The sequence below is a fragment of the Streptomyces sp. NPDC060002 genome (assembly GCF_042737245.1).
GTDB lineage: Bacteria > Actinomycetota > Actinomycetes > Streptomycetales > Streptomycetaceae > Streptomyces.
Genome location: NZ_JBHWUW010000014.1, coordinates 1 through 55,344 on the forward strand (window position 1 = coordinate 1; position 55,344 = coordinate 55,344).

At 70.8% G+C, this 55,344-nt stretch carries 58 protein-coding genes, 1 rRNA gene and 1 riboswitch (1 of these 60 only partly in view); of the genes, 39 read left to right on the forward strand and 20 right to left on the reverse strand.

Going from position 1 to position 55,344, the window contains the following annotated elements; genetic code table 11:
• From rrf to ACFWBD_RS15265, 12 genes are all read left to right on the forward strand, one after another.
• A 5S ribosomal RNA gene (gene rrf, locus ACFWBD_RS15210) occupies window positions 1-95 on the forward strand; the annotation flags it as partial.
• 109 nt (window positions 96-204) lie between these two features.
• Window positions 205-813, forward strand: a complete 609-nt coding sequence (locus ACFWBD_RS15215) for a CDP-alcohol phosphatidyltransferase family protein (RefSeq protein WP_385667050.1) — start codon at window positions 205-207, stop codon at window positions 811-813.
• 114 nt (window positions 814-927) lie between these two features.
• Window positions 928-3,423, forward strand: a complete 2,496-nt coding sequence (locus ACFWBD_RS15220; protein ID WP_385667051.1) for a sugar phosphate nucleotidyltransferase — start codon at window positions 928-930, stop codon at window positions 3,421-3,423.
• 166 nt (window positions 3,424-3,589) lie between these two features.
• Window positions 3,590-4,426, forward strand: a complete 837-nt coding sequence (locus ACFWBD_RS15225; protein WP_385667181.1) for a DUF881 domain-containing protein — start codon at window positions 3,590-3,592, stop codon at window positions 4,424-4,426.
• On the forward strand, window positions 4,423-4,755 hold the full coding sequence (locus ACFWBD_RS15230; RefSeq protein ID WP_020133151.1) for a small basic family protein: 333 nt from the start codon (window positions 4,423-4,425) through the stop codon (window positions 4,753-4,755). Before ACFWBD_RS15225 ends, ACFWBD_RS15230 begins: the two co-directional genes overlap by 4 nt.
• Before the next feature lie 5 nt (window positions 4,756-4,760).
• The gene (locus ACFWBD_RS15235) at window positions 4,761-5,594 is read left to right on the forward strand and encodes a DUF881 domain-containing protein (RefSeq protein WP_385667052.1); all 834 of its coding nucleotides are present in this window, start codon (window positions 4,761-4,763) and stop codon (window positions 5,592-5,594) included.
• An 82-nt stretch (window positions 5,595-5,676) separates the two neighbouring features.
• Window positions 5,677-6,561 (forward strand): FHA domain-containing protein, encoded by an 885-nt coding sequence (locus tag ACFWBD_RS15240; protein ID WP_385667182.1) that lies wholly within the window; start codon window positions 5,677-5,679, stop codon window positions 6,559-6,561.
• Between the two features lie 44 nt (window positions 6,562-6,605).
• Window positions 6,606-7,346, forward strand: coding sequence for a MerR family transcriptional regulator (locus tag ACFWBD_RS15245; RefSeq protein WP_385667053.1), 741 nt, complete (start codon window positions 6,606-6,608; stop codon window positions 7,344-7,346).
• An 84-nt stretch (window positions 7,347-7,430) separates the two neighbouring features.
• Complete coding sequence (locus ACFWBD_RS15250) at window positions 7,431-7,904, forward strand: bifunctional nuclease family protein (protein WP_004934251.1); 474 nt, start codon at window positions 7,431-7,433, stop codon at window positions 7,902-7,904.
• 245 nt (window positions 7,905-8,149) lie between these two features.
• Window positions 8,150-8,833, forward strand: a complete 684-nt coding sequence (locus tag ACFWBD_RS15255) for a MerR family transcriptional regulator (protein WP_078616156.1) — start codon at window positions 8,150-8,152, stop codon at window positions 8,831-8,833.
• A 68-nt stretch (window positions 8,834-8,901) separates the two neighbouring features.
• Window positions 8,902-10,317: a DNA polymerase IV gene (locus ACFWBD_RS15260; protein ID WP_385667054.1), complete on the forward strand. Its 1,416-nt coding sequence runs from the start codon at window positions 8,902-8,904 to the stop codon at window positions 10,315-10,317.
• 102 nt (window positions 10,318-10,419) lie between these two features.
• Complete coding sequence (locus tag ACFWBD_RS15265; protein ID WP_385667055.1) at window positions 10,420-10,881, forward strand: nucleotidyltransferase domain-containing protein; 462 nt, start codon at window positions 10,420-10,422, stop codon at window positions 10,879-10,881.
• Between the two features lie 5 nt (window positions 10,882-10,886).
• Here the strand turns inward: ACFWBD_RS15265 and ACFWBD_RS15270 are convergent, their stop codons facing one another.
• A complete protein-coding gene (locus ACFWBD_RS15270; RefSeq protein WP_385667056.1) occupies window positions 10,887-11,258 on the reverse strand; it encodes a PRC-barrel domain-containing protein in 372 nt (123 codons plus the stop codon).
• A gap of 112 nt (window positions 11,259-11,370) precedes the next feature.
• A riboswitch (glycine riboswitch) is annotated at window positions 11,371-11,466 on the forward strand.
• 183 nt (window positions 11,467-11,649) lie between these two features.
• On the opposite strand from ACFWBD_RS15270, the gene gcvP reads away from it, so the two are divergent.
• On the forward strand, window positions 11,650-14,535 hold the full coding sequence (gene gcvP, locus ACFWBD_RS15275; protein WP_385667057.1) for an aminomethyl-transferring glycine dehydrogenase: 2,886 nt from the start codon (window positions 11,650-11,652) through the stop codon (window positions 14,533-14,535).
• 49 nt (window positions 14,536-14,584) lie between these two features.
• Here the strand turns inward: gcvP and ACFWBD_RS15280 are convergent, their stop codons facing one another.
• Window positions 14,585-15,004, reverse strand: coding sequence for a molybdopterin-binding protein (locus ACFWBD_RS15280; RefSeq protein WP_385667058.1), 420 nt, complete (start codon window positions 15,002-15,004; stop codon window positions 14,585-14,587).
• Between the two features lie 102 nt (window positions 15,005-15,106).
• Window positions 15,107-17,062, reverse strand: a complete 1,956-nt coding sequence (locus ACFWBD_RS15285) for an amino acid transporter (RefSeq protein WP_385667059.1) — start codon at window positions 17,060-17,062, stop codon at window positions 15,107-15,109.
• Window positions 17,063-17,456: 394 nt separating this feature from the next.
• Here ACFWBD_RS15285 and ACFWBD_RS15290 point away from each other — a divergent pair, with 394 nt between their 5' ends.
• The 4 genes from ACFWBD_RS15290 (at window position 17,457) to ACFWBD_RS15305 (ending at window position 21,726) form a co-directional block, all read left to right on the forward strand.
• Complete coding sequence (locus ACFWBD_RS15290; RefSeq protein ID WP_385667060.1) at window positions 17,457-18,749, forward strand: extracellular solute-binding protein; 1,293 nt, start codon at window positions 17,457-17,459, stop codon at window positions 18,747-18,749.
• 6 nt (window positions 18,750-18,755) lie between these two features.
• On the forward strand, window positions 18,756-19,754 hold the full coding sequence (locus ACFWBD_RS15295) for a carbohydrate ABC transporter permease (protein ID WP_385667061.1): 999 nt from the start codon (window positions 18,756-18,758) through the stop codon (window positions 19,752-19,754).
• Window positions 19,755-19,837: 83 nt separating this feature from the next.
• The gene (locus ACFWBD_RS15300) at window positions 19,838-20,602 is read left to right on the forward strand and encodes a carbohydrate ABC transporter permease (RefSeq protein ID WP_385667183.1); all 765 of its coding nucleotides are present in this window, start codon (window positions 19,838-19,840) and stop codon (window positions 20,600-20,602) included.
• A gap of 50 nt (window positions 20,603-20,652) precedes the next feature.
• Entirely contained in the window at window positions 20,653-21,726 is a 1,074-nt protein-coding gene (locus ACFWBD_RS15305; RefSeq protein WP_385667062.1) for an endo-1,4-beta-xylanase, read from the forward strand.
• Here ACFWBD_RS15305 and ACFWBD_RS15310 read toward each other — a convergent pair.
• From ACFWBD_RS15310 to ACFWBD_RS15320, 3 genes are all read right to left on the reverse strand, one after another.
• Window positions 21,723-22,760, reverse strand: a complete 1,038-nt coding sequence (locus ACFWBD_RS15310) for a LacI family DNA-binding transcriptional regulator (RefSeq protein WP_385667063.1) — start codon at window positions 22,758-22,760, stop codon at window positions 21,723-21,725. The genes ACFWBD_RS15305 and ACFWBD_RS15310 overlap by 4 nt on opposite strands.
• A gap of 224 nt (window positions 22,761-22,984) precedes the next feature.
• On the reverse strand, window positions 22,985-23,173 hold the full coding sequence (locus ACFWBD_RS15315) for a DUF5999 family protein (RefSeq protein ID WP_385667064.1): 189 nt from the start codon (window positions 23,171-23,173) through the stop codon (window positions 22,985-22,987).
• Between the two features lie 361 nt (window positions 23,174-23,534).
• Complete coding sequence (locus ACFWBD_RS15320) at window positions 23,535-24,125, reverse strand: hypothetical protein (protein WP_385667065.1); 591 nt, start codon at window positions 24,123-24,125, stop codon at window positions 23,535-23,537.
• A gap of 572 nt (window positions 24,126-24,697) precedes the next feature.
• Here ACFWBD_RS15320 and ACFWBD_RS15325 point away from each other — a divergent pair.
• A complete protein-coding gene (locus ACFWBD_RS15325) occupies window positions 24,698-26,215 on the forward strand; it encodes a glutamate--cysteine ligase (RefSeq protein ID WP_385667066.1) in 1,518 nt (505 codons plus the stop codon).
• A gap of 117 nt (window positions 26,216-26,332) precedes the next feature.
• Here the strand turns inward: ACFWBD_RS15325 and ACFWBD_RS15330 are convergent, their stop codons facing one another.
• The 3 genes from ACFWBD_RS15330 to ACFWBD_RS15340 form a co-directional block, all read right to left on the reverse strand.
• Complete coding sequence (locus tag ACFWBD_RS15330; protein ID WP_385667067.1) at window positions 26,333-26,623, reverse strand: hypothetical protein; 291 nt, start codon at window positions 26,621-26,623, stop codon at window positions 26,333-26,335.
• Entirely contained in the window at window positions 26,620-26,868 is a 249-nt protein-coding gene (locus ACFWBD_RS15335) for a hypothetical protein (RefSeq protein ID WP_385667068.1), read from the reverse strand. The genes ACFWBD_RS15330 and ACFWBD_RS15335 overlap by 4 nt, the downstream gene beginning before the upstream one ends.
• Before the next feature lie 265 nt (window positions 26,869-27,133).
• Window positions 27,134-27,457, reverse strand: coding sequence for a hypothetical protein (locus ACFWBD_RS15340; RefSeq protein ID WP_385667069.1), 324 nt, complete (start codon window positions 27,455-27,457; stop codon window positions 27,134-27,136).
• 312 nt (window positions 27,458-27,769) lie between these two features.
• Here ACFWBD_RS15340 and ACFWBD_RS15345 point away from each other — a divergent pair, with 312 nt between their 5' ends.
• Window positions 27,770-28,549, forward strand: coding sequence for a CPBP family intramembrane glutamic endopeptidase (locus ACFWBD_RS15345; RefSeq protein ID WP_385667070.1), 780 nt, complete (start codon window positions 27,770-27,772; stop codon window positions 28,547-28,549).
• A 36-nt stretch (window positions 28,550-28,585) separates the two neighbouring features.
• On the opposite strand, the gene ACFWBD_RS15350 is transcribed toward ACFWBD_RS15345, so the two are convergent.
• The gene (locus tag ACFWBD_RS15350) at window positions 28,586-29,395 is read right to left on the reverse strand and encodes a PhzF family phenazine biosynthesis protein (protein ID WP_385667071.1); all 810 of its coding nucleotides are present in this window, start codon (window positions 29,393-29,395) and stop codon (window positions 28,586-28,588) included.
• Window positions 29,396-29,878: 483 nt separating this feature from the next.
• Between ACFWBD_RS15350 and ACFWBD_RS15355 the strand changes: the two genes are divergently transcribed.
• From ACFWBD_RS15355 to ACFWBD_RS15380, 6 genes are all read left to right on the forward strand, one after another.
• The gene (locus ACFWBD_RS15355; protein WP_385667072.1) at window positions 29,879-32,608 is read left to right on the forward strand and encodes a LuxR C-terminal-related transcriptional regulator; all 2,730 of its coding nucleotides are present in this window, start codon (window positions 29,879-29,881) and stop codon (window positions 32,606-32,608) included.
• Between the two features lie 124 nt (window positions 32,609-32,732).
• Window positions 32,733-32,930 (forward strand): hypothetical protein, encoded by a 198-nt coding sequence (locus tag ACFWBD_RS15360; RefSeq protein WP_355704724.1) that lies wholly within the window; start codon window positions 32,733-32,735, stop codon window positions 32,928-32,930.
• 42 nt (window positions 32,931-32,972) lie between these two features.
• A complete protein-coding gene (locus ACFWBD_RS15365) occupies window positions 32,973-33,683 on the forward strand; it encodes an HdeD family acid-resistance protein (protein ID WP_385667073.1) in 711 nt (236 codons plus the stop codon).
• Window positions 33,684-33,794: 111 nt separating this feature from the next.
• Window positions 33,795-34,226, forward strand: coding sequence for an SHOCT domain-containing protein (locus ACFWBD_RS15370; protein WP_385667074.1), 432 nt, complete (start codon window positions 33,795-33,797; stop codon window positions 34,224-34,226).
• Between the two features lie 48 nt (window positions 34,227-34,274).
• A complete protein-coding gene (locus ACFWBD_RS15375; protein ID WP_385667075.1) occupies window positions 34,275-34,709 on the forward strand; it encodes a hypothetical protein in 435 nt (144 codons plus the stop codon).
• 45 nt (window positions 34,710-34,754) lie between these two features.
• Window positions 34,755-35,594 (forward strand): class II glutamine amidotransferase, encoded by an 840-nt coding sequence (locus ACFWBD_RS15380; RefSeq protein ID WP_385667076.1) that lies wholly within the window; start codon window positions 34,755-34,757, stop codon window positions 35,592-35,594.
• Window positions 35,595-35,659: 65 nt separating this feature from the next.
• On the opposite strand, the gene ACFWBD_RS15385 is transcribed toward ACFWBD_RS15380, so the two are convergent.
• Window positions 35,660-36,463, reverse strand: a complete 804-nt coding sequence (locus tag ACFWBD_RS15385) for an SDR family NAD(P)-dependent oxidoreductase (RefSeq protein WP_385667077.1) — start codon at window positions 36,461-36,463, stop codon at window positions 35,660-35,662.
• 118 nt (window positions 36,464-36,581) lie between these two features.
• On the opposite strand from ACFWBD_RS15385, the gene ACFWBD_RS15390 reads away from it, so the two are divergent.
• Window positions 36,582-37,208: a PadR family transcriptional regulator gene (locus ACFWBD_RS15390; RefSeq protein ID WP_385667078.1), complete on the forward strand. Its 627-nt coding sequence runs from the start codon at window positions 36,582-36,584 to the stop codon at window positions 37,206-37,208.
• Between the two features lie 76 nt (window positions 37,209-37,284).
• On the opposite strand, the gene ACFWBD_RS15395 is transcribed toward ACFWBD_RS15390, so the two are convergent.
• A complete protein-coding gene (locus tag ACFWBD_RS15395; RefSeq protein ID WP_385555411.1) occupies window positions 37,285-37,713 on the reverse strand; it encodes an SRPBCC family protein in 429 nt (142 codons plus the stop codon).
• Between the two features lie 263 nt (window positions 37,714-37,976).
• On the opposite strand from ACFWBD_RS15395, the gene ACFWBD_RS15400 reads away from it, so the two are divergent.
• Together ACFWBD_RS15400 and ACFWBD_RS15405 are read left to right on the forward strand one after the other, a co-directional pair.
• The gene (locus ACFWBD_RS15400; protein ID WP_385667079.1) at window positions 37,977-38,537 is read left to right on the forward strand and encodes a Clp protease N-terminal domain-containing protein; all 561 of its coding nucleotides are present in this window, start codon (window positions 37,977-37,979) and stop codon (window positions 38,535-38,537) included.
• 96 nt (window positions 38,538-38,633) lie between these two features.
• The gene (locus ACFWBD_RS15405; RefSeq protein WP_385667080.1) at window positions 38,634-39,638 is read left to right on the forward strand and encodes a DMT family transporter; all 1,005 of its coding nucleotides are present in this window, start codon (window positions 38,634-38,636) and stop codon (window positions 39,636-39,638) included.
• A gap of 250 nt (window positions 39,639-39,888) precedes the next feature.
• Here ACFWBD_RS15405 and ACFWBD_RS15410 read toward each other — a convergent pair whose 3' ends face one another.
• On the reverse strand, window positions 39,889-40,521 hold the full coding sequence (locus tag ACFWBD_RS15410; protein WP_385667081.1) for an FMN-binding negative transcriptional regulator: 633 nt from the start codon (window positions 40,519-40,521) through the stop codon (window positions 39,889-39,891).
• A complete protein-coding gene (locus ACFWBD_RS15415) occupies window positions 40,521-41,204 on the reverse strand; it encodes a pyridoxamine 5'-phosphate oxidase family protein (RefSeq protein WP_385667082.1) in 684 nt (227 codons plus the stop codon). Before ACFWBD_RS15415 ends, ACFWBD_RS15410 begins: the two co-directional genes overlap by 1 nt.
• 35 nt (window positions 41,205-41,239) lie before the next feature.
• On the opposite strand from ACFWBD_RS15415, the gene ACFWBD_RS15420 reads away from it, so the two are divergent.
• Window positions 41,240-42,571, forward strand: a complete 1,332-nt coding sequence (locus ACFWBD_RS15420) for an aminotransferase class I/II-fold pyridoxal phosphate-dependent enzyme (RefSeq protein WP_385667083.1) — start codon at window positions 41,240-41,242, stop codon at window positions 42,569-42,571.
• Window positions 42,572-43,121: 550 nt separating this feature from the next.
• Here the strand turns inward: ACFWBD_RS15420 and ACFWBD_RS15425 are convergent.
• Window positions 43,122-44,054 (reverse strand): DMT family transporter, encoded by a 933-nt coding sequence (locus tag ACFWBD_RS15425; RefSeq protein ID WP_385667084.1) that lies wholly within the window; start codon window positions 44,052-44,054, stop codon window positions 43,122-43,124.
• Between the two features lie 74 nt (window positions 44,055-44,128).
• Here ACFWBD_RS15425 and ACFWBD_RS15430 point away from each other — a divergent pair, with 74 nt between their 5' ends.
• Complete coding sequence (locus ACFWBD_RS15430; RefSeq protein ID WP_385667085.1) at window positions 44,129-45,031, forward strand: LysR family transcriptional regulator; 903 nt, start codon at window positions 44,129-44,131, stop codon at window positions 45,029-45,031.
• 6 nt (window positions 45,032-45,037) lie between these two features.
• On the opposite strand, the gene ACFWBD_RS15435 is transcribed toward ACFWBD_RS15430, so the two are convergent.
• Window positions 45,038-45,505, reverse strand: a complete 468-nt coding sequence (locus ACFWBD_RS15435; RefSeq protein ID WP_385667086.1) for a pyridoxamine 5'-phosphate oxidase family protein — start codon at window positions 45,503-45,505, stop codon at window positions 45,038-45,040.
• A gap of 132 nt (window positions 45,506-45,637) precedes the next feature.
• On the opposite strand from ACFWBD_RS15435, the gene ACFWBD_RS15440 reads away from it, so the two are divergent.
• A complete protein-coding gene (locus tag ACFWBD_RS15440; RefSeq protein ID WP_385667087.1) occupies window positions 45,638-46,285 on the forward strand; it encodes a cysteine hydrolase in 648 nt (215 codons plus the stop codon).
• Here the strand turns inward: ACFWBD_RS15440 and ACFWBD_RS15445 are convergent.
• The gene (locus ACFWBD_RS15445; RefSeq protein WP_385667088.1) at window positions 46,272-46,757 is read right to left on the reverse strand and encodes a Rieske (2Fe-2S) protein; all 486 of its coding nucleotides are present in this window, start codon (window positions 46,755-46,757) and stop codon (window positions 46,272-46,274) included. The two genes, ACFWBD_RS15440 and ACFWBD_RS15445, sit on opposite strands and share 14 nt — an antisense overlap.
• 191 nt (window positions 46,758-46,948) lie before the next feature.
• Here ACFWBD_RS15445 and ACFWBD_RS15450 point away from each other — a divergent pair, with 191 nt between their 5' ends.
• The 7 genes from ACFWBD_RS15450 to ACFWBD_RS15480 all read left to right on the forward strand — a co-directional run bounded on the left by ACFWBD_RS15450 (window position 46,949) and on the right by ACFWBD_RS15480 (window position 53,043).
• The gene (locus tag ACFWBD_RS15450) at window positions 46,949-47,704 is read left to right on the forward strand and encodes a HipA family kinase (protein WP_385667089.1); all 756 of its coding nucleotides are present in this window, start codon (window positions 46,949-46,951) and stop codon (window positions 47,702-47,704) included.
• Window positions 47,701-48,117 (forward strand): DUF3037 domain-containing protein, encoded by a 417-nt coding sequence (locus tag ACFWBD_RS15455; RefSeq protein WP_385667090.1) that lies wholly within the window; start codon window positions 47,701-47,703, stop codon window positions 48,115-48,117. Before ACFWBD_RS15450 ends, ACFWBD_RS15455 begins: the two co-directional genes overlap by 4 nt.
• A 132-nt stretch (window positions 48,118-48,249) precedes the next feature.
• A complete protein-coding gene (gene fabG / locus ACFWBD_RS15460; RefSeq protein WP_385667091.1) occupies window positions 48,250-49,011 on the forward strand; it encodes a 3-oxoacyl-ACP reductase FabG in 762 nt (253 codons plus the stop codon).
• Between the two features lie 41 nt (window positions 49,012-49,052).
• Window positions 49,053-49,814, forward strand: coding sequence for an SDR family oxidoreductase (locus ACFWBD_RS15465; protein WP_385667092.1), 762 nt, complete (start codon window positions 49,053-49,055; stop codon window positions 49,812-49,814).
• Between the two features lie 205 nt (window positions 49,815-50,019).
• Window positions 50,020-51,603 (forward strand): ABC transporter substrate-binding protein, encoded by a 1,584-nt coding sequence (locus ACFWBD_RS15470; RefSeq protein ID WP_385667093.1) that lies wholly within the window; start codon window positions 50,020-50,022, stop codon window positions 51,601-51,603.
• 92 nt (window positions 51,604-51,695) lie between these two features.
• Complete coding sequence (ung, locus tag ACFWBD_RS15475; RefSeq protein ID WP_385667094.1) at window positions 51,696-52,388, forward strand: uracil-DNA glycosylase; 693 nt, start codon at window positions 51,696-51,698, stop codon at window positions 52,386-52,388.
• 154 nt (window positions 52,389-52,542) lie between these two features.
• Window positions 52,543-53,043 carry a hypothetical protein gene (locus ACFWBD_RS15480; protein WP_385667095.1) on the forward strand — a complete coding sequence of 167 codons (501 nt, stop codon included), beginning with the start codon at window positions 52,543-52,545 and terminating at the stop codon, window positions 53,041-53,043.
• 72 nt (window positions 53,044-53,115) lie between these two features.
• On the opposite strand, the gene ACFWBD_RS15485 is transcribed toward ACFWBD_RS15480, so the two are convergent.
• Together ACFWBD_RS15485 and ACFWBD_RS15490 are read right to left on the reverse strand one after the other, a co-directional pair.
• Entirely contained in the window at window positions 53,116-53,589 is a 474-nt protein-coding gene (locus tag ACFWBD_RS15485) for a hypothetical protein (RefSeq protein ID WP_385667096.1), read from the reverse strand.
• 112 nt (window positions 53,590-53,701) lie between these two features.
• On the reverse strand, window positions 53,702-54,214 hold the full coding sequence (locus ACFWBD_RS15490; protein WP_385667097.1) for a DinB family protein: 513 nt from the start codon (window positions 54,212-54,214) through the stop codon (window positions 53,702-53,704).
• Window positions 54,215-54,430: 216 nt separating this feature from the next.
• Between ACFWBD_RS15490 and ACFWBD_RS15495 the strand changes: the two genes are divergently transcribed.
• A complete protein-coding gene (locus ACFWBD_RS15495) occupies window positions 54,431-55,342 on the forward strand; it encodes a Gfo/Idh/MocA family protein (RefSeq protein WP_385667098.1) in 912 nt (303 codons plus the stop codon).
• Here the strand turns inward: ACFWBD_RS15495 and lnt are convergent.
• A protein-coding gene (lnt, locus tag ACFWBD_RS15500; RefSeq protein WP_385667099.1) for an apolipoprotein N-acyltransferase crosses the window boundary here: on the reverse strand, window positions 55,260-55,344 show its end. 1,487 nt of this gene lie beyond the right edge of the window; only the last 85 of its 1,572 coding nucleotides appear in the window; its start codon lies beyond the right edge, outside the window; the stop codon is at window positions 55,260-55,262. The two genes, ACFWBD_RS15495 and lnt, sit on opposite strands and share 83 nt — an antisense overlap.

A 55,344-nucleotide genomic window follows, 5' to 3' on the forward strand; every position in this document is an offset into this window, starting at 1 on the left:
AAACGCCCGGTTACATTCCGAACCCGGAAGCTAAGCCTCACAGCGCCGATGGTACTGCAGGGGGGACCCTGTGGGAGAGTAGGACACCGCCGAACTCCTTTTAGAGCTCTGGCTCTTGGGCATACAGCCCGAGAGCCAGAGCTTTTTTGCGTTGGGGTAAGGTCAGGGGGCATCGTTGGCTCATTTCCTACTGGAGGCCCCCGGGTGGAGGTCCAGGAGACCCGTGTCCAGACAGATCGGGTTCTCACCATCCCGAACATCCTCAGCATGGCGCGTCTCGTCGGCGTGCCCGTGTTCCTGTGGCTGATCCTCCGGCCCGAGTTCGGAGGCCCGCAGAGCGACGGCTGGGCTCTCCTCGTGCTGGCTTTCAGCGGGATCACCGACTATCTGGACGGCAAACTCGCGCGGCGCTGGAACCAGATCAGCAGCCTCGGCCGGCTCCTCGACCCTGCTGCCGACCGGCTCTACATTCTCTCGACGTTGGTCGGTCTCACCTGGCGTGAGATTCTGCCTGTCTGGTTGACCGCTGCACTTCTGGCCCGTGAGCTGGTTCTGCTGGTGATGGTCGGCATCCTCAGGCGGCACGGCTATCCGCCGCCGCAGGTGAACTTCCTGGGGAAGGCGGCCACCTTCAACCTGATGTGCGCCTTCCCGCTGCTTCTGCTCAGTGACGGAAGTGGCTGGCTGGCGTCACTCGCTGCCATTTTCGGATGGGCGTTCGCCGGATGGGGTACAACGCTCTATTGGTGGGCAGGAGTCCTCTACGTGGTACAGGTCCGCCGCCTGGTTCGTGCGGACGCCATGGCCGACTGACCTCGCCGATTGGCAGCTGCGCAGTGGCTCGATGGCCCGCGGACGAAAAGTGCGGGACAATCTGGACGGGTGAAGTCGGCTAGACAGTCATCTCTTTAGGAGGACGCTTCCGACATGAAGGCCGTCGTGATGGCCGGAGGCGAAGGCACACGCCTTCGCCCTATGACCTCGAGCATGCCCAAGCCGCTCCTGCCGGTGGCCAACCGGCCGATCATGGAGCACGTTCTGAGGCTGCTCAAAAGGCATGGGCTCAACGAGACCGTCGTTACTGTTCAGTTCCTGGCGTCGCTGGTCAAGAACTACTTCGGTGACGGCGAAGAGCTCGGAATGGAGCTCAGCTATGCCAACGAGGAGAAGCCACTCGGTACCGCCGGAAGCGTCAAGAACGCAGAGGAGGCGTTGAAGGACGACGCCTTCGTCGTCATTTCCGGTGATGCCCTCACTGACTTCGACCTCACCGAGCTGATCACCTTCCACAAGGAAAAGGGTGCGCTGGTCACCGTCTGCCTGACGCGTGTGCCCAATCCGCTGGAATTCGGTATCACCATCGTCGACGAAGAGGGCAAGGTCGAGCGGTTCCTGGAGAAGCCGACCTGGGGCCAGGTCTTCTCGGACACCGTGAACACAGGCATCTACGTCATGGAGCCGGAGGTCTTCGACTACGTCGAGGCCGATGTGCCCGTCGACTGGTCCGGAGACGTCTTCCCGCAGCTGATGAAGGAGGGCAAGCCCGTCTACGGCTTCATCGCCGAAGGCTACTGGGAGGATGTGGGCACGCACGAGAGCTACGTGAAGGCCCAGGCCGACGTACTCGAAGGCAAGGTCGACGTCGAGATCGACGGGTTCGAGATCTCGCCCGGCGTATGGGTGGCCGAAGGCGCCGAGGTACATCCCGATGCCGTACTTCGCGGCCCTCTCTACATCGGCGACTATGCGAAGGTCGAGGCGGGCGCCGAAATCCGCGAGCACACGGTCATCGGATCCAACGTCGTCGTGAAGACCGGGGCCTTCCTGCACAAGGCCGTCGTGCACGACAACGTGTACATCGGTCCGCACAGCAACCTCCGTGGCTGTGTCGTGGGTAAGAACACCGACATCATGCGGGCGGCCCGGATCGAGGACGGCGCTGTCATCGGCGACGAATGCCTGATCGGTGAAGAATCGATCGTGCAGGGCAATGTGCGGGTCTATCCCTTCAAGACCATCGAAGCCGGCGCGTTCGTCAACACGTCGGTGATCTGGGAGTCCCGTGGGCAGGCGCACCTGTTCGGCGCCCGTGGGGTGTCCGGAATCCTGAACGTCGAGATCACGCCCGAACTGGCCGTGCGCCTCGCCGGCGCGTACGCCACGACCCTCAAGAAGGGGTCCACGGTCACCACGGCCCGGGACCACTCGCGTGGTGCCCGTGCGCTGAAGCGGGCGGTCATCTCCGCGCTCCAGGCCAGTGCCATCGACGTACGGGACCTGGAGAACGTGCCGCTGCCCGTGGCGCGGCAGCAGACGGCGCGGGGGAGCGCCGGCGGGATCATGATCCGGACCTCGCCCGGGGTACCGGATTCCGTCGACATCATGTTCTTCGACGGGCAGGGCGCGGACCTGTCGCAGGGCAGTCAGCGCAAGCTGGACCGGGTGTTCGCGCGGCAGGAATACCGGCGGGCGTTCCCGGGAGAGATCGGAGACCTGCATTTCCCGGCCAGCGTCTTCGACTCGTACACCGGGTCGTTGTTGCGGAACGTGGACACGACCGGGATCGCCGAGTCCGGGCTGAAGGTCGTGGTGGACGCCTCGAACGGCAGCGCCGGACTGGTGCTGCCGAGTCTCCTGGGGAAGCTCGGGGTGGACTCGCTGACCGTCAATCCAGGCCTGAACGAGGCCAGGCCCACGGAGACGGGCGATCAGCGGCGCTCCGGACTCGTCCGGCTCGGAGAGATCGTGGCTTCGTCGCGGGCCGCGTTCGGTGTGCGGTTCGACCCTGTGGGTGAGCGGCTCTCGCTCGTCGACGAGAAGGGCCGGATCATCGAGGACGACCGGGCGCTCCTGGTGCTGCTCGACCTGGTGGCCGCCGAGCGGCGTAGCGGGCGGGTCGCCCTGCCGGTGACCACGACGAGGATCGCCGAGCAGGTGGCGGCGTATCACGGGACGCAGGTCGAGTGGACGACGACGTCGCCCGACGACCTCACCCGGGTCGGGCGTGACGAGACGGCCATCTTCGGCGGGGACGGCAAGGGCGGCTTCATCGTCCCGGAGTTCAGCAGCGTCTTCGACGGTACGGCGGCCTTCGTGCGGCTGATCGGGCTGGTGGCGCGGACGCAGCTCACCCTCAGCCAGATCGACGCGCGGATTCCGCGGGCGCACGTCCTGAAGCGGGATCTGGCGACCCCGTGGGCGGTCAAGGGCCTGGTGATGCGGCGGGTCGTGGAGGTGGCCGGAGACCGCTTCGTGGACACCACCGACGGTGTCCGGGTGGTGGAGACGGACGGGCGCTGGGTGATGGTGCTGCCGGACCCGGCCGAGGCCGTCACCCACCTGTGGGCGGAGGGGCCGGACGACGCGTCCGCGCAGGCCCTGCTCGACGAGTGGTCGTCTGTCGTGGACAGCGCCGGACGCTGAATCACGCGCACGCGCGCGTGCCGGACAAGTGTCCCCAAGGGGGCCTGTCCGGCACGCCGGTGGGGCCATTCGGAGGTACTGGGCGCGACGTGCGACGATGTGCTGCATGCCGCAGCAGCCCCCCGTTCGGAGCACACCCGCGCGCGTGTCGCGCCCGGACGCGTCCATGTCGCTGCTCACCAACGTCATGGACCACAGCCTCGACGACGGTTACGCCGAGGCAGCCGCCCGTAAGCAGGCCGAGGGCGCAGGTGGCCTGCCCAGGACGGTTCGGGCGAAGCTGGGTCTGGCCGTGGGCTTGGTGCTCGCGGCCCTCGTGGTCACCGTCGGTGCGGCGCAGGCGCGGGTCGCGGCGCCGGTCGTCGCCAAGGAGCGCGAGGAGCTCATCGACCGTATCGATCGTGAGACCGATGCTGCCGACAAGCTCGAAAGTACCGTCGACAAGCTGCGCGACGATGTGAGCGGCCGGCAACAGGAGGCGCTCAAGCAGAGCGGCGGCAGTGACCGGGCGGATCTGGTGGGCATCCTGTCGGGCGCCGTCGAGGTGCACGGGCCGGGCGTCAAGCTGGTCGTGGACGACGCGAAGGAAGCGACCACGGGCGGGGACGGCGACCCGCGTGAGACCTCCGGCTTCTCCGACACCGGGCGGGTCCGGGACCGGGACATGCAGCGTGTGGTCAACGGACTGTGGGCGTCGGGTGCCGAGGCCGTCTCCATCAACGGACAGCGGCTGACGGCGCTGTCGGCGATCAGGGCCGCGGGTGAAGCGATACTGGTCGACAACAAACCGCTGGTCCCGCCGTACACGGTGCTCGCGGTGGGGGACGGGAAGAACCTCAGCACCAGGTTCCAGAACAGCGCCGACGGGCTGTATCTGAACGCCTTGCAGGAGAGCTACGGCATCAGGACGGCCATCTCCGTGGTGGACGACGTCCGGCTGCCCGCCGCACCGAGTGTGATCGTACGTACAGCGCAGCCGAAGACTGAGAAGGGCACATCGTGATCGCCGTACTGGGCCTCGTCGTGGGAGTGGTGGCCGGCCTGTTGGTCCAGCCCGAGGTTCCCGCGGCCGTCGTGCCTTATCTGCCGATCGCCGTGGTGGCGGCACTGGACGCCGTGTTCGGCGGGCTTCGGGCCATGCTCGACGGCATCTTCGACGACAAGGTCTTCGTGGTGTCGTTCCTGTCGAACGTGGTGGTGGCCGCGCTGATCGTCTTCCTGGGTGATGAGTTGGGTGTGGGATCGCAGCTGTCCACCGGGGTCGTGGTCGTCCTCGGCATCCGGATCTTCTCCAACGCCGCGGCGATCCGCCGGCATGTCTTCCGGGCGTGAGGTCGATGAGCAACCAGGACGAGACGCCCGAGTACAGGCTCCGCAAGGAGCTGCCCGACGAGGTCCCGGTGACGTCGTCCGCCGACGGAGTGGCCGAGAAGCCGGCCGAGCCCGTGGTGACCGGTCGGCAGCGGCTGGTGCAGGGCATCTGGCCGCCGCGGGTGTCGAGGGCCCAACTCATCGTCGCCCTGTTGCTGTTCGGCCTGGGCTTCGGCCTGGCCGTGCAGGTCGCCTCCAACAGCGACAGCGGAAACGCGTTGCGCGGTGCGCGGCAGGAAGATCTCGTACGCATCCTCGATGAACTCGATGACCGTAGTCAGCGTCTTGAGGACGAGAAACAAGGACTCGAGAAGCAGCAGCAGGAGCTGGAGAACAGCTCCGACCAGGCCGAGGAGGCCCGGAAGCAGACGGTCGAGAAGGAGAAACAGCTCGGCATTCTGGCGGGCACGGTGGCTGCGCAGGGGCCGGGCATCACGATGACCATCGAGGACACGAAGGGGACGGTCGAGGCGGACATGTTGCTCGACGCGATCCAGGAGCTGCGCGCGGCCGGGGCCGAGGCGATCCAGGTGAACGGAGTGCGGGTCGTCGCCGGCACCTTCCTGACGGATTCGGGCAAGAGCGTGAGCGTCGACGGGAACAAGATCAACACGCCCTTTCGTTTCAAGGTCATCGGTAACCCGCAGGACCTTGAGCCGGCGCTGAACATCCCTGGAGGAGTGGTGCAGACTCTCGAGAAGGAGCAGGCCACGGTGACCGTCGAGCGGTCGGACAAGATCGTCGTGGATGCCTTGCGAGCGGCGAAGCGGCCTGACTACGCTCGGTCGTCGGGCCAGTGAACCGGGGGTGCATGGTGGGCATCCGGCAGGGGCATGAGGTTGCGGGGGGTCGACGCACCGATCGGGTGGTGCGTGGTGGAAACTGTCTGGTGGACACGGACGTTGTGAAGATGTCCGGGTCGGCCGGTGTATTCAGTCAGGGTTCGTCCTGCCCCACGGGCGGGTCTGTTTCGGTCAAGGGGAATCGCCCGTGAAGTTGTTTGCGAAGTTGTTCGGCAAGAGCGCGCGAGAGGGTAGCGACAACGCGACCGCTCGCCATCGCGCACAGCCTGACGCAGAGGGGCAGCGGCCGCTGTTCAGGGATCAGGTGGCTGGTCAGGGCGGCGACGTTTCCGGAGGCCAGGGCGCGGCGTCTGTTGACCCTGCGCAGTCCGGCGGCATAGGTTTCGGCCAACCGTCAACCTCAAATACGGGTGGAGGGTTTTCCCCTATGTCGGCCCTGGTGTGTACGAGGTGCGGTAACCGCAACGCGGAGAACAGCCGCTTCTGCTCCAACTGCGGCGCGCCGCTGCGTCCCGGGCTGACGCCCGAGCGGCCGTCGGAGACGACCTCCACCATTTCCATCTCCGGTCTCGAGGCCTACGACGCCGAGGTCACCGGTCAGACGCAGCTGCCCGCGCTCTCACCCGAGGCGCAGGCCGCCGTCGACGCGCTGCCGCTGGGATCCGCCCTGCTGGTCGTGCGGCGCGGCCCGAACTCGGGCAGCCGTTTCCTTCTGGACGGCGACCTGACGACGGCCGGTCGTCACCCGCAGAGCGACATCTTCCTGGACGACGTGACGGTCTCGCGTCGACACGTGGAGTTCCGGCGCAACCCGGACGGCACGTTCAAGGTGGCGGACGTCGGCAGTCTGAACGGGACGTACGTCAACCGGGAGCGGATCGACGAGGTCCCTCTGTCGAACGGTGACGAGGTGCAGATCGGCAAGTACCGGCTGGTCTTCTACGCGAGCCAGCAGGGCTACTGACCGGCCCCCGGGCGCCGTCCGGGGGGACTCCCCAGGGAAGGTCCATGCTTCAAACACCGAGGGGCGGTGTCGGACACGGCACCGCCACCGCGGACGGTGGTCCGATGAGCATCGGCACCGTGCTGAACGCGCTGCGCGACGAGTTTCCCGAAGTCACCATCTCCAAGATCCGTTTCCTGGAGTCGGAAGGGCTCATCGAGCCGCAGCGGACCCCTTCGGGGTACCGGAAGTTCAGCGTGCAGGACGTCGAGCGCCTCGGCCACGTCCTGAGGATGCAGCGGGACCACTATCTGCCGCTCAAGGTCATCCGCGAGCACCTGGACGCCATGGAGCGCGGTGAGGCCGCGCCGTTGCCGACCGTGGGCCGACAGCGGGACGGTGAGGCCGTTCTGGTGGAGGCGCCGGAGGCGCCCACCGTCGCCAGGATCGGTCGGTCCGAGCTGTTGGCAGCCGCGAGGATCGGTGAGCCGGAGCTCGAGCAGTGGGAGTCGTACGGTCTCGTCGTGCCGCTGGAGGACGGGGTCTACGACGCCGAGGCGGCCACGGTGGCGGCGCTGGTCTCCGAGCTGGGCCGGTTCGGGATCGAGCCCCGGCACCTGCGGGTGATGAAGGCCGCAGCCGATCGCGAGGCCGGGCTCGTGGACCAGGTGGTGGCCCCGCTCAAGCGCCACCGCAATCCGCAGACCAGGGCCCACGCGCAGGCCCGTACGAAGGAACTGGCGGGGCTCACGGTGCGGCTGCACGCGGCGTTGGTGCAGACGGCGCTCGGGGTGCGGCTGCCCTGAGCGGGCGGTTTCGCCCTGGGCGGATCGGTCACCCGTTCCCGGCCCGACTACCCAAACGTCCCGGGCACGGCCTAGGGTTGCTGTGTGAACGAGCTCGATGTCGTAGGTGTCCGGGTCGAGATGCCCTCCAACCAACCGATCGTGCTGCTGCGTGAAGTGGGAGGCGACCGTTACCTTCCCATCTGGATCGGACCGGGGGAGGCGACGGCGATCGCCTTCGCCCAGCAGGGCATGGCTCCCGCGCGACCGTTGACCCACGACCTGTTCAAGGACGTGCTGGAAGCCGTCGGCCAGGAGCTCACCGAGGTGCGCATCACGGACCTGCGGGAGGGCGTCTTCTACGCGGAGCTGGTCTTCGCCAGCGGGGTCGAGGTGAGCGCGCGTCCGTCGGACGCCATAGCGCTGGCGTTGCGCACGGGGACACCGATCTACGGCAGTGACACGGTGCTGGACGACGCGGGGATCGCCATCCCGGACGAGCAGGAGGACGAGGTGGAGAAGTTCCGCGAGTTCCTCGACCAGATCTCGCCCGAGGACTTCGGCACCAGCAACCAGTAGCCGGCACATGCGCGGAACGCGGGCGTCCTGCACGGGGGCGCCCGCCCTGTTCTCGGCAAATGCCAGCGGCGAGTGAGAGCGTCCTACGGCTACTTCTCAGCGCATTCGGCTAGCCTTTCCCCGCGACGGGGTGCGGGAAACCACTCTCAGGGTGATTATCACTCGGCGTGCCGAGTGTGGCGATCGTTGACGCACCCCTGGTGACTGCCTACCGTCGACAAGGCAGGTCAAGGACGGAGGTCGGCGTGAGAAGCAGCGGCGACGGTACGGCTGGGGGTGCCCCCGGACTCGGTGTCGGGGGAAGCGGTCCGTACCCTTCCCCGGGCTCTCCAGCACGCTCGAGCAGAGGGTATCCCCAGCAGAGCAGCGCGGCCGATCACGCTCCGCAGCGACCGGCGGCCGTGCCGAGCAGCGGAGGGGCGACGTCCATGGCGTCCGAGCAGATCGGCTATCGCGGACCGACGGCCTGCGCGGCCGCGGGCATCACCTATCGGCAACTGGACTACTGGGCCCGCACCGGGCTGGTCGAGCCGAGCGTGCGGCCCGCCCACGGGTCCGGCACGCAGCGTCTGTACAGCTTCCGGGACGTCGTCGTCCTGAAGATCGTCAAGCGGTTCCTCGACACCGGGGTGTCGCTCCAGAACATCCGCACCGCCGTGCAGCATCTGCGGGAGCGGGGGTTCAGTGATCTGGAGCGCATGACGCTGATGAGCGACGGCGCCACCGTCTACGAGTGCACCTCGCCGGACGAGGTCCACGCGCTGCTCCAGGGCGGTCAGGGCATCTTCGGGATCGCCGTGGGCGTGGTGTGGCGGGACGTCGAGAGCGCGCTGTCGCAGTTGCACGGGGAGCGGGTCGACACCGGGGAGACGCTCGTCGGGCACAACCCGGCGGACGAACTGGCCCGTCGGCGCAACCGGGCGGTCTGAAGCCCCCTCCAGGGGCGCGGGGCGGCTGCACGAGGTCATTGTCAGTGGCGTGGTGCAGCATCGGACATGTGAGAAACGCGCCCACGATCCTGCATCTCGACATGGATGCCTTCTTCGCGCAGGCGGAGCAGGCCTCCAAGCCGAGCCTGCGCGGGAAAGCCGTGGTCGTGGGCGGTCTGGGGCCCCGCGGAGTGGTCGCGACCGCCTCCTACGAGGCGCGGGTCTTCGGAGTGAACTCGGCGATGCCCATGGCCCAGGCGCGCCGGCGGGCTCCGAACGCCGCGTACCTGGTTCCGCGTTTCGCGTTCTACCGGTCGATCAGCGAGCAGGTCATGGGGCTGCTGCGGGCGCTGTCGCCGCTGGTGGAGCCGCTGAGTCTGGACGAGGCCTTCGTGGACCTGGATGCCGGGGGAGCGGCCTGGGACAGCGAGTCGGCTCGGCTGGCGGGGATCAGGCTGCGCGCGGACATACGGGCCGTCACCGGGCTCACGGGTTCGGTGGGCCTGGCCTCCTGCAAGATGCTGGCGAAGATCGCCTCGGAGCAGGCGAAGCCCGACGGGCTGGTGCTCATCGAGCCGGGGACCGAGCGGGCCCTGCTCGGCCCGCTGTCGGTGCGGACCCTGCCGGGGGTGGGCCCGGCGACGGGGGACCATCTGCGGCGGGCCGGGATCACCACGATCGACGAGATCGCCGAGGCCGGTGAGGACGAGCTGGTGCGGCTGCTGGGCAAGGCGCACGGGCACGCGCTGTACGCCATGGCGCTGGCCCGGGACGACCGGCCCGTGGTGGCGGAGCGGGAGGCCAAGTCGGTGTCGGTCGAGGACACGTACGACGTGGACATCCATGACCGGGTCCGGGTGGAGCTGGAGGTGCAGCGGCTCGCGGACCGGTGTGTGCGCAGGCTGCGGGGGGCCGGTCTGTCCGGGCGGACCATCGTGCTGAAGGTGCGGCGGTACGACTTCTCCACGCTCACCCGGTCCGAGACCCTGCGTGGGCCCACCGACGATCCGACGGTGGTCCGGGAGGCGGCTGCCCGGTTGCTGGACTCGGTGGACACGACGGGCGGGGTCCGGCTTCTCGGGGTGGGCGTGAGCGGGCTGGCGGACTTCACGCAGGAGGATCTGTTCGCGCAGGCCGCCGAGGGCCGGGCGGACGGGTCCGAGGAGGAACCGGCCGACGAGCCCGTCGGCGAGGTGCCGGTGCCGGTCGAGCGCCAGTGGCGCCCAGGACACGACGTGCGGCATGCCGAGCTCGGACACGGATGGGTGCAGGGCAGCGGGTTGGGCCGGGTCACCGTGCGGTTCGAGACGCCCGAGTCGGAGCCGGGACGGGTACGCACTTTCAGGACCGACGATCCGGGACTGGAGCCGGCGGACCCGTTGCCGCTGGTGCGACGAGGACCTGATGGCGAGGGCGGGCCGGCGGCAGGAGCGCCGCATCCGGAGACGGAGTCGCCGACGGTGGAGACCGGGAACTCTGCGTGAGGCGGATCAGTTACACAGAGTGAAGCGGTTCGAAGTCCGGGGTGGGTCGGAGCGGTGGCGGTGTTCCGCGAGGTGACACCGGTGAGGGATGAGGAGCTGTGCATGAAGCTGCACGGAGGCCAGTTCGCGGACGCGGCCGGGGTGTCGCCGGAGCGCGAGGCCGAGATGCGCCGGGTGGTGGACCGGGTCACCCGGTGGGCCGGGAACCGGAGCGACGTGGTGGGGCTGCTGCTCGTCGGGGCCTTTGCGCGCGAGGCCGCGCGCCCCGATTCGGATGTGGACCTCGTGGTGTTGTCGACCGCGCCTGCCCGGTACGCCGAGGACGACGGGTGGGCGCGTGAGCTGGGCCTGGGGGAGGTCGTCCGGGTCCGGGAACGGGGGCCCGTCACCGAATGGCGGTATGTGACCGCCTCCGGTCTGGAGGTCGAGGTGGGCGTCGGCTCCGCCCACTGGGCGCGGACCGATCCGGTCGACGCCGGCACCCGAAGAGTCGTCACGGACGGCGCCCGGCCGCTGTACGACCCCGCCGGGATTCTCGGGGCGCTGATACGGGCCTGCGGTTGAGGGGCTCAGCTGTCGTCCGTGCCGGCCAGTCGGCCGAAGTCGTGGTCGGGGATAGGGGGAGGGGCGCCCACGTCGAGGCCGTAGTGGTGGTAGAGCTGGAGTTCCTGCTCCGGGGAGAGGTGGCGGCCCACGCCGAAGTCCGGTGCGTCCTTGATCAAGGCCCGGTCGAAGGGGATGTGCAGGGTGCCTTCGACCAGTTGGCTGGGCTCCAGGGGGACGAAGGCGTCGCGGGAGAACAGACCGGTGCGTATGGCCGCCCACTCCGGCACTCCGGTCGCGTCGTCGAGGTAGACCTCGTCGATGGTGCCGATCTTGGTGCCGTTGCGGTCGAACGCCTTGCGGCCGATCAGGTTGCGCGGATCGATGTCGGTCTGCACGGGCCCTCCACTTGGTCGCAACTCATCCGTAAGCACTACAAAAGAGCACATTGGGACGAGCGGCCACTCGAGCGACTCTCGTTGACCCCGCTGGTAGTCTGACAACGGCTGCTGACACCGCGCGGGAGAGTCCTCCGGACATCACCGGAGGCGCCGAAGGAGCAAATCCTCCCCGGAATCTCTCAGGCTCACGTACCGCACGGACGAGGTCACTCTGGAAAGCAGGGCGGGTGCCGACGGCGTCGACGGCTTCCGCTCTCACCGACGGTGAAAGCCGGGTACCCTCGGGCGCCCCGGTGAAGCTCTCAGGTTGAGATGACAGAGGGGGAGGCCGTCCGGGTACCCACCGTGGTGACCCTCGAAGGTCGTGTCAGACCAGGAGGCCTCCGTAATGACCGCCCATCGCATTCCGCTCGCAGAACTCGAGCAGGGAATTCCCTTCGAACAGCGCCACATCGGGCCCGACCTTGAGGCGCGGGCCAAGATGCTCGCACAGGTCGGCTACGGCTCGCTCGACGAGCTCACCGCCGCAGCGGTCCCGGATGTGATCAAGAACGCCGACACGCTGGACCTGCCGGGCGCGCGCACCGAGGCCGAGGTATTGGCCGAGCTGCGCTCGCTGGCCGACCGCAACCAGGTCCTCGACCCGATGATCGGACTCGGCTACTACGGGACGTTCACGCCGCCCGTCATCCTGCGCAACGTCATGGAGAACCCGGCCTGGTACACGGCCTACACGCCGTACCAGCCGGAGATCTCCCAGGGCCGGCTCGAGGCGCTGCTGAACTTCCAGACCGTGGTCGCCGATCTCACCGGGCTGCCGACCTCCGGCGCGTCGCTGCTCGACGAGGGCACGGCCGCCGCCGAGGCGATGGCGCTCTCCCGGCGCATGGGGAAGAACAAGAAGGGTCTCTTCCTCATCGACGCGGACGCGCTGCCGCAGACCATCGCCGTGATCGAGACCCGCGCCGAGCCGACGGGCGTGGAGATCGTCGTCGCCGACCTGAGCGACGGGATCCCGGCGGAGATCGCCGCGCGGGAGATCAACGGCGTACTCGTCCAGTACCCCGGCGCCTCCGGTGCCGTACGCGACCTGAAGGCGATCGTCGACCAGGCGCACGGGCTCGGCGCGCTCGTCACCGTCGCCGCGGACCTGCTCGCGCTGACGCTGCTGAAGTCGCCGGGCGAGCTGGGCGCGGACATCGCGGTCGGTACGACGCAGCGGTTCGGTGTGCCGATGGGGTTCGGCGGGCCGCACGCCGGTTACATGGCCGTCCGCGAGCAGTTCGCGCGCAGCCTGCCCGGGCGGTTGGTGGGCGTGTCGGTGGACGCCGACGGGCACAAGGCCTACCGGCTCGCACTCCAGACGCGTGAGCAGCACATCCGGCGGGAGAAGGCCACCAGCAACATCTGCACGGCGCAGGTGCTGCTGGCGGTCATGGCGGGGATGTACGCCGTCTACCACGGTCCCGACGGGCTGCGGGCGATCGCCCGGCGCACGCACCGGTACGCCTCGATCCTCGCCGCCGGGCTCGAGGCCGGCGGTGTCGAGGTCGTGCACGGGTCGTACTTCGACACGCTGACCGTGCGGGTGCCGGCGAAGGCCGCCGAGGTCGTCGCCGCCGCGCGGGAGCTCGGGGTCAACCTGCGCCTCGTCGACGCCGACCAGGTGTCGATCGCCTGCGACGAGACGACCGCTCGGGCGCAGGTGTCCGCCGTCTGGGCGGCCTTCGGGGTGGACGGGGACATCGAGTCGCTCGACGCGGCCACCGCCGACTCGCTGCCCGCCGGGCTGCTGCGGTCCGACGCGATACTGACGCACCCCGTCTTCCACCAGCACCGTTCCGAGACCGCGATGCTGCGCTATCTGCGCCGGCTCGCCGACCGGGACTACGCGTTGGACCGGGGCATGATCCCGCTGGGCTCCTGCACCATGAAGCTCAACGCGACCACCGAGATGGAGCCGGTCACCTGGCCCGAGTTCGGGCAGCTGCACCCCTTCGCGCCGGCCGAGCAGGCGGAGGGCTACCTGACGCTCATCCGTGAGCTGGAGGAGCGGCTCGCCGAGGTCACCGGGTACGACAAGGTGTCGCTCCAGCCGAACGCCGGGTCGCAGGGCGAGCTGGCCGGGCTGCTCGCCGTCCGGGGGTACCACCGGGGCAACGGGGACGAGCAGCGGACCGTGTGTCTCATCCCGTCCTCCGCGCACGGCACGAACGCGGCCAGTGCCGTGATGGCGGGCATGAAGGTCGTCGTCGTGAAGACCGCCGAGGACGGCGAGATCGACGTCGAGGACCTGCGGGCGAAGATCGAGCGGTACCGGGACGAGCTGTCGGTGCTGATGATCACCTACCCGTCGACGCACGGGGTGTTCGAGGAGCATGTCGCCGACATCTGCGCCCAGGTACACGAGGCGGGCGGGCAGGTGTACGTCGACGGCGCCAACCTCAACGCGCTCGTCGGTCTCGCCAAGCCGGGGCACTTCGGCGGTGACGTGTCGCACCTGAACCTGCACAAGACGTTCTGCATCCCCCACGGGGGCGGTGGCCCGGGCGTCGGACCCGTCGCCGTGCGGTCGCATCTGGCGCCGTATCTGCCGAACCACCCGCTCCAGCCCGCCGCCGGGCCGGACACCGGGGTGGGCCCGATCTCCGCGGCTCCCTGGGGTTCCGCGGGGATTCTGCCGATCTCGTGGGCGTATGTGCGGCTCATGGGCGGCGAGGGGCTCAAGCGGGCCACGCAGGTGGCCGTGCTGAGCGCCAACTACATCGCCAAGCGGCTGGAGCCGCACTACCCGGTGCTCTACAACGGGCCGGGCGGGCTGGTCGCGCACGAGTGCATCATCGACCTGCGGCCGTTGACCAAGGCGACCGGAGTGAGCGTCGACGACGTCGCCAAGCGGCTCATCGACTACGGGTTCCACGCGCCGACGATGTCGTTCCCGGTGGCCGGGACGCTGATGATCGAGCCGACCGAGTCCGAGGACCTGATCGAGATAGACCGTTTCTGCGAGGCGATGATCGCCATCCGCGCGGAGATCGAGAAGGTCGGGGCGGGCGAGTGGCCGGCCGAGGACAACCCGCTGCGCGGCGCCCCGCACACCGCGGCCGCGCTGGGCGGGGAGTGGGAGCACGCGTACACGCGTGAGGAGGCCGTCTTCCCGGCCGGTGTGTCGGCCGCGGACAAGTACTGGCCGCCGGTGCGCCGGATCGACCAGGCCTTCGGTGACCGGAACCTGGTCTGCTCGTGCCCGCCGCTGGACGCGTACGAGGACTGAGCGAGTGGTGAGGGCCCCCGTCCGTTCCGGGCGGGGGCCCTCACGCGCTCTACGCCGTCGCCAGGGACACCTCGGTCGCCTTGATGAGCGCGACGACGTCGGAGCCGACGAAGAGGCCGAGGTCGGTGGCTGCTTCCTTGGTGATCACGGCGGTGAGTTCGCCCCCGTCCATGGAGACCTTCACCGAGGCCATGACCCCGCCCGTGACGAGGCCGGTGATCGCGCCGGTGAGCTGGTTGCGGATCGAGAGGCCGTCGACCCGGCCGGTGGCCAGGGAGACCTCCGTCGACTTCACCAGAGCGCGGACGGCGGTGCCGGCGGTGAGGGCGAGGTCGTTCACGGCCTCCAGAGTGATGGCCGCCGTGAGGTCCTGGCCGCCGTCCAGACGGATCTTGACGGTGGCCATCACCTCGCCGGGACGGACGGCGGTGACGGTGCCGGGGAGTTGGTTGCGGATGCTCAGGCTCATGGGCGTCAACGGTAGGCCGCCGGGCGCCTTTTGTGGGGTATGTGCTGATATGCGTCGCCTTGACGGCGTCGGGACGCGCCGGGGCGATGACCCGGGAGCGGGTCAGCCCGTGTGGACGCGGGGGCGGCGGTCGCGGTCCGGTTCGGCCTCGCGCAGGACCTCCCGGGTGACCGGAGCGACCTCGCCCTGGCCGAAGAGGAAGAAGCGCAGGAAGTTGGCGAAGGGGTTGCCCTCGGTCCACTCGAAGTAGATGTGCGGGATGCAGCCGGTGGAGTCACGGGTGTGCAGCAGCAGCGCGGCCAGGGCGTTGGAGATGGAGGAGGACTCCAGGGTCAGGACGCGGTAGCGGTTGTGCAGGACCTCGCCGCGTACGGTCAGGCCCGACTCGAACTCGGAGGGGTCGACGACGGTGACCTCGACGAAGACGAAATCCTCCCCGGGGATGTCGTTGTCGGTCCGGATCTGTTCGATCTTGTCGCGGTACTCGGCCTTGTCGCGCTGGTCGGGCTCGTTGGCGATGAACCGTATCTTGCGGCTGGCCATGTCCCGGATGAAACGTTCCGCCATGTCGTCCAGCGTCACGCTGGTCACGCGGAGCTCGAAGGCTCGGGCCAACCGGGACAGCAGCGAGACCAGGATGATTCCCGCGATGAAGCAGGCGCCGATCTTCACGCCGTCTGGGCGCTCGATGACGTTCACGACGGTCACGTAGAGCAGGACCGCCGAGATCACGGCGAAGCCGACCGTCCAGCCCCGCTGCCGGGCGCGGCGGGCGGCGATGGTCACCGCGATCGCCGCCGAGGACATCAGGACCAGCACGCCGGTGGCGTAGGCGCCGCCCTGGGCGTCGACGTCGGCGTCGAAGATCCAGGTGACCAGGAAGGCGACGAGAGTGAAGACGATGACCATGGGGCGGACGGCGCGGGCCCAGTGCGGGGCCATGCCGTAGCGGGGGAGGTAGCGGGGCATCAGGTTGAGCAGCCCCGCCATCGCGGAGGCGCCGGCGAACCACAGGATGGCGATCGTCGAGACGTCGTACACCGTGCCGAAGGCGTTGCCCAGGTACTCGTGGGCGAGGTAGGCGAGGGCGCGTCCGTTGGCCTGGCCGCCGGACTCGAACTCCCTCTCCGGGATCAGCACCGTGGTGATGAAGCTGGTGGCGATGAGGAAGACGCTCATGATCAGGGCGGCGGTCGTCAGCAGCTTCTTCGTGTCCCGGATGCGGCCCCTGGGGTTCTCCGCGGTGTCGTCCGGGTCGCCCTGGACGTGCGGCATGACCGCGACGCCGGTCTCGAAGCCGGACAGGCCCAGCGCGAGCTTGGGGAAGACCAGCAGGGAGACACCGATCATCGCGAACACGTTGCCGTGCTCGGCGGTCAGGGCGTCGGCCCAGTCGGTGACGACATGGCCCTCGGTGAGCACATGCCCCAGGCCGACGACCACGACGACGACGTTCAGGCCGAGATAGACGACGACCAGCGCGACCGCGACGCCGATTGCCTCCAGGAAGCCCTTGAGGAACACGGCGCCGAGCAGGGCGACGAGGACGAGCGTGATCACCATCTGCCGGTCGTGCAGGGCGCTGGTCAGGTGCGGGTTCTCGACCAGGTGGGTGGAGGCGTCCGCCGCGGACAGGGTGATCGTGATCAGGAAGTCGGTGGCGGCGAACCCGAGCAGGGTCAGGACGAACAGCTTGCCCTTCCAGAAGGACAGCAGCCGCTCCAGCATCGCGATCGAGCCCTCGCCGTGCGGACTCTCCTCGGCGACGCGCCGGTAGACCGGCAGTGCCCCCAGCAGGGTGACGATCACCAGCACGATCGTCGCCACCGGGGAGAGCAGGCCGGCCGCGAGGGCGGCGATGCCCGGCTGGTAGCCGAGGGTCGAGAAGTAGTCGACACCCGTCAGGCACATCACCCGGTACCAGCGCTGGCCCTTGTGCTCGGGCGCGGCACCGGCCTTCGGGGCCGCCTGCTGCGCGTGACCCTTGCCCATGTCGGACAGGCCCTCCAGCATCCAGGCGCGCAGGCGACCGGGAGGAGGGTGCTCGGTGGTGGCCATCGGCGTGCTCCTGATGTGCGCGGCGTGTGGTTTCGGCCATCACGCGGACGGCGGAATCAGCGTAAGCGGAGAGTGACGCCCGGGCCCCTGGATCATGGGCCGGACGGCGTCAAGCTTCCGTTAAGACTGGTCGCGGGGCCGATACGCAGCGTGACACATCGCCGGGTTCGTTTCCGGCCGCCGGATCATCGCCCCCACCCGCTACGTAATGTTCGCCGAATGATTCGAATGTTTCGACGCTTTCTGAGGCCTCGCTGCGCCCTCTTTTGTGAACAGACCCCCGGATTCCCTGTGTTCAAGGGGTTGCCACCCGTCGGACGGTGTCTCTAGGGTGCGGCAGCAGCGAAGCTTTCTGGATCTGGTTCGAAACTTTCGATCTATCAAGGAGCGCAAGATGGGCGACCCGGCACTCTCCCGCCGTGGCTTCCTGGCGGTTTCCGCCGCGGCCGGTCTGAGCATGACGGCACTGAGCGCCTGCGGCGGCGACTCGGACGGAGGGTCGTCGGGGACGACCACCATCGAGTGGTGGAACATCTCCACCACCCAGCCGACCAAGGACGTCTGGGCCGGTCTCGCCAAACAGTTCGAGGCCCAGAACCCCAAGGTGAAGATCAAGATCGTGCAGTTGGAGAACGACGCCTACAAGTCGAAGATGACGGCGCTCACCGCCTCCGGGAAGCTGCCCGACATCTTCCACACCTGGGGCGGCGGTGTGCTGAAGCAGCAGGTCGACGCCGGGCTCGTCGAGGACCTCACGGAGAAGACGAAGGAGTGGGGCGACACCCTGCTTCCGGTCGCCCGCGAGCCCTACCTGCTCGACAAGAAGGCGTACGGCGTCCCGTTCGACATCGGCATGATCGGGTTCTGGTACAACAAGGCGCTCTTCCAGCAGGCCGGGATCAGCGCGCCCCCGACCACCTGGAGCGACTTCCTCGACGCGGTGCGCAAGCTGAAGGCCGCCAAGATCACCCCGCTCGCGCTGGCGGGCAAGGAGAAGTGGCCCGGCATGTACTACTGGGCGTATCTCGCGATGCGCACCGCCGGTGTCGACGCCCTGCGCGAGGCCGGGGACGACAAGGACTTCACCGGGGACGGGTTCGTCCAGGCCGGGCAGCACCTCCAGGACCTCGTCGACCTCCAGCCGTTCCAGAAGGGCTTTCTCGGCGCCGCCTACTCCAGCCCCACCGGCCAGGCCGCCGCCGTCGGCAACGGGAAGGCGGCGATGGAACTCATGGGCCAGTGGGCGCCGGTGGTGGAGGCCGACGCGGGCAAGGGGCTCGGCGCGAACCTCGGCTTCTTCCCGTTCCCGGCGGTCGACGGCGGCAAGGGTGTGATCACCGAGGTGTTCGGCGGAGGCGGCGGGCACGCCCTGCGCAAGGACGCCCCGCAGGCGGCCGTCGACTTCCTGAAGTTCTTCGCCACCGCCGCAACGGACACCGAACTGGTCAAGAAGACCGGGGTGCTGCCCGTCGTGCCGGCCGCCGAGAGCGCCATCGCCGACCCCAACATCAAGGCCGTGCAGACCCAGTTGAAGGCCGCCACCGGCTTCCAGCTCTACCTCGACCAGGCCTACGCGCCGGCCCTCGGCCAGGAGGTCAACGACAGCGTCGCCGCCCTCATCGCCGGGTCCAAGTCGCCCCAGCAGGTCACCGAGTCGATCACCAAGGTCGCGAAGGAAGAGCAGTAGCCGGCGATGACCTCCACCTTCCTTCCGGACAAGCGCAGCGGCCCGGACGTCGGCCCGCCGCCTCCGTCTCCCGGCGCGGGCCGGGGCCGGGCGCGGCGGCGGGCGCGGCACTGGCTCACCGCCGTCGGCTTCCAGGTGCCCGCGCTGGTCCTGTTCGGCACGCTCGTGCTGCTGCCGATGCTGTTCGCCCTGTACGCCTCGTTCTTCCGCTGGGGCGGCTTCGGCATGCCCGACGACTACATCGGCGGCGACAACTTCACCCGCCTCTTCCAGGACCCGGTGTTCCTGGGAGACCTGTGGCGCTGTCTGCTCCTGGTCGGGCTCTCGCTCGTCCTCCAGTTGCCGTTCGCGCTCGCCCTGGCGGTCGCGCTCAACCAGAAGATCCGCGGCCGGGCCGTGTACCGGATGCTGTTCTTCGCGCCGTACATCCTCTCCGAGGCGATCACCGGCGTGCTGTTCAGCATGATCTTCGCCCCGGACGACGGTCTCGCCGACCACGTCCTGGGCGCGATCGGTCTGGACGGCGTGGGCGGCGAGTGGTTCGCCGACCCCTCCACCGTCATGGCCACCCTCTTCCTGGTCATGACGTGGAAGTACTTCGGCTTCCACATGATGCTCTACCTGGCCGGACTCCAGTCCATCCCGGCCGAGTTGACGGAGGCCGCCCTGATCGACGGAGCGGGCCCCTGGCAGCGCTTCCGCAACGTCACCCTGCCGCTGCTCGCGCCGACCCTGCGGATCAGCGTCTTCCTGTCGGTCATCGGCTCGATCCAGCTCTTCGACCTGGTGTGGGTGGTCACCGCGGGCGGCCCCGACCACCACTCCGAGACGATGGCCGTGACCATGTTCCAGTACGGCTTCAAGCGCTACCAGGTCGGCTATGCCAGCGCGATCAGCGTGGCCATGTTCGGCATCAGTCTCGTCTTCGCCCTCGCCTACCAGCGGTTCGTGCTCCGCCGGGACCTTCAGGGCGCCACCACGACCATGCGAGGAGGCGGCGCGTGAAAACCCGCGAGACCGGCCGGAGCACCCGCGGGACCGGGCGGACGCTCCCCCTGCACCTCGTCCTCGGGATCGTCGGCGCGGTGATGGCCGTACCGCTCGGCTACGCCGTGCTGTCCGGCTTCAAGTCCACCGACCAGCTCTCCCGCAACCCCATCGGCCTGCCCGATCCCTGGGTCACCTCCAACTACACGGACATCCTCGGGTCCGGCTCCTTCTGGCAGCTCGTCGGCAGCAGCACGCTCATCGCGGCCGGGACGACCGTGGTGGTAGTCGCGGTGTCCGCGCTGGCCGCGTTCTCCTTCGCCCGGTTCGCCTTCCGCGGCCGGGAGATGCTGTTCACCCTGTTCACGATGGGGCTGATGTTCCCCTTCGCGGTGGCGGCGCTGCCCCTGTTCCTGCTGCTGCGCTCGATGGGCCTGCTGGACAACCCGCTGGGCGTCATCCTGCCGCAGGCCGCCTTCGGGCTGCCGATGACCATCGTCGTCCTGCGCGGGTTCTTCCGGGAGATCCCCGCCGAGCTGGAGGAGGCGGCCACCCTAGACGGCTGCGGGCCCCTCACGTTCTTCTGGCGGATCCTGCTGCCCATGGCCAGGCCCGCTCTCGGCACGGTCTCCGTGCTCGCCGTGGTCGGCAGCTGGAACAACTTCCTGCTGCCGCTGCTGGTCTTCAACGAGCCCACCTGGTGGACCGTCCCGATCGGCGTCCAGCAGTTCCAGGGCCAGTACTCCGCGGAGTACGCGCGTGTCTTCGCCTATCTCGTGCTCGCCATGGTGCCCGCCCTGGCGTTCTACTCCGTCGCCGAGCGCCAGCTCGTCGGCGGCCTCGCCGCCGGCGCCACGAAGGGATGACGCGCGCCCGCGGACCCGTACGGCTCACCCCTACCGTGAGGAGTCGCACCATGCCCAGCACCGCCGCCCGCACCCGGCTCAGACTCGCCGGCGCCCTCGCCGCCGTCCTCGTCGCCTCCGGTGTCGTCACCGGACCGGCAGCCCAGGCGCACGAGGGCCCGGCGCACGGAAAGCCGCGTACGACCCTCGCCGACCTCGCGCAGCGCCACGGCCGCTACTTCGGCAGTGCCACCGACAACCCCGAACTCACCGACACCGCCTATACGAAGATCCTGGGCGAGGAGTTCGACATGATCACCCCGGGCAACGGCATGAAGTGGTACGCCACCGAGCCGCAGCAGGGCGTCTTCGACTGGACCGCAGGCGACGAGATCGTCGACCTCGCGCGCGACCACCACCAGAGGGTCCGCGCCCACACCCTCGTCTGGCACAGCCAGCTGCCCGGCTGGCTGACCGGCAAGGAGTGGACGGCCAACGAGCTGCGGGCCGTCCTGAAGAACCACATCCAGACCGAGGTGCGCCACTACCGGGGCAAGGTCTACGCCTGGGATGTCGTCAACGAGGCGTTCAACGAGGACGGTACCTACCGCGAGACGGTCTTCTACAAGACCCTCGGCCCCGGTTACATCGCCGATGCCCTGCGGTGGGCCCACCAGGCCGATCCGAAGGCGAAGCTCTACCTCAACGACTACAACATCGAGGCCGTCGGCCCGAAGAGCGATGCCTACTACGCCCTGGCCAAGGAGCTGAAGGCCCAGCGCGTCCCGCTCGACGGCATCGGCCTCCAGGCGCACCTCGCCCTCCAGTACGGCTATCCGACGACCCTGGAGGACAACCTCCGCCGCTTCTCCCGGCTCGGCCTGGACACCGCGCTCACCGAGGTCGACGTACGGATGCTGCTGCCCGCGACCGACGAGAAGCTGGCCCAACAGGCCGACTGGTACCGGGACATGACCGAGGCGTGCCTCGCGGTGCGGCGGTGCGTCGGCATCACGGTCTGGGACTACACCGACAAGTACTCGTGGATCCCGGCGTTCTTCCCCGGCCAGGGCGCGGCGCTGCCCTGGGACGAGCAGCTCGCGCCGAAGCCGGCCTACCGGGCGATCCGGGAGGCGCTCGGCTAGGCGCCGCGAGCAGGGGCGGTGCTTGAGCGGATCACCAGTTCCGTGCCCAGTTCCACCCGCGGCGAGTCGGGGCGCTCGCCGCGGGCCAGGCTCAGGACGGTGCGGGCGGCGAGTTTGCCCATGTCGGCGAGGGGCTGGCGGACGGTCGTCAACGGCGGGGCGGACCAGCGGACTTCCGGCAGGTCGTCGAAACCGACCACGCTCATGTCCTCCGGGGCCCGCAGCCCGCGCCGGCGCAGCGCCTCGATCGCGCCGAGCGCCATCTGGTCGCTGGCCGCGAACACTGCGGTCGGCGGTTCGGGCAGAGCGAGCAGGGCGGTGCAGCCGGTGAAGCCCGACTCGGGGCGGAAGTCTCCGGGGACGACGAGGCTCTCGTCGACGGCGAGACCCGCCGCCTCCAGAGCGGCCCGGTAGCCGTCGTAGCGGGCGCGGGAGCACAGCAGCCGGGGCGGGCCCGCGATCAGACCGATCCTCCGGTGCCCCAGCGACAGCAGGTGCTCGGTGGCCGCCAGGCCGCCCGCCCAGTTGGCGGCGCCGATGGTCGGGGTGTCGACGGCGGGGGAGCCCATCGGGTCGACGACGACCAGCGGGACGCCCAGGATGCGCAACTGCTCGTGCAGGGTGGGTTCGAGGGCCGAGGTGACGAGGATGACGCCGTCGGAGGCGCGGGCGCGCAGGTTGCGCATCCACTCGCGGGCGTCGCCCGAACGGCCGTGGATCGCCGACACCACGGTGCCCACCCCGGCCGCGTGGGCGACCTCCTCGACCCCCCGGATGATCTCCACCGCCCAGGGGCTGTCGAGGTCGTTGAAGACCAGGTCGAGCAGTGCGGCCCGGGTGCGGGAGGCGGCGGGGCGCTTGCGGTAGCCGCGTAGCCGCAGCAGATCCTCGACCCGGGCCCGGGTTCCCGGCGAGACGTCGGAGCGGCCGTTGACGACCCGGGACACGGTCGGCACCGAGACGCCGGCCTGGCGGGCGATCTCCGTGATCGTGATTCGGCCCCGGGATGCGGGCGCGGTGTCGTCCGCTGTCACTTCCCACCTCCGTCGCGTGGTTCCGGGCGCTGCGCCGAAACTTCCAGGAGTCTTCCGGAACATGCGCTGCCGTGGGAAGACGTACAAGGGGACGTGCCGTGCCGAGACCGGGCGACTACGCGGAGTGAGCGGCCCTGCACGCGCGTCGGGGCCGGTTCGCGGTGGTGTCCGCGGGCCGGCCCCTCAAGTCTGCGGACGGCGGTCCCGCGCCGTCCGGCTGGTGCTCAGACTGCGGTCACGACCCGGTGGGGGGCGATGACCCGGCCGTCCGGCAGGAGCTCACCGGTGTCCTCGAAGAGCAGGACGCCGTTGCACAGCAGGCTCCAGCCCTGTTCCGGGTGGTGCGCCACGAGGCGCGCGGACTCCCGGTCGGCCGAGGTCGCTGTCGGGCACGGTGTCTGGTGCTGGCACATGGATGGGAACTTCCGCTCTTGCGTGAGGTCTGAGATGGCTGTGGTGTCTGTTCCGCGGCGTGAAACGTCGTTCATGGCCGCCCCCCGTTGTGATAAGTCCGTCGGAACCCAGTGTTGCCCTACGGAGGTCGATCCGCAGGGATTTCGCGGCACCGCTTCTCACAGGTTCATGACGCGTCACCCACGCGGGCGGTTCATCTCGACCGCACTGTCACTTCGGGTGGTTTCCGGTGGCCGGATGGGGCTAGTCCGATCGGCGCCCGGGAGGTTCTCGCGCGCCGGAGAGCACCGGATCGCGCCGTACCCCGCCACCGGGGCCGCGGTGACGGGGTACGGAGTGGGAGGCCGGCCGGTCGAGCGGTCAGGCCGGTGAACCGAGCAGCGGTGGCGTGGCCGGTGTCACCCGCAGGGTCAGCAGCGGGAGCAACTCGGCGACCCGGTGCGCGCGGTGTGCGGCGATTCCGGGCGGTGCCGGGGCCAGCGGTACCAGGAGGTCGGTCGGGGCGGGCTGGCCCGTGGTGCCGTCCGAGGCGCTGTCCCCGTGCAGCCAGAGGGTGAGCATGTAGAGCCCGGGCACCGACAGCAGCCGCGCCTGGAAAGGCTGGGTGATCGACTCGGCCTGGCGCAGGGCGCGTTCGGTGGAGGCGATGTACGGGCCTTCGAAGAAGTGTGAGAACGCCCAGCCGTCCGCGGTGAGCCGGGTGTCGGCCGCGGCCACGGCGCGGTCGCCGCAGCGGATCAGGAAGCGCCAGCCGGCCAGCCGGGTCGCGGCCACGCCTTCGGGGGCGATCCGGTCCAGGACGTGCAGGGGCAGCGGGAGTTCGGGAGTGACGTCGCCCTGAGCGGTGCGCAGGGAGGGGGTACGAGCCTCGCGGACCGCGGTGGGGGAACCGAGTGCCGTGAGGACGGAGCGCAGGGCGGGCGCGGGAGCCGGGGGGACATGCAAAGGCATGGTGGGTCGCCTCTCATTCGACAGGCACGGTGGCGCGAGGGCGTGGGCGGACGGCGCTGTCAGCTAGCTCTCGAACAGGTCGGAGAGGCGGGGGCCGGAGTCTGGGGTCGCTGGGGTGCGCGAGCGGCCTGCCGTCACCTCGACGGCAGGCTCCTTCGACCGTGGGCGCCAACCTTCTCTGCCTTGTCCGCGGAGTTTATACGACATGTGTTCAGACTGTGTTTCGTCTAGTCGATCCCGGGACACTCGGCAAGGGTTCATCCGGTCGAAGCCAGGGGTGAAAAATCCCGATTCAAAGTGGGTCGCGCGGCGGTGACCTCGGCTTATACGCCCGTAGCGGTCGGCCTATTCTCGTCGGCGTTTTTCACGAGTTCCCTATTTCGTGAAAGGGCCTTCGGCCGCATGCCCCGTGAATGTGCCAGCGGTCACCGCCGGTGGCTTTCGGTCAGCGTAGCGGCTGCCGGTCCGCACGGGGGACGTTATCGATCGGCCCGGCTGGGCATCATCCTCCCTGACCCGGATCATCCGGCGGCCGGGATCCCCGGCCCGCCCACGCAAGGAGGGACGCTTCGATGGGGGAAAAGGTCGTGGCAGGCGCGTTCGACCTGTCCGATCGTCAGGACTACCGGGACAAGCTCCGGCGGTGCCTGACGGGGCTCGAGCGGCTCCTGGCCCAGAAGCGCTTCGACCGCCCCAAGAACCTCATGGGGCTCGAGATAGAACTGAATCTCGCGGGTGCCGACGGCCAGCCGAAAATGCTGAATGGGCAGGTACTTGAGAGGATCGCGAGCCGCGATTTCCAAACAGAACTCGCCATGTTCAATCTGGAAGTCAACATAGCCCCACACCGACTGGGCGGCCGGGTATTCGACCGCCTCGCGGAAGAACTCCGTACGTCACTGGCATATGCCCATCGAAAGGCCGGCGAAGTCGACGCCGGAATCGTGATGATCGGTATTCTGCCCACGCTCGACCGGGACGACCTGGTCTCGTCGAACCTTTCCGAGGTCGACCGCTACACCCTTCTCAACGACCAGATCGTGGCCGCCAGGGGAGAGGACTTCACCCTCGAGATCGACGGGGTCGAGCGGCTGTCGTGCACCTCGAAGTCGATCGTGCCGGAGGCCGCCTGCACCTCTGTGCAGCTCCACCTCCAGGTCACGCCGGCCCGCTTCGCCGCGGTGTGGAACGCCGCGCAGGCGGTCACCGCCGCGCAGATCGCCGTCGGCGCCAACTCGCCCTTCCTGTTCGGCCACGAGCTGTGGCGCGAGTCGCGGCCCCCGCTGTTCCAGCAGGCCACCGACACCCGGCCGCCGGAACTCCAGGCGCAGGGCGTACGGCCGCGGACGTGGTTCGGGGAGCGGTGGATCAGCTCGGCGTACGAGCTGTTCGAGGAGAACCTGCGGTTCTTCCCGCCGCTGCTGCCCATCTGCGACGAGGAGGACCCGCTGGAGGTCCTGGAGGCGGGCGGGGTGCCCTCGCTCGCCGAGCTCGTCCTGCACAACGGTACGGTCTACCGCTGGAACCGGCCCGTCTACGGCATCGCCGACGGCGTTCCGCACCTGCGGGTGGAGAACCGTGTCCTGCCCGCCGGGCCGACCGTGACCGACGTGGTCGCCAACGCGGCCTTCTACTACGGCGTGGTCCGGGCCCTGGCGGAGGAGTCCCGGCCGGTGTGGTCCCGGCTGCCGTTCGAGGCGGCCGAGGCCAACTTCGACGCGGCCTGCCGGTACGGGATCGAGGCGCGGCTCCAGTGGCCGCGGCGCGGACGGCTGGGCGGCGTGGCCGAGGTGGACGCGGTGAGTCTCGTACGGGACGAGCTGCTGCCGCTGGCGGAGGCCGGGCTGGACGCGTGGGGAGTGGAGCCGGCCGACCGCGACTTCTATCTGGGGGTCATCGACGAGCGGTGCCGGCGGCGGACCAACGGGGCGACCTGGCAGGTGGCGACGTTCCACCGTGCGGTGGAGGCGGGGTTGTCGCGGGACGCGGCGCTGGCGGCGACGACGCGGCGGTACGCGGAGCTGATGCATGCGGGGGAGCCTGTGCACACCTGGCCTGTGGGGCTGCCCGAGCCTGTGTCCTCGGGGTGAGGTGCGGGGGCTTTCGGTGGTTCGCCCGCTGCGGGGCGGCGGGGGCTGGTCGCGCAGTTCCCCGCGCCCCTTGAGCGGGTGAGGGGGAGGTGGGGATCTGGTTCGGCTTCCATGGGCTCAGCCCTCACCGCCCTGTGTTCCTGCTGCCACGACGGCTTTCAGGATCACCGTGTGGATCTGGGAGGGGTCGGTCACCGATTGGCCCGAGCCGCCCGTCGCCCTGGCTGTCTCCTCGGCCTCCTCGCGGTCCGCGCCGGGGCCGACCGCGATCATGATGAGGGGGACGGGGCGTTCCGGGCCGGTGAGTTTTTGGAGTTCGGTGAGGAGCGTGGTGGTGCGGGAGATGCTCCCCGGGTCCTGGTTGACGCCGTCGGTCAGGATGACCAGGGCGTTGAACTTGCCCTTCACGTAGGAGGCGGCGGCCTGCCGCCCGGCGAGCGTCGTGTGACCAGCGTGTACGGGTAGTCGAGCCGCGGTGAGCCGTCCTTCGGGTAGAACAGGTCGAGGCCGGAGCCCGGGTCCGCCGACGCGTTGTACGTGAACGAGGCCTGTTCGGTGACGACGACCGCCTGGTTGCGCTGGGGATTGCCCTGCTCGGCGCCCGACGTGTCGCGCGGCGGCGTCTCCAGGACCTGGGCGTCGGTGTCCGACACACGCTGGGACAGCTTCTTCATCAGGGCGGCGGCTTGGGTGTCCCCGTCCTTGACGCCGGCCGTGGCGGCGCCGATCCGGGTCAGCGCGAGCAGCCCGGTCGCACTGCACGCCGGATCGGCCGCGCCCAGCCGCGGCGAGGCGTTCTGCGGGGTGGCGCCGGCCAGCTAAGGCCAGGAGTACGACTTCTTCGGCCAGCCCAGCGATTTCGCGGTCGCCTGGACCGTCGCCACCCCGACGGGGGTGGAGGCCACGTTGCCCACGGGGTCACCCCGGTCGCCTTGCGGTCGGCGGCGATCCGCTGGACCCAGAGGTCCGAGTCCGCCACCCACACCTGCGCGTCCGGTCCTCGCCCGCCGCCGGCGTCTCGGCGACCTCGGACGACTCGCGTGCCGTGACGCCGACCGCGAGGCACTGTCCGTCGGAGGTGAGGACGCTGTCCTTGGCCTGCTTCGCCGCGGCCGTGAGCGCCGGGACCACGTCCGGGGAGGCGGCCACCGGCAGCCGTACGGGGTGGTCGCGGCAGGACGAGCCGAAGGAGAGTGATCCGCTGCGTACGGCGGCCGCGGCGCCCCCGGCGACCGTGAGCACGAGGGCGGTCGCGACGGCTACGGTGCGGCGGCGGTGCGGCGGCGGAGACGAGGACGGGGGTCGCTGCCGCCCGCCCCGTACGGATCGGGCAAGCTGTGACGTCCCATGACGGTGGTGTCCCTCCCTGTCGGCCCCGTGGCGGATTTCCGCCGCACGGCCTGCGAAGGGGAGATACGCCCCGTACGGCGCCGTCCCCCCGACGGCCTGTCTCGCACGATCTTCGTAACTTCTTTCGAGACCTGAGCGAGGCAGGGGTGGGGATGCGGCGGGTTCACGCAACTGGAGGCACGTGTGCAGGTGGAGGCAGGGTAGGTGGCTGATTCATTTCCGCGGGAGCGGCTCTCGCGACGGATTTTCCGCGACGAGACACTGCTCGTTCTGGGGGTTTCGCTCGGTGCGAGCGGTGTGTCCGCCCTGATCAGTTTTGTCGGATCGGTCACCAAGCCGGGCGGCCTGAAGGACCAGGCGGCGACCCTCAACGCCTCGGCCGCGCCCGGCCGTCCATGGCTCGATCTCGCCTGGCAGCTGTTCGGGATCGCCTCGGCGCTCGTCCCGGTGGCCCTCGTCGCGCACTTCCTGCTGCGCGAGGGGCAGGGGCTGCGGACCCTGGGCTTCGACCGCACCCGGCCCTGGCCGGACCTCGGACGCGGGGCGGCGATCGCGGCGGTGATCGGCAGCACCGGCATCGCCTTCTATCTGGCGGCACGCGGCCTCGGCTTCAACCTCACGGTGGTGCCTGAGGCGCTGCCGGACGTGTGGTGGAAGTACCCGGTGCTGATCATGTCCGCGATGCAGAACGCGATCCTCGAAGAGGTCATCGTCGTCGGCTATCTGCTGCGCCGGCTGGGCCAGTTGGGCTGGACGCCGGGCACCGCGCTCGTGGCCAGCTCCGTGCTGCGCGGCTCGTACCACCTCTACCAGGGCATCGGCGGCTTCATCGGCAACATGGTGATGGGCGTGGTGTTCGTCTGTCTCTACCGGCGCTGGGGCCGGGTGGGCCCCCTGGTGGTGGCGCACTCCCTGCTCGACATCGGAGCCTTCGTGGGATACGCGCTGCTGGCGGGGAAGGTGGGGTGGCTGCCGACGGCGTGAGCCGGCCCGCGCCCGCACCTCCCCGCCGTACGGCACTCAGACGAGCAGCTCGCCCTCGATGACCGTGACCGCGCGGCCGCTCAGCAGGGTGCGTTCGCCGCACAGTTCGGTACGGACCCGGCCGGCCCGGGGCGAGGCCTGGAGGCCGGTCAGGGCGGTGCGGCCGAGCCGCTCGGCCCAGTAGGGCGCCAGGGCGGTGTGGGCGCTGCCCGTCACCGGGTCCTCGTCGATGCCGATCTTCGGGAAGAAGCAGCGGGAGACGAAGTCGTATCCCAGGTCCGCGTTCTCGGCGCGGGCGGTCGCGATGATGCCGCGGCGGGAGTGGGCGGCCAGGGCCTTGTGGTCGGGCCGCAGGGCGTGGACGGTCTTCTCGTCGGCCAGCTCGACCAGCAGGTCGCCGACGTGCGGGCCGGTGTCGAGACAGGCGAGCGGCTCGGCGCCCAGGGCCTCGGCGACCCCGGCCGGGATCTCGACCCTGGTCAGCGGGGCGGTCGGGAAGTCCAGGGTGATCGAGCCGTCCTCGGCGGGAGTCGTGACGAGGACACCGCTGCGGGTGGCGAAGCGCACCGGGCCCTGGTGGGCGCCCGTGGTGTGCAGGACGTGGGCCGTGGCGAGCGTGGCGTGGCCGCACATGTCGACCTCGGTGACGGGGGTGAACCAGCGCAGGGCCCAGTCCGCCTCGCCGCCCTCGGGGAGCGGGTGGGCGAACGCCGTCTCGGAATGGTTGACCTCCAGAGCCACGTTCTGGAGCCGGTTGTCGTCCGGGAAGGCGTCAAGGAGCAGGACCCCGGCCGGGTTGCCGGTGAAGGGGCGGTCGGTGAAGGCGTCGACGATTCGCATGCGCATACCGGTGACGGTAGGCGGTGGCCGCAGCGGTCGGCCAAGGCCAATCCACGAGCCCTGGCCCGCTTTGCACCGCACCCCCGCCGCGAATACGCCGTGGCCAGGGTGCGCTGCCTCCGCCGCGGACACGCTGTGGCCGGTATGCCGCGGATCCTCGCCGCGAGCGCGCCGTGGCGGGCTTGCGATGACTCCCGCGTCGACCGGCCGTGGCGGGCTTGCGATGACTCCCGCGTCGACCGGCCGTGGCGGGCTTGCGATGACTCCCGCGTCAACAGGGTGGGCGGGGTCTGTGCCTGCCGTGCCGCCCACACGCTGTGGCCAGGTTCCGTTGCCTGCCTGCCTGCCTGCCTGCCTGCCTGCCTGCCTGCCTGGCCGCGAGCGTGCCGCGCCCTCTCCTGCGGGGATCTCGCAGGGCACCCGGGGCTGAACCCTGGGATGCTGAGGGGAGCGGTACCCATGACCTGACGACCGGTGGTGGTGAGCGCCATGGCTGGGCTCGATGGGCTCGACGAGAGCGATACCGATCCGACGGCGGCGTCGTCGGCGGATCCCCAAGGGGATCCGTTTCTGCGCACCCGGTTCGCCGTACCGGCCCGGCCGGTGACGTTCCTGCGGCGCGAGCGCCTGGTCAGGCATCTCGACCAGGCGCTGCGCACACCGCTGACGATGGTCAACGGCGCCGCGGGCGCCGGCAAGACGCTGCTGGTCGCCGACTGGGCGGCGGAACGCGACCGGCCCGTCGCCTGGCTCACCACCGACGCGGCGGCGCAGGGCCCCGGGATGCTCTGGGCGTACCTGCTCCAAGCGCTACGCGCGTCGGGCACGTCCCTGCCCGCCGAGATCGGCTGCCCCGCGGACGCGAGCCGGGTCACCCCCCAGCTGCTGGCGCGGCTCGCCGCGGAACTGAGCACCCTGGACCGGCCCGCGATCGTGGTGCTCGACGAGTACGACCGGGTGATCGACCCCGAGGTCGCGGAGCAGCTGGAGTTCGTGCTGCACCACGCCGGCGACGGCCTGCGCCTGATCCTCGTCTCCCGTACCGAGCCACTGCTGCCGCTGCACCGCTACCGGGCGGCCGGTGACCTGACGGAGATCCGGGGCGCCGAGCTGGCCTTCACCTCCGAGGAGGCGGCCGAGCTGCTCGAACTGCACGGCCTGCGGCTGCCGGTGCACGCGACACAGGGTCTAGTGGACCGCACCCGGGGCTGGGCCGCCGGCCTGCGGCTGTGTGCCCTCGCCGCGCGGGAGAACCCGGACCCGGAGAGGTATCTGAAGGAGTTCGAGGCCGACCGCACCACCGTCGCCGACTTCCTGCTGGCGGAGGTGCTCAGACGGCAGCCCCCCGAGACCCAGGATCTTCTGCTGCGGGTCAGCGTCCTCGACCGGTTCCGCCCCGAGCTGGTGAACGCGCTGACGGAACGCACCGACGCCGGGCCCATTCTGGCCGGCCTGCACCGCGAGAACGCGTTCGTGGAGCACCTCGGGCAGGACTGGTACCGCCTCCACCCGCTGTTCGGCGAGATCCTCCGGGCCCATCTGCGGATGCGCTCGCCCGGCCTGGAGCCCGAACTGCACCTGCGGGCCGCGCACTGGCTGCGGGGCTCGGGGTCGCTCACGGAGACGCTGGGCCAGGGCGCCGCCGCCGGCGACTGGGAGTTCACCGCCGGCGCCCTGATCGACGACCTCGCCATCGGCTGGCTCTTCACCGGTCTGCGCTCCGACGAACTCGCCGAGCTGTTCTCCCGCATGGGGCCGGAGGCCGCGAGCCCCGCGACGGACCTGGTCCGCGCCGCCCGGGACCTGTCCCGGCGCGATCTCGACCGGGGCCTGAGGCACCTGCGGCACGCGGAGCAGAGGCTGACGGCCGAACTGGGCCTGACGGCCGAGCCGGGCGATGCGGCGGAACAGGCGCTGACGGCCGAGTGGAGTCCCGGCGAGGCGCCCGGTCTCGTGGCGGCCCGGTTGAGCTGCGCCCTGCTCGAGGCGCTGGCCGCCCGGCTGACCGGCGCGCCGGGCCGGGCGGAGTGGGCCGCGGCGGCGGCCGAGATGCTGTGCGACCGGGCGCCGGCCCATCTGCTGGAGAGACATCCCGAGCTCACCGCGCTGCTGCTGGCCCATCTGGGCTCGGCACGGCTGTGGGCCGGGCGGTTCGAGGACGCGTGTGCCGCCCTGTCGAGGGTCGCCGGGTCGTCGGCGGAGGCTTCGACCGCGCTCGCCCGCGAGGACTCGCTGGGCCGGCTCGCCCTGATCGACTACCTGAACGGCTGGCTCGGCAGGGCGGAGCGCAAGGCCCGGGCGGCGGTGACCGAGACGGAGCGGCACGGCCTGCCCAAGCCGTCCGGTTCCGGCATGGGACGCCTGGTGCTGGCCGCCGTCGCCGTGGACCGCGACGACCTGACCCTGGCGCGGACGCTCCTCGACGAGGCGGCCGAGTCGGACCCGGCGCTGCGGGACCCCGTCCTGGAGGCGGGCCGGGCCATCGCCACCGCCCGGCTGCACCTGGCCCGCGGTGACACCAGGGCCGCCCTCGAAGCGGCGGAACGCGCCGTGCCCGCCGCCGTGATCTCCCCCTGGGCGGAGGGTCAGACGGCGCTCGTCGTCTCCGCCGCTCATCTGGCCGAAGGCCGACCGGAGACGGCTGTCGAGGTGTGGCGGGCGGTGTCCGACGAGCAGTCGGCGTACGCGGTCGGGGCCGCGCGGGCCCAGCTCGCGGCGGGCAGGCCGGGGGCGGCGATCGACCTCCTCGACGGCGTGCGGTCCGAAGGCCGCGCGGGCCCCGCGGTGACTGTCCGGGCCACCCTGCTGCGGGCGCAGGTGGCGGACGAGGCGGGCGACGCGGCCACCTCGCGCAGACTGGTCGCCCACGCCCTGCGTGAGGCGCGGCGGGACGGGCTGCGACGGCCCTTCCTCGAGGCCGGGCCATGGATCCGCCCGTTCCTCGACACGGTGTCACCGCGGGTGCCGGCCTCGGACCGGCTCACCCACGGCGGGCCGGCGTCCGACGGGCGGCCGCTCCCGGACGTGGAGGCGCTGAGCGGACGCGAACTCGACGTACTGCGCAGGCTCGCCCTGACGATGTCGACGGAGGAGATCGCCGCCGATCTGTTCGTCTCCGTGAACACGGTCAAGACCCACCTCAAGAGCGCCTACCGGAAGCTGGCGGTCAACCGCCGCAACGACGCGGTGCGCCGCGCCCGTGAACTCAAGCTGTTGTGACCGAGGACGCCGGGCCGTCCCGGTTCGCCCGTGGTGGGTGAGGCCGGACGCCCCGCGAGGGCGGACGATCGCAGGGGTGAGTGCGCAGTCCGCCAATCCCAGGCCATCCCGGGGAGAGCAGCTCATGCGCTACGAGATCCGCGTCGAAGGGCACCTGTCGGAGGCACTGACCAGGGCGTTCCCGGAGCTGGACCATGTGGTCATGTCCGGTCAGACCGTCCTGTTCGGGTACGTCGTCGACGAGGCGCACCTGTACGGGCTGCTGGCCCGCTGCCAGTCCCTGGGGCTGCGGGTTCTGGAGATGCGCCAACTGCCGGAGTGACGAGCCGGGGCCGTCGTCCCCGGCCGGGCGCGAGGAGGAGTCATGAGTGTTTCGCCTGGTCCCGCACCGCACACCGGACCGGACGCCCCGTCCGGCGGACCGGACCGACCGTCCGGCGGACCGGACCGACCGCCCGGCGGACCGGCTTCCGGGCCGGTGGGCGTCGATCCCGCCGAGGCGCTGGCCGTACTCGGGCGCTCCTGGACGTGGATCCTCGGCTCGGCGGTCGCCACCCTCGTGCCGGGCGTCCTGATCCTGGTCTGGCCGGACGAGACCCTGCACGTCCTGGCGGTCCTCATCGGCCTGTACCTGCTGGTGACCGGCGGCTTCCGGTTCGTCGCGGCGTTCGCCAGGGAGGACCACGGCGAACGCCTCACCGGGCTCCTGCTGGCGGTGCTCTACGTCGTCGCCGGGGTGCTGTGCCTGAGGAACCCGTTGCAGACGATCGCGACGCTCTCGCTGATCGTCGGGGTCCTCTGGCTGGTGTCCGGGATCCTCACCCTCTACACGGCGCTCGCCACCAAGGAGCTGCCCCATCGGGGAGTCGTGATCGGCGCCGCCGTGTTCGCCATCGTCGCGGGGATCGTGGTGCTCGCCCTGCCCACCGAGTCGGCCCGGGCGCTGACCCGGCTGCTCGGCCTGTGGCTCGTCCTGCTCGGCCTGGTCGAGGCGGCGGTCGCCTTCGCCTGGCGGGCCGCGCTGCGCCGGGCGCGACCGGCGGCGGGGCCGGGGGCTCCCGGGGGGAGCGTCTGAGACTGCCGGCGCGCTCACCCGTCTCGGGTGAGGTGCCCGGGAACCGGGCCGCGCACAGTGAGAACGGCACACAACGCCATGTCGGGCTCCGGCCCGGAACGGAGGAGAAAGATGAGTGGGGACACGTACCTCGCCTACGACTATCCGCTGCTGAGCGCCTTCTGGACCATGCTGGTGTTCTTCCTGTGGGTCATGTGGTTCGTCCTGCTGTTCCGGATCGTCGTGGACATCTTCCGGGACGACGACCTCGGCGGCTGGGCCAAGGCCGGCTGGCTGGTGTTCTGCATCGTGCTGCCCTTCCTGGGCGTCTTCGTCTACGTGATCGCGCGGGGCAAGAACATGGGAAGCCGGGAGATCAAGCAGGCGCGGGATCAGCAGCAGGCCTTCGACAGCTACATCCGCGATACCGCCAAGGGCACCGGCGCACCCTCCAGCAGCGTGGACGAACTCGCCCGGCTCTCCGAGATCCGTGCCCGCGGTGACATCACGGACGAGGAGTTCGACAAGGCGAAGAAGCTGGTCCTGAGCGGCTCCGGCCGCTGAGCGCACCGCACGCAACCGAGCCGGACACAACCGAATCGAGGCTTCGGGATGACAGCGACACACCCCACCCACACGCCGTCGGCCAAGCGGCACACGGCCAAACAGCAATGGGCCGAGGGCCTGATGGTCTTCGCCGCCGTCACCCTCATGCTCGCCGGAGTGCTCGACATCTTCCGGGGCATCATGGGGATCGCCGAGGACGACGTCTTCCTCTCCACCCGCAACTACGTGTTCGCGTTCGACCTCACCGGCTGGGGCTGGATCCACCTCGTCCTGGGCGCGGTCGCGGTGATCGTCAGCCTGGGACTGGTCCAGTCGGCGATGTGGGCGCGGGTCGCCGGCGTGGTCATCGCCGGCCTGATCGTCATCGCCAACTTCCTCTCCCTGCCGTACTACCCGGTCTGGTCCGTCGTGATGATCGCCTTCTCCGGGTTCGTCATCTGGGCGCTGTGCGTGGTGAAGCCGGACAGGTCCGCCGACTGACCGGGCGGGGCCGTCCCGTCCGCATCACCAGGAAGGCGGTAGACGATGTGCCGTTGGCTCGCCTACTCGGGAACCCCTGTCCTGCTCGAAACGATTCTCTACCGGCCGGCGCACTCGCTGATCGACCAGAGTCTGCACTCCAAGATGGGGGTGGAGACGACGAACGGTGACGGCTTCGGCGTCGGCTGGTACGGCGGCGACGCGGAAGACGGGACTCCCGCGGTCGTCCGGGAGATCGGCCCGGCGTGGAGCAACCGCAATCTGCGGGAGATCGCCGGTCACGTCCGCTCACCGCTGTTCTTCGCGCACATCCGGGCCTCGACCGGCACGGCGGTGCAGCAGACCAACTCCCACCCGTTCCGGCACGGGCGCTGGATGTGGATGCACAACGGCGCGATCGCCGACTTCCACCGGATGCGCCGGGACCTCGCCCTCTCCGTCGACCCGCAGCTGTTCCTCGACATCGAGGGGTCGACGGACTCCGAGATGATGTTCTTCCTGGCGCTGACCCTCGGCCTGGAGGAGGATCCGCCGGGCGCCGTCGCGCGGATGGTCGGCCTGGTGGAACGCACCGGCCACGCACACGGGGTGGAGTTCCCGGTCCAGATGACGGTCGCCGTGACCGACGGACTACGGCTGTGGGCCTTCCGCTACTCCAGCCAGGGAGCCTCACGCTCGCTGTTCTACAGCACCCGGGTGGAGACGCTCCGCTCGCTCCACCCCGACCTGACGTTCCTGCGCGAGGTCTCCGACGAGACCCGTCTCATCGTCTCCGAGCCTCTGGGCGACCTGCCCGGCGCCTGGAACGAGGTCCCCGAGAGCACGTACGGCGTGGTGCAGCCCGGCGGCGACGACATCGTCCACTTCGTCCCGCAGGCGGCCTAGCGGGCACAACTCCCACGGCGCGCACGCTCCCACGGCACGTGGGGATCCGTGGGCATCCGTGGTCATCAGTGCACGGAGAAGCCGCCGTCGACGAAGAGTGCCTGGCCGGTCACGTAACCGGAGGAGCGGCCGGCCAGGAACACGGCGGCGCCGGCGAAGTCCTCGGCCAGGCCGTTGCGTCCGACCATCGTGCGCGCGGCCAGCGCCGCCACCTTCTCCGGGTCGGACTGCAGCCGGGTGTTGAGCGGGGTCAGGACGAAGCCGGGCACCAGCGTGTTGCAGGTGACGCCGTACGGCGACCACGCCTCGGCCTGCGAGCGGGCCAGCGATTCCAAAGCGCCCTTGGAGACGCCGTAGGCGCCGCTCTGCACGAACGCGCGGTGTGCCTGCTGGGAGGTGATGTGGATGATCCGCCCGAAACCGCGCTCGGCCATACCGGGCCCGAACCGCAGGCCCAGCAGATAGGGCGCCTCCAGGTTCACCGCCATCGTGGCGTCCCACACCTCCTCGCCCAGCTCGCTCATCGGCGGACGCAGGTTGATCCCGGCGCAGTTGACGAGGATGTCGGGCTCGCCGTACACCGCGGCCGCCTGTTCTGCGGCGGCGCGCACTCCGTCCCGGGTGCTCAGGTCGGCGCTCACCCAGGCCGCCCGACAGCCGTCCGCCGTCAGCTCGTCGACCGTGGCGGCGAGGTCCGCCTCCTTGCGCGCCACGATCACCACGCCCGCCCCCGCCCGGGCGAGGGCTCCGGCGATGGCCCGGCCGATGCCGGAACTGCCGCCGGTCACCACGGCGACCCGGCCGTCCAGCGAGAACAGTTCGGAGAGGTAGGCGTCCGGGGTGCCGTGCGAGGGGCTGCGGGATGTCATGTCCGCACCCTAGACGGCGTCCACACCCCCGACGGCAAGGCCCTTGTCAACCGAACTGTTCCGATATATCGTTGACGCATCGCGACAGATCAACGATGGAATGAAGGAGTGGTTTGCGATGCGTACCCACGGATTCGAGCGTGGACATGGGCAGGACGACCCCCGACGCGGCCGCGGCCGTGGCGGCTTCGACGGGCGGCGGGCGGCCTTCGGGCCCTTCGGTCCGGGTGGCCCGGGCGGTCCCGGCTTCGGCCCGGGCTTCGGTGGCCCCTGGGGCGGACGAGGGCGTGGCGGACCCAGGGGGAGGGCGCGGCGCGGTGACGTACGGGCCTCGATCCTGGCCCTGCTCAAGGACCGGCCCATGCACGGCTACGAGATGATCCAGGAGATCGCCGAGCGCAGCGGCGGGGCGTGGAAGCCCAGCCCGGGCTCGGTGTACCCCACCCTCCAGCTGCTGGAGGACGAGGGCCTGATCAGCAGCGAGAGCGAAGGCGGCAAGAAGCTGTTCTCGCTCACCGGCGAAGGCCGTACGGCCGCCGAGGAGGGCCCGGAGGCCCCCTGGGAGGAGGCCTCGCGCGGGGTCGACTGGGAGGCTCTCAGTGAGATCCGCCAGGCCGGCTTCGGGCTGATGGAGGCCTTCGGGCAGGTCTGGAAGACCGGCAGCAAGGAGCAGCGCGAGAAGGCGCTCACGGTCATCAACGACGCCCGTAAGAAGCTGTACCTGATCCTCGCCGACGAGGACTGATCGCCGTACGGCGATGCCGAGGCGCCCCGCGGAGTCATCCGCGGGGCGCCTTCGTGTGCCGTGCGCCTCGCCCGGTTCAGGCGACCAGTCCGCCCAGCTTGCGCAGCGACTCGTTGAGTGCGGCCGTGCCCGAGTCCTTGAGCCTGCCCGCCATCAGCGACACGGCCGCGCCGGTGAACTCGCCGTCGATGCGGACCGTCGTGGCGTCCCCGTCGGGGGTCAGGGTGTAGCGGGTGGCGACGGACACCGCCATCGGGCCCTTCCCGCGGATGGCGAGCACCCGGGCGGGCTCCAGTTCCGCCACGGTCCACTCGACCTCGGCCGGGAAGCCCATGAGCTTCATGTTCTCCTGGAAGGTCGCGCCCACTTCGAGGGTCTCGGGGCCGCCCTTGGGGAAGTTGGTGTGGGTCGCGTTCCACTCTCCGTGCGTCGGCCAGTCGGTGAGCTGGGCCCACACCTTGTCGGCCGGTGCCTGGATGCGTGCCTCCGCGCTGACTTCGGCCATGCGACCACCTCTTCGTGTCGGGCAACTCGGGCTGCGGTGTCGCGGAAGGTAGCTCCAGGGCCTCGAACATTCAATACTGACGAACCGTCAGGAAGTGTGGAGGGGTGCGTCCGCGACGCACCTGGCGTGCGCCCCGGCGGGGAATCGGCCTGATCTCATCCGTAGGGAGGAGATTCCGACGGCCTGGGTCCGCTCTGTGTGGGACGCGAAGATGCTCCCCGCCGGGGATGACCGCACCCGGCCGGGGCTGATGGGGTGGGGTTGTGCAATCCCGTACTTCCCGGCAGTCGCCCCAGAACCCGGCGGCGCACGGCATGGACGACGACCCCAGGCTCGCCGCCGAGCCCGCTGCGGCGCTCGCCGCCGCCCGCCGCAGGGCGGTGCGGGACGGGGACCGGCAGATCGACACCGCCCACCTGCTGCACTCGCTCCTGGAGCAGGACCCCCAGGTGCGCGCCGCCTTCGACGGCGGACCCCAGCTCGCCCGGCTGCTCGGCTATCTCGTCCAGCGCAGCATCGGCTACGGCCTGCGCTGGCAGAGCGGAGTCGAGGACTCCGGGGCCCTGCCCGTAGTGACCGTCGTCGAGGGTTTCTCCCCGCTGGCCGCGGCCGCGCTGGAGCACGCGCGCGTGCGGGCCGCCCGGCGCGACGGAGCGCCGGCCCGGGGCGTCGACCTGCTCGCGGCGATCGTCGCGGACCCGCAGGCGCGGGCCGTCGAGGTGCTGACCCACGCCGCCGTCGACGTCCATCTGCTGCGCGCACGCATCGAGGACGGTCCGCAGGAGCGCGAGGTCCGCGCCGGAGGCGGCGAAGGCGCCTACTGAGCCCGCTCCGGCCCGCCCTCGCCCGACGGCCGGGGCCGTCCAGCCGATGAGACAGGTGTCAACGGGGATGACGCTCATGTCCTCGCCTGTCATCATGTGCCGGTGCATACGTCTGTGAGCAGTGAGGTCAAGCGCGGAAAGGGCATCGGGCTCGGTCTGGCGATCGGGTCGGCCATCGCCTTCGGCGGATCCGGGGTCGCGGCCAAGCCGCTGATCGAGGCGGGCCTCGATCCGCTGCACGTGGTGTGGCTGCGGGTGACCGGCGCGGCCCTGGTGATGCTGCCGCTCGCCGTACGGCACCGTGCGCTGCTGCGCACCCGCCCGGCACTGCTCGCCGGGTTCGGTCTGCTCGGCGTGGCCGGGGTGCAGGCGTTCTACTTCGCCGCGATCTCCCGCATCCCGGTCGGTGTGGCGCTGCTCGTCGAGTACCTCGCGCCCGCGCTGGTGCTCGGCTGGGTGCGGTTCGTGCAGCGGCGTCCGGTGACACGCGCCGCCGCGCTCGGCGTGGTCCTCGCGGTGGGTGGGCTGGCCTGTGTCGTCGAGGTCTGGTCGGGGCTGAGTTTCGATGCCGTCGGACTGCTGCTCGCGCTCGCGGCCGCCTGCTGCCAGGTCGGCTACTTCGTCCTGTCCGACCAGGGCAGCGACTCCGGGGACGACGCACCCGATCCACTCGGTGTCATCGCGTACGGCCTCCTCGTGGGTGCCGTCGTCCTGACCGCCGTCTCCCGCCCCTGGGGCATGAACTGGTCCGTGCTCGCGCACACCGCCGGCATGAACGGCACCGAGGTCTCCGCCTGGCTGCTGCTCGCCTGGATCGTGCTCATCGCGACGGTGGTCGCGTACGTCACCGGCGTGGTCTCCGTGCGCCGGCTCTCTCCCCAGGTCGCGGGCGTGGTGGCCTGTCTGGAGGCGGTCATCGCGACGGTGCTGGCATGGGTGCTGCTCGGCGAGCACCTGTCGGCGCCGCAGATCGTGGGCGGGGCGGTGGTTCTCCTGGGCGCCTTCATCGCGCAGTCGTCCGCGCCGGCCAAGGGCGGCTCGGAGCCGGTGGCCGGCGGCAGTCCCGAACGGGAGCTGTCGGCCCGTGGAACGGCCGCCTAGGCTCCCGATCACCCCGTCGTACGCACGCGTTCCGGCCGGGCCCCGGCCGCCTGGGGCGAGCCGTCCGGTCGCCGGTCGGGTCACCGATCCGGTCACCGGTCCGTCACTCTCGGCGTCACGGGGTACCCCGGCGGCAGCCTGACGGGCCCGGGACACCTCGTCTCGTCAAGCCGGCCAGGCCCGGTGGCAGGGGCGGGCGCGGGGCGGGCGCCCGCCCTTCTCGCGCCGTCCCGTACGTCACCTCGCGCGGTCACGCCTGCCGTCGTCGAGACAGGTGCTCGCCGGCCGCCGCGTCGCGTAGGCCGCCGCGGGCGGCCAGGCCGGCGGCGATGCGGTCCTGGGTCTCGCTCGGCCGGTGTGCCGCGTACTTGAACTTCGCACGTACGCCGGTCACTGCGAGCCGGACACCACGGATGCCGGAGAGCAGACGGCCGTACGGTGCCTCGCCGACCGTGGGCCGGGCGGAGCCGCCCTCCGGCTGGAAGTGGCCCAGCTGGCGTTCGAGCAGCTCGGCCTTGGCGGTCGGATCGTCCACGATGTGCGCCGTACAGCGGAGCTGGACCGCCGCGTAGAAGCTCGTCGGGGTGCCGTGCTCGGCGGGGGCACCCGGCGGTGCCTGCCACGGGCCGGGTACGAACACATAGTCGTCGACCACGCTCAGGATCACGGTCGGGTCCGCCTCCAGGGCGGGCCACAGGGGGTTGGGCCGGGCCAGGTGGGTGACGGCCTCGCCCGTGGCGGGGTCGTAGGCGAAGTGCAGCGGCTGGACGAACGGGGGCTCGCCCGCCGGGCCGTTGACCGCGAGCTGGCCGAAGTCGTGGACGGACAGCCAGGTGCGCCACTCGCCGTCGTCGTGGGGCGCGTCCCAGGGGTGGATGAGCATCACGGCACCGCGAGGTAGTCGGGGAGCACGATGCCGGGGGCGAGGTCGCCGTCCGGGAGGGGCGCGTCGTAGCCCTTGCGCAGCGGGACCACGCCGGCCCAGTGGGGGAGGCCGAGATCTTCCGGTTCCTCGTTCACCCCGCCGGTGCGGGTCTTGGCCGAGACCTCGTTCAGATCGAGGCGGATCACCGCGGTCGCCGCCAGTTCCTTCCTGTTGGCGGGGCGCGAGTCGGCGGCCCGGCCCGGGACCACATGGTCGACTAGGGCGTCGAGCGCGGTGCGCTTCTCCTGCGGGTCCGTCACGTCGTACGCGATGCCGTGCACCACGACCGAGCGGTAGTTGATCGAGTGGTGGAAGGCCGAGCGGGCCAGCACCAGACCGTCGACATGCGTCACCGTCAGGCACACCGGCAGCCCCGGGTCCGCCTGTCCCGTCATCCGCAGCGGACGCGAACCCGTGGAGCCGTGCACGTAGAGCGTCTCGCCGACCCTGCCGTACAGGGTCGGCAGCACGACCGGAGCGCCGTCGCGGACGAAGCCGAGGTGGCAGACGTAGCCCTCGTCGAGTATCGCGTGCACGAGATCCCTGTCGTACGAGGCCTTCTGCGCGGACCGCGTGGGGATCGTGCGGTCGGTGGGGGTGTAGGCGGCGGTGCGTGTCGTCGTCTCCGGGGTCCCCTGCATGGCGTTCTCCATTGCACTAGTGCATAATAGACTTTGTGCTAGGAGAATATCCGATCAAAGGCCGGCGTGCAGCGGACATTTCCGCGAGCATCGAGGCGGCGGTGGGCGCGGGTGAGCTGGGTCCGGGGCAACTTCTTCCGCCCATGCGGGAGTTGGCGACCGCGTTGGGGGTGAACCCGAACACCGTCGCGGCCGCGTATCGCACCCTGCGGGAGCGCGGGGTGATCGAGACCGACGGCCGGCGGGGCAGCCGGGTGCGGTCGAAGCCCGCCACGACCGGGCGCGAGTTCCTCCGGGTCGAGGTATCGGAGGGCGTACGGGACGTGGCCGCCGGCAACCCGGACACGGCGCTGCTGCCACCGCTGGCGCCCGCGTTCGCGTGGGCCGCCGCGCAGGGCGACCGGGAGCCGGTCCTGTACGGGCACCCTCCGCTGGAGCCCGAACTGGCGCGGCTGGCGCGGGCCGCACTGGACGCGGACGGTGTGCCGGCCGGACCCGTGGCCGTCGCCTCCGGTTCGCTGGACGCGATCGAACGCGTCCTCGCCGCGCATGTGAGGCCGGGCGACACCGTGGCCGTCGAGGATCCCGGCTGGGGCTCCCTGCTCGACCTCGTCCCGGCGCTCGGGCTGCGCCCGGTTCCGGTCGGCGTCGACGACGACGGGCCGCTGCCCGAGCACGTGCGTCGTGCTCTGGAGGCCGGGGCGCGCGCCCTGATCGTCACCGACCGGGCGCAGAACCCGACCGGCGCGGCGGTGAGTGCGGCACGCGCGCGTGCCCTGCGTGCCGTGCTGCGGGCGCACCCGGGCACCGTGCTCGTCGAGGACGACCACGGGCATGGGATCGTCGACCTCCCGCTGCACCCCCTCGCGGGCGTCACCCGGCACTGGGCGTTCGTGCGCTCGGTGGCCAAGGCGTACGGCCCCGACCTGCGGTTCGCCGTGTTCACCGGGGACGAGGTCACCCTCGACCGGGTTCGCGGCCGGCAGCGGCTCGGCCCCGGGTGGGTCAGCCGGATCACCCAGCGGGCGGTGCTGCGGCTGTGGGCCGACGGGGCGGTGGACGCGCGGGCGGTGGCCGAGGCGTACGGGAGCCGGCGGCACGCGCTGATCACGGCGCTGGCCGGGCGGGGGGTCGAGGCGCGTGGCCGCAGTGGGATGAACGTGTGGATTCCCGTGCCGGACGAGACGGGGGCCGTCGCCCGGTTGCTCCAGGCGGGGTGGGCCGTCGCGCCCGGGGCGCGGTTTCGGATCGAGGCTCCGCCCGGGATCCGGATCACCGTGTCGACGCTCGGCCAGGAGGAGGTCGGCCCGCTGGCGGACGCCGTCGCCTCCGCGGTCCGGGTGGGCGGCGCGCGCGGATACGTCTAGGGCGGGGAAGCGCTGCGGGGGCGGTGTCGGCGGGTGCCGGGTCGCCGTGGGTTCCCGCACCCGTGTGCCGGAGACGCCGACGCTGTCGTCTTCGTGCGGGGCGTTGCCGCCCCCGTGCGGGCTGTCCTCCTCGTGCGGGGCGTCTCCGTGCGGGCTCTCGTCCCCGCGCAGGGCGCTGCCGCTCCTTGCCGGGCGCTGTCGTTCTCGCTCGGGGCGGTGCGGTCCCCTTGCCGGGCGCCCCCGCCCCGGCGGAGGGTGTGCCGCGGTCCTCGCGCCGGGCGTGCTGCCTCCCGCGCCGGGCGGCGCCTGAAGGGGTGGCCCGGTTCATCGCGGCTTGTCGCGCCCGTGCGGCCGGGCCGCAGGCCGGTGCGGCCCCCGCGTCTCGGGGGCCCGGCACCATGCCCTGGCTTCAGGACCTGCCTCGCGCCTGGCTTCAGGACCTGCCTCGCGCCTGGCTTCAGGACCTGCCTCGCGCCTGGCTTCAGGACCTGCCCCGCGCCTGGTTCAGCATCTGCCCCGCGCGGGCTCAGGACCTGCCCCGCGCCTGGGTTCAGGACCTGCCTCGCGCCTGGGTCAGTGCCGCTCCCGCCAGGACGATCGCCGCGCCCACCGGGGTCGACCAGCTCAGCGGCTCGCCGAGGATCGCGACGCCCGCCGCCGTCGCGATGACGGGGATGAAGTAGGTGACCATCTGGGCCGTCGTCGGGCCGACCTCCGTGACCAGGCCGTACTGGATCAGCAGGGCGAGGCCCGTGCCGAGCGCGCCCAGGGCGGCCGTGGCGAGCAGCGGGACCAGCGGGAAACGGCTCGGGAGGGTGGTGAACAGCGGGGTGACGACGGCCAGTTGGAGCGTGGCCAGCAGAAGCTGCCCACCGGTCATCGACAGGGCCGAGGAGCCGGTGTTCGCCAGGGTGCGGCGGAGGTAGATCCAGCCGATCGGGTAGCTGAGCGAGGCCAGCAGGGCCAGGGTCGTGCCCCGGGCGTCCAGGCCGTGGAAGCCCTGCCAGGCGCCCAGGACCGTCAGGACGCCCAGGAAGCCGAGGCCGAGGCCCGCGACGCGCAGCCGGGTCGGCCGGTCCTCCGACAGCGCCACCAGGGACAGGGCCATGCCCCACAGGGGCGAGGTCGCGTTGCAGATCCCGGCCAGGGTGGAGGGAATGGTCAGCTCGGCGTAGGCGAACAGGGAGAAGGGCAGGGCGTTGAGCAGGAACGCCGCCACCGTCAGATGCGCCCAGGTGCGGGCCCCGCGCGGCAGCCGCTCGCGCTTCACCACCATCGCGACCGCCAGGACCGCCGTGCCGAACAGCAGCCTGCCCAGGGTGACCTGGAAGGGTGCGTAGCCGTCGGTGCCCACCTTGATGAGCAGGAAACTGAAGCCCCAGATCAGCGACAGCACGCCGAAGCGCAGTCGCCAGTCGAGGGTGCGGCGGGGGCGGGCGGGGACTCGTGGGGAGGTCCGGGCCGGGGCGGTGACAGCAGTCATGAGCGTAACGATGCTGTACATCGTCTCGTCACACAATCGAGAATATTCAAGCGATACCTCGTAGCATCACTTACATGTTGAACCTGGAGCGCCTGCGCACCCTCGACGCCCTGGCCCGGCACGGCTCGGTCAGCGGAGCCGCCACGGGGCTGCACATCACCACCTCGGCCGTCTCGCAGCAGATGGCCAAGCTGGAACGGGAGGTCGGGCAGCGGCTCCTCGCGAAGCAGGGGCGAGGGGTGCGGCTCACGGACGCGGGGCGGCTGCTCGCCGACCACGCCTCCCGGATCCTGTCGCAGGTCGAGCTCGCCCAGTCGGATCTGGAGGCCCAGCGCGGGCAGGTGGTGGGGGAGCTGCGGCTCTCCGCGTTCCCGACCGCGGCACGCGGGCTGTTTCCCGTCGCGCTCGCCGAGCTGCGCAAGGCGCACCCGGGGCTGCGGCTGCGCTCGTGCGAGCTGGAACCGGAGCGCGGGGTGGCCGGCGTGGTCCGCGGCGACCTCGACCTCGCCGTCGTCCTGGACTGGTACAACAAGCCGATGCCGGTGCCGGACGGCCTGGTCAAGGCGCCCATCCTGGACGATCCCGCCGATGTCGCGATGCCGGCCGGGCACCCCCTCGCGGGCCGGGACGAGGTGGACCTCGGGGAGTTCGCCGAGGACGAGTGGATCACCTGGGGCGAGGGCGAGTTCTGTCACGAGTGGCTGATGTTCACGCTGCGCTCGCGGGGCGTCGAGCCGATCGTCGGGCACCGGGCGGCCGAGACGCACACCCAACTCGGGCTGGTGGCCGCCGGACTCGGCGTCTGCATCGCGCCGCTGCTCGGACGTCACCCGGTGCCCGAGGGCGTCGTGACGGTCCCCCTGCGACAGCGGGTGCGCCGGCACGTGTACGTGCTCTGGAGGGCGGACGCCGACCGCCGCCCGTCGATCCGGGCGGCGGTCGAGGCGCTCAAGGCCGCGGGGCAGGCCGTGGGCTGAACGGCCCTACAGGCCGCCCAGCTTGCGGAAGTCCCACGACACGATCTTCGCCGGTGTCAGCCGCACCCACGCGTGCCGGCCGTCGTGCGGCATGGCGTCCAGGCCGAAGTTCTTGCGTGCGAACAGCGTCTCCACGGCGTCGAGTTCCGCACACAGCTCCCCGGTGCGCGGACTCTCGCCCACGAACTCCACGACGCCGGACAGCTCCACGCCCCGCAGCGCGTCGTACTCCTCGCCCGTGTCGATCACGATCGCTACCCGCGGATCGCGGTTCAGGTCCGCCCAGCGCTTGCTGCGCACGACCGAGTACAGCCACAACGCGGAGCCGTCCCAGAGGAACCACAGGGCGCTGACGTGCGGGGCGCCGTCGGTGGACACGGTCGCGACCCGGCAGGTCCGCTGGAGGGTGAGGAACGCGTCCAGTTCACCCGGCGACATCATGATCTTCCGGCCCCGGCGCTGAGTGACGGTCATCCGGCCCCCTCATTCTTTTCTTGTGGGTACGTACCGCTCTCCTGAAACACCGTCAGGAAAGCATGGGTCTTCTTCCTTCCGCGCGCAATGGCGGTTACTGTCGCCCGCTCCACACCGACGCCAGGGGGAGTCATGCCGTCGTACGAACAGCTCAGCGCCCTCCTCGACCCGGCGAGCACCGTCCTGATCACGGTGGAGTGCCAGCAGGGCGTCGTCGGACCCGGTGCCGCGCTGCCCCAGCTCGCCCGTGCGGCCCGGGAGTCGGGGGCCCTCGCCAACGTCGCCCGGCTGGTGGCGGCCGCCCACGCGAGCGGCCTCCAGGTCGTGCACGCCGTCGCCGAGCGCCGCCCCGACGGCCGGGGCGCCAACCGCAACGCCCGGCTGTTCCGCGCGGCCGAGCGCCTTCCCGTCCAGCAGCTCACCGGTACCGAGGCGACCCGCCTGGCGCCTCCGATCGAGGTGGCCGAGCAGGACCTCGTGGTACGACGGCTGCACGGGCTGTCGCCGGTCCAGGGCACCGACGTCGACGCCCTGCTGCGCAACCTGGGCTGTCGCACCCTGGTCGTGACCGGCGTCTCGGCCAACGTGGCGATCCCGAACACCGTTTTCGACGCCGTCAACCGGGGCTACACGGCCGTCGTGCCGTCGGACGCCATCGCCGGGGTGCCTGCCGACTACACCCCCGCGATGATCCGCCACACCCTCGCATTGGTCGCTACGGTCGCGACCACGGACGAGGTGCTGGCCTGCCTCCGGCGACCGGCCGTCAGGCCAGCGTGATCGAGTCGCCGCTGACGGTGATCGACACCTCGGGCAGCGGTTTCTGCGCGGGACCGCTCTTCACGCTGCCGTCCGTGATCGAGAAGTTGCTGTTGTGACAGGGGCAGTTGATCACGCCGTCGGAGATGCTCTTCACCGCGCAGCCCTGGTGGGTGCAGACGGCGGAGAACGCCTTGTACGTGCCCGCCGTCGGCTGCGTGACGACCACCTTCTCGGAGTCGAACACCTTGCCTCCGCCCTCGGGTATGTCGGCGGTGGTGGTGAGCGCGGCGCCGGCCGCGGCGTTGTCCCCGCCGCCCGTGCCGCCGGTGCTCGCGGCCTCCGACGTGCCGGCCGAGGCGGACGAGCTCGACGAGTCGTCGTCGGAGCCTCCGCACGCGGTCAGCGCGACGGAGAGTCCCGCGGCTCCGGCGGCTGCCACGACGGTACGGCGGGCAGGCCCCGACGAGGACTTGATCGATGCGCTGGTCATGCTGGAGGTTCCCTTCCAGGGGAGTGCGTGGATCTGCCGAGAGGTACGAGCCGCGAGCGCCACTCGTTCAGCACCCCCGCCAAGTCCGGACAGTGTCGAGATATTGACCCGTTCGAGATGAGTGCGGCGTAAGCCTGAGCTGTCGCGGAGCTGTCGGCCCCGCATCGTCCCAGGCCCAGTAGCCTGGGGCGATGCTCAAGGAAGTCACCGCGACCCGCTTCGTCACCCCTTTGCGTGAGGGCGGATCCCTGCCGGGACTCGTCGAGGCCGACGACTTCGGTCTGTACGTCATGAAGTTCACCGGCGCCGGGCAGGGCCGCAAGACGCTCGTCGCCGAGGTCGTCTGCGGCGAACTCGCCCGCAGGCTCGGCTTCCGGGTGCCCCGCCTGGTGACCGTGGAGCTCGACATCGTGCTCGGACTCGGCGAACCCGACCAGCAGGTACAGGAGTTGCTGAAGTCCAGCGGCGGCACCAACCTCGGCATGGACTTCCTCTCCGGCGCCCTCGGCTTCGACCCGCTCGCCTTCCCGGTGACCTCCGAGGAGGCCGGCCGGATCGTCTGGTTCGACGCGCTCGTGAACAACGTCGACCGCTCCTGGCGCAACCCCAACCTGCTGGTGCACCGCGGCGACCTGTGGGTCGTCGATCACGGCGCCACCATGATCTGGCAGCACAACTGGCCCACCGCCGAGGCCTCCGCGGCCCGCCCCTACGACGCCTCCGACCACGCGCTCACCGCGTTCGGACCGGACGTGGCGGCCGCGGCGGCGGACCTGGCGCCGCTGATCACCGCCGACCTCCTCGCCGAGGTCACCGCCGAGATCCCCGACGTCTGGCTGGCGGACGAGCCGGGCTTCGACACCCCGGACGCGCTCCGCCGGGCCTACGCGGCGCCCCTGCTCGCCCGCGCCGCCGTCATCCACGACCGCATCAAGGGGACCAAGTGACCGAGCGCCACATCATCCGGCCGGGCCAGGGCGGCGACCGGGACGTCTTCGAGTACGCCCTGCTGCGCGTCGTACCGCGCGTCGAGCGCGGCGAGTGCGTCAACGCCGGCGTGCTGGTGTACTGCCGCGGCCAGGACTACGTCGGCGCCCGCACCCACCTCGACGAGGCGAAGCTGCTGGCGCTGGACCCGGACGCCGACGTGGCCGGGGTGCGGGCCGCGCTGCGGGCGGTCGAGGGCGTGTGCGCGGGCGGCGCGGCGGCCGGACAGGCGGCGCACGACGACGCCGGACGCCGCTTCCGCTGGCTGATCGCGCCCCGCTCGACGATCGTCCAGCCGGGCCCCGTCCACACGGGGCTCACGATGGATCCCGCCGCCGAGACGGAGCGGCTGCTCGAACTGCTGGTGAGGTAATGGATCACACCCGCGCCGTGTGGCGTTGACACCGGGTGCCAGGGCTTCTAGCGTCACGTCTGCCGAAGGTACTAAGCGGTCGCTCACCACTCGGGCGCATCCAGATTTTCTCAAGGGCGAGGAGAACCAGCAATGTCCACCACTGAGCAGCGGGTCGCCGTGGTCACGGGCGCGGCGCGCGGCATCGGAGCCGCCACCGCCGTACGGCTGGCCGCGGAAGGCCGCGCGGTCGCGGTCGTCGACCTCGACGAGGCCGCCTGCAAGGACACCGTCGAGAAGATCACCGCGGCGGGCGGCAGGGCCATCGCGGTCGGCGCCGACGTCTCCGACGAGGCCCAGGTCGAGGCGGCGATCGCGCGCGTCGTCGAGGAGCTCGGGGCGCCGACGATCCTCGTCAACAACGCGGGCGTGCTCCGCGACAACCTGCTGTTCAAGATGAGCGTCGCCGACTGGGACACCGTCCTGGGCGTGCATCTGCGCGGCTCGTTCCTGATGACCAAGGCCGTCCAGAAGCACATGGTCGACGCCGGCTTCGGCCGGGTCGTCAACCTCTCGTCCTCCTCGGCGCTCGGCAACCGCGGCCAGGCCAACTACTCCGCCGCCAAGGCCGGTCTCCAGGGCTTCACCAAGACCCTCGCCATCGAGCTCGGCAAGTTCGGCATCACCGCCAACGCCGTCGCCCCCGGCTTCATCGCGACCGACATGACCGCCGCGACCGCCGCCCGGGTCGGCATGGGCTTCGAGGAGTTCAAGGCCGCGGCCGCCACCCAGATCCCGGTCGCGCGCGTCGGCGAGCCCGACGACATCGCCAACGCGATCGCCTTCTTCACGAACGAGGCCGCCGGCTTCGTCTCCGGTCAGGTGCTGTACGTCGCCGGCGGACCGCTCGACTAAAGCCCACCAGGGAGCACTAGGAAGCACTGGGGATCACGAACATGACTGAACTGCCCGCACTCTCCGGCAAGGTCGCCCTCGTCACGGGCGCCAGCCGCGGTATCGGCTACGGCGTCGCCGAGGCACTCGTCGCCCGCGGCGACCGGGTCTGCATCACCGGCCGCAACGAGGACGCGCTCAAGGAGGCCGTCGAGCGGCTCGGCGCCGACCGGGTCATCGGCGTCGCCGGCAAGGCGCACGACCTGGCGCACCAGGCCGTCGCCGTCGAGCGCACGATGGAGGCCTTCGGCCGCGTCGACTACCTGGTCAACAACGCCGGTACGAACCCGGTGTTCGGGCCGATCGCCGACCTCGACCTCGACGTGGCCCGCAAGGTCTTCGAGACCAACGTGGTCTCCGCGCTCGGCTTCGCGCAGCGGACCTGGCACGCCTGGCAGAAGGACAACGGCGGCGCGATCGTCAACATCGCCTCCGTCGCGGGACTCTCCGCCTCGCCCTTCATCGGTGCGTACGGCATCAGCAAGGCCGCCATGATCAACCTGACCCAGCAGCTGGCGCACGAGTTCGCGCCGCGGGTGCGGGTCAACTCGATCGCCCCGGCCGTGGTGAAGACGAAGTTCGCCCAGGCCCTGTACGAGGGCCGCGAGGAGGAGGCGGCCGCCGCCTATCCGCTCGCCCGGCTCGGTGTGCCCTCCGACATCGGCAACACCGCCGCGTTCCTCACCTCGGGGCAGTCGGACTGGATCACCGGCCAGACGCTCGTCGTCGACGGCGGAATCTTCCTCAACGCCGGCGTGGGCTGACCCCGGCATGGCTTGAATTGGACACCGACACGGGCGCTGTTTCCTGACGGAAACGGCGCCCGTGTCGTCGTTCCGGCGTCACGAGGACGATGACAACGTAGTCACCCCAAAGTGATCAAGAAGTGTTCAAGGGTGCGGGTTCACGGCGCCTGGGGCTGCGGTATGGTCTGCCAACCCTTGGCATGGCAGATCGAGGAGCGTGCGCGTGTTCAACCGGAACCGATCCTTGCAGCAGATGGCGGCGATCGTGTCCATATCCCTGGTGGCCGGATGCAGCCTCCTGGGAGAGGAGAGCTCCGACGATGCCGGACCGATCGTCGTGGGCACCACCAGTGCTCCCAGCACGCTCGATCCCGCCGCCGCCTGGGACGGCTCCTGGGAGCTTTTCCGCAACATCTACCAGACGTTGCTGAGCTACCCCAACGGGGCGACGAGCCCCCAGCCGGACGCCGCCAAGTCCTGTGAGTTCACGGACAGTTCGAACCGCACGTACAAGTGCGAACTGCGCGACGGCCTCAAGTTCTCCAACGGCGACAAGCTCGACGCGAAGGCCGTGAAGCACTCGATCGACCGGATCAGGACGATCAACGCCGAAACCGGCCCCAACGGACTCCTGGGCAGCCTGGACAGCATCGAGACGAAGGGCGACCAGGTGGTGCTCTTCCGGCTCAACAAGGCCGACGCCACCTTCCCCTTCGTGCTCGCCACCCCCGGCATGTCCCTCGTCGACCCCGACGACTACTCCGCGAAGGCGCTGCGCAAGGGCGACGGCATCGTCGGCTCCGGACCGTACCGGCTGCAGTCCTACGAAGAGGGCAAGCAGGCCGTACTGGTACGCAACGACAACTACGAGGGCTTCGCCGACCGCAAGAACGACGCGGTGACCATCCGCTACTTCCAGGACTCCGGCGAGATGGTCAAGGCCCTGCGCGCCAAGGACATCGACATCACCTACCAGGGCCTCGCCGCCGACGACATCGTCGACCTGGACACCAAGAGCGCCGCCAACGAGGGCCTCCAGCTCATCGAGGGCGCCGGCAGCAACATCAACTACCTGGTGTTCAACCCCAAGGACCCGTGGTCCGACAAGGTCGCCGTGCGCCGGGCCGTGGCCCAGGTCGTGGACCGGGCCGCGATCGCCCACGAGGTCTACAAGGACACGGTCGAGCCGCTGTACTCCATGGTCCCGTCCGGCCTGACCGGCCACACCACCGGCTTCTTCGACTCCTTCGGCGACCCCGACACCGCCAAGGCCCGCAAGATCCTCACCGAGGCGGGGATCACCGAGACCGTCCCGCTCACCCTCTGGTACACCACCGACCGCTACGGCTCCGACACCGCCCTCGAGTTCAAGGAGATCAAGCGGCAGCTGGACGCCTCGGGCCTGTTCTCGGTCAAGCTGAAGAGCCGCCCCTGGAACACCTACGTGGTCGGCTACCAGAAGGGCGAGTACCCGGTGTTCGGGCGCGGCTGGGCCCCGGACTTCCCCGACGCGGACAACTTCATCGCCCCCTTCGTCGGCGATCAGAACGCGCTCGGTACGCCCTACCCGGCGAAGGAGATCACACAGGTGCTGCTGCCCCGCTCCCGCGGGGAGAGCGACCGAGCCAACGTGGTGCAGGACTTCGAGGAGGCCCAGCAGATCCTCGTCGACGACGCCCGGCTGCTCCCGCTGTGGCAGGGCAAGCAGTACCTGGCCTCGTCCGAGGACGTCTCGGGCGGCGAGCGGTCACTGGACCCGTCGACGATCATGATGATGTGGGAACTGACGCGGAAGACCAGCTGGTAGGCGGTCGGTGAACCGGTCCGCGGGGCCGGTTGTCGGTGGTCGCCTGTAGGTTCTGTGCTCTGCAAGTGACCGCACGACACAAGGACGTTGACGTGACCGACATCGCCATGCTGCCCGAGTCCTGGCGCGGGGTTCTGGGCGACGAGCTCCAGCAGCCCTACTTCAAGGAGCTGACGGAGTTCGTCGAGGAGGAGCGGGCGGCCGGTCCCGTCTACCCCCCGCGCGAGGAGGTCTTCGCCGCGCTCGACGCGACGCCGTACGAGCGGGTGAAGGTGCTCGTCCTCGGCCAGGACCCCTACCACGGCGAGGGCCAGGGACACGGCCTGTGCTTCTCGGTGCGGCCGGGAGTGAAGATCCCGCCGTCCCTGCGGAACATCTACAAGGAGATGCACGCGGAGCTGCAGACGCCCATCCCGGACAACGGCTACCTGATGCCGTGGGCGCAGCAGGGCGTCCTGCTGCTCAACGCGGTCCTCACGGTCCGTTCCGGCGAGGCGAACTCACACAAGGGCAAGGGCTGGGAGAAGTTCACGGACGCGGTGATCCGCGCGGTGGCCGACCGGCCCGACCCGGCAGTCTTCGTCCTGTGGGGCAACTACGCGCAGAAGAAGCTCCCGCTCATCGACGAGACCCGGCACATCGTCGTCAAGGGCGCCCACCCCTCGCCGCTGTCGGCGAAGAAGTTCTTCGGTTCCCGCCCGTTCACGCAGATCAACGAGGCCGTGGCACTGCAGGGCCACGAGCCGATCGACTGGACGATCCCGAACCTGGCCGACCAGGTCTGACCTGGGGCGACCCGACGGGTCCGACCCGACCTGACACGGCCCCGGCCTGCCGTCTGCCGCCGGGCCGGTTCCTCCACGGACCGGCACGGTGCCGCCTGACCGGGATTGCGGAGACCTGCGGCTAGCGTCGTCGCAACGACGCAAGGAGGCCGAGGTGGCGGAGCGACAGGGGCAGACGGCGCCGGACGCCCTGCTGACGCGGATCGGGCAGGTCGTGATGCTGCACCACGGGGGAGACCGTGAGGAGGCCCGGCGACGACTCCTCGACCTGTGGACGGAGCTCGGCGAGGGCGGTGCCCCGCTGCACCGCTGCACCCTCGCCCACTACCTGGCCGACACCCACGACGACCCCTCGGACGAGCTGGCGTGGGACCTGCGGGCGCTGACGGCGGCGGACGAGCACGAGGGCTCGGTCGAGGTGCGGGCGCTCTACCCGTCACTGCACCTCAACCTGGCGGCGGACTACGTCAAACTCGGCCGCGCCGAGGCCGCCCGTACCCATGTGCGCAGGGCCCGTACGGCAGCCGTGGCACTGAGGGACGACAGCTACGGGGACGGCGTACGGGCGGCGATCAGCCGGATGGAACTGAGACTGGGGGAGAGCGAAGGCGAGGGGGAGTGGGAGGGGTGGGGCGAGTGGGAGCGGGGATGGTGAGACCGGCGGGTCTGTCGTCCCCCGACGCCCACGGCTCGTGACCCTGGCCGTCCGCAGGCCGGCTCGTGGCCCTCACCGCCCGTAGGCCTGCGCGCAGATCGACGCTTCCGGGCTGTCGCCCTGCCATCCGCCGTACGTCCTGCCGAGCGCGCACACATCGGTGTTCCTGCGCACCTCCGCCTCCACGTCCGGGATCCCCACCCGCGGCAGCGCGTGCCGTGGGGCCTTTGGGCGGGTCGGCCGGGTGTGCGGACGGGAACGGGACGAGGGCGGCTGGCCGGCACCGCCGACCCCCGGCACCGCCGCCGTCCGCCGCCGCTGCGCCGGCTGCGGCTTCCGGGACGGCCCGACCCTCTCCAGCGCCTCACGGGCCGGAGCCTGCACGACCTGCACCTCGGCCCGCCCCTCCGGTTGCGGAACGGACGGCCGGGAGGGTGCGAGGACGGGACCGGGCACGGCCGGGTGCTGGATGGTCACGCATCCCGCGAGGGCCGAGACGGCCACGGTGACCAGGAGCGCTGCGGTAGTCGTCGTCGTTCGATGCACCCGCGCAACTCTGCTGGTTCCGCGCGCCGGAGCAACAGCGGAGCCACGGAGCTTGCCCCGCACGGGTGATCCCGCACCCCGTACGAGGGAGCGGGCCCGTCCGCGCTGACGGTCACCCGCCGGTGACACCGTCGATGCGCTCACGGATCAGATCGGCGTGGCCGTTGTGACGGGCGTACTCCTCGATCATGTGGGTGTAGATCCAGCGCAGACTGAACGGCTCGTCGGTGAACCTGCTCCGACCGTGGGAGAGCTCGGCCAGGGCGAAGCCCGCCGCGTACCGCCGGGCGACCTCGATCTCGGCCTGCCAGGCGGCGTGAGCCTCCGCCCAGGTGTCCTGCCCGGTGAGACGGAACGCGCCGTGCCGGTCCTCGTCGCTGCGGTAGAGCGGGCCGGCGTCGTCGCCCACGAGCACGGTGCGGAACCAACTGCGCTCCACCTCCGCCATGTGCCGCACGAGGCCCATCAGGGACAGCTCGGACGGCGGCGCCGAGGCCGTGCGCAACTGGGCGTCGGTGAGCCCCTCGCACTTCCACGCCAGGGTCTGCCGGTGGTAGTCCAGCCATCCTTCCAGCATGGCGCGTTCGTCGGCGTTCTGAGCGGGTCCGGTGCGCTGTGTGGTCATGCCCGCACAGTGGCTCCCCGCCGCCCTCCGCCACCACGGGATTTCCCTCGACGGAGCCGCCGGGCCCACCCTCGAGACCCCCCGGGCGCCCGCGCACCTCCTGCGGGCTCGGCCGCCCGCGGGCGTCGCGGACCGGCGGGCGGCGGCCGGGGAGGGGCCCCGTATGCTGCCGTACAGGGTAGGCCAGGCGGTAGGACAGCTAGCGAGGGAGCGCCCGTGAAGGTCGGCTGCATCGGACTCGGCGACATCGCGCAGAAGGCTTATCTGCCGGTCCTCGGCGCGCTGCCCGGGGTCGAGCTCCACCTCCAGACCCGCACGCCGGCCACCCTCGACCGGGTCGCCGACAGCCTCCGCCTGCCCCACGGGCAGCGCCATCACGACCTCGACGCGCTCCTCGCCGCCGGCCTCGACGCCGCCTTCGTGCACGCGCCCACCGCCGCTCACCCCGAGATCGTCTCCCGGCTGCTGGAGGCCGGCGTCCCGACGTACGTGGACAAGCCCCTCGCCTACGAACTCGCCGACTCGGAGCGGCTCGTCACGCTCGCGGAGGCGCGGAACGTGTCCCTCGCCGTCGGCTTCAACCGGCGCCTCGCGCCCGGCTACGCGCAGTGCGCCGACCACCCGCGCGAACTGATCCTCCTGCAGAAGAACCGGGTCGGGCTCCCCGAGGAACCCCGCACGATGATCCTCGACGACTTCATCCACGTCGTCGACACGCTGCGCTTCCTGGTGCCGGGCCCGGTCGACGACGTGACCGTGCGCGCCCGCGTGGAGGACGGCCTGCTGCACCACGTCGTCCTCCAGCTCGCCGGACCCGGCTTCACCGCGCTCGGCGTGATGAACCGGCTCAGCGGCTCCAACGAGGAGATCCTCGAGGTGTCCGGGCAGGACACCAAGCGCCAGGTGGTCAACCTCGCCGAGGTGATCGACCACAAGGGGCAGCCGACCGTGCGGCGGCGCGGCGACTGGGTGCCGGTGGCCCGGCAGCGCGGCATCGAGCAGGCGGTACTCGCCTTCCTGGACGCCGTGCGCGCGGGCAAGGTGCTCAGCGCCCGGGACGCGCTGGCGACTCACGAGCTGTGCGAGCGGGTGGTACGAGCGGTGCGGGAGCGGTCCGCCGCAGCCTGACC

Coding starts and splice junctions, on each gene's coding strand:
- ACFWBD_RS15465 (WP_385667092.1), top strand. CDS start 49,053: ATGACTGAACTGCCCGCACTCTCCGGCAAGGTCGCCCTCGTCACGGGC.
- ACFWBD_RS15220 (WP_385667051.1), top strand. CDS start 928: ATGAAGGCCGTCGTGATGGCCGGAGGCGAAGGCACACGCCTTCGCCCT.
- ACFWBD_RS15245 (WP_385667053.1), top strand. CDS start 6,606: ATGCTTCAAACACCGAGGGGCGGTGTCGGACACGGCACCGCCACCGCG.
- fabG (WP_385667091.1), top strand. CDS start 48,250: ATGTCCACCACTGAGCAGCGGGTCGCCGTGGTCACGGGCGCGGCGCGC.
- ACFWBD_RS15380 (WP_385667076.1), top strand. CDS start 34,755: ATGTGCCGTTGGCTCGCCTACTCGGGAACCCCTGTCCTGCTCGAAACG.
- ACFWBD_RS15370 (WP_385667074.1), top strand. CDS start 33,795: ATGAGTGGGGACACGTACCTCGCCTACGACTATCCGCTGCTGAGCGCC.
- ACFWBD_RS15280 (WP_385667058.1), bottom strand. CDS start 15,004: ATGAGCCTGAGCATCCGCAACCAACTCCCCGGCACCGTCACCGCCGTC.
- gcvP (WP_385667057.1), top strand. CDS start 11,650: ATGACCGCCCATCGCATTCCGCTCGCAGAACTCGAGCAGGGAATTCCC.
- ACFWBD_RS15425 (WP_385667084.1), bottom strand. CDS start 44,054: ATGACTGCTGTCACCGCCCCGGCCCGGACCTCCCCACGAGTCCCCGCC.
- ACFWBD_RS15295 (WP_385667061.1), top strand. CDS start 18,756: ATGACCTCCACCTTCCTTCCGGACAAGCGCAGCGGCCCGGACGTCGGC.
- ACFWBD_RS15325 (WP_385667066.1), top strand. CDS start 24,698: ATGGGGGAAAAGGTCGTGGCAGGCGCGTTCGACCTGTCCGATCGTCAG.
- ACFWBD_RS15365 (WP_385667073.1), top strand. CDS start 32,973: ATGAGTGTTTCGCCTGGTCCCGCACCGCACACCGGACCGGACGCCCCG.
- ACFWBD_RS15390 (WP_385667078.1), top strand. CDS start 36,582: ATGCGTACCCACGGATTCGAGCGTGGACATGGGCAGGACGACCCCCGA.
- ACFWBD_RS15395 (WP_385555411.1), bottom strand. CDS start 37,713: ATGGCCGAAGTCAGCGCGGAGGCACGCATCCAGGCACCGGCCGACAAG.
- ACFWBD_RS15385 (WP_385667077.1), bottom strand. CDS start 36,463: ATGACATCCCGCAGCCCCTCGCACGGCACCCCGGACGCCTACCTCTCC.
- ACFWBD_RS15265 (WP_385667055.1), top strand. CDS start 10,420: ATGAAGCTGCACGGAGGCCAGTTCGCGGACGCGGCCGGGGTGTCGCCG.
- ACFWBD_RS15350 (WP_385667071.1), bottom strand. CDS start 29,395: ATGCGCATGCGAATCGTCGACGCCTTCACCGACCGCCCCTTCACCGGC.
- ACFWBD_RS15290 (WP_385667060.1), top strand. CDS start 17,457: ATGGGCGACCCGGCACTCTCCCGCCGTGGCTTCCTGGCGGTTTCCGCC.
- ACFWBD_RS15445 (WP_385667088.1), bottom strand. CDS start 46,757: ATGACCAGCGCATCGATCAAGTCCTCGTCGGGGCCTGCCCGCCGTACC.
- ACFWBD_RS15430 (WP_385667085.1), top strand. CDS start 44,129: ATGTTGAACCTGGAGCGCCTGCGCACCCTCGACGCCCTGGCCCGGCAC.
- ACFWBD_RS15410 (WP_385667081.1), bottom strand. CDS start 40,521: ATGCTCATCCACCCCTGGGACGCGCCCCACGACGACGGCGAGTGGCGC.
- ACFWBD_RS15305 (WP_385667062.1), top strand. CDS start 20,653: ATGCCCAGCACCGCCGCCCGCACCCGGCTCAGACTCGCCGGCGCCCTC.
- ACFWBD_RS15235 (WP_385667052.1), top strand. CDS start 4,761: ATGAGCAACCAGGACGAGACGCCCGAGTACAGGCTCCGCAAGGAGCTG.
- ACFWBD_RS15450 (WP_385667089.1), top strand. CDS start 46,949: ATGCTCAAGGAAGTCACCGCGACCCGCTTCGTCACCCCTTTGCGTGAG.
- ACFWBD_RS15435 (WP_385667086.1), bottom strand. CDS start 45,505: ATGACCGTCACTCAGCGCCGGGGCCGGAAGATCATGATGTCGCCGGGT.
- ACFWBD_RS15285 (WP_385667059.1), bottom strand. CDS start 17,062: ATGGCCACCACCGAGCACCCTCCTCCCGGTCGCCTGCGCGCCTGGATG.
- ACFWBD_RS15355 (WP_385667072.1), top strand. CDS start 29,879: ATGGCTGGGCTCGATGGGCTCGACGAGAGCGATACCGATCCGACGGCG.
- ACFWBD_RS15440 (WP_385667087.1), top strand. CDS start 45,638: ATGCCGTCGTACGAACAGCTCAGCGCCCTCCTCGACCCGGCGAGCACC.
- ACFWBD_RS15315 (WP_385667064.1), bottom strand. CDS start 23,173: ATGTGCCAGCACCAGACACCGTGCCCGACAGCGACCTCGGCCGACCGG.
- ACFWBD_RS15300 (WP_385667183.1), top strand. CDS start 19,838: ATGGCCGTACCGCTCGGCTACGCCGTGCTGTCCGGCTTCAAGTCCACC.
- ACFWBD_RS15415 (WP_385667082.1), bottom strand. CDS start 41,204: ATGCAGGGGACCCCGGAGACGACGACACGCACCGCCGCCTACACCCCC.
- ACFWBD_RS15360 (WP_355704724.1), top strand. CDS start 32,733: ATGCGCTACGAGATCCGCGTCGAAGGGCACCTGTCGGAGGCACTGACC.
- ACFWBD_RS15490 (WP_385667097.1), bottom strand. CDS start 54,214: ATGACCACACAGCGCACCGGACCCGCTCAGAACGCCGACGAACGCGCC.
- ACFWBD_RS15375 (WP_385667075.1), top strand. CDS start 34,275: ATGACAGCGACACACCCCACCCACACGCCGTCGGCCAAGCGGCACACG.
- ACFWBD_RS15225 (WP_385667181.1), top strand. CDS start 3,590: ATGTCGCTGCTCACCAACGTCATGGACCACAGCCTCGACGACGGTTAC.
- ACFWBD_RS15320 (WP_385667065.1), bottom strand. CDS start 24,125: ATGCCTTTGCATGTCCCCCCGGCTCCCGCGCCCGCCCTGCGCTCCGTC.